The 57,671-nt window shown below is 70.0% G+C and carries 44 protein-coding genes and 1 tRNA gene (1 of these 45 running past the window's edge); 10 read left to right on the top strand and 35 right to left on the bottom strand.

All coding sequences use genetic code 11. The features are described from left to right. The 5 genes from LXT23_RS47300 to LXT23_RS47280 all read right to left on the bottom strand — a co-directional run. Nucleotides 1–1,302: the 5' portion of a YncE family protein gene (locus LXT23_RS47300; RefSeq protein ID WP_253987140.1), read on the bottom strand. It extends 195 nt beyond the left edge of the window; the window shows 1,302 of its 1,497 coding nt (coding positions 1–1,302); the start codon lies at nt 1,300–1,302; its stop codon lies beyond the left edge, outside the window. A 146-nt stretch (nt 1,303–1,448) separates the two neighbouring features. Then, nucleotides 1,449–3,560, bottom strand: coding sequence for a glycine--tRNA ligase subunit beta (gene glyS / locus LXT23_RS47295; protein WP_253987139.1), 2,112 nt, complete (start codon nt 3,558–3,560; stop codon nt 1,449–1,451). Continuing rightward, nucleotides 3,550–4,542: a glycine--tRNA ligase subunit alpha gene (gene glyQ, locus LXT23_RS47290; RefSeq protein ID WP_253987138.1), complete on the bottom strand. Its 993-nt coding sequence runs from the start codon at nt 4,540–4,542 to the stop codon at nt 3,550–3,552. The genes glyS and glyQ overlap by 11 nt, the downstream gene beginning before the upstream one ends. A gap of 83 nt (nt 4,543–4,625) precedes the next feature. Next, the gene (locus tag LXT23_RS47285; protein WP_253987137.1) at nt 4,626–6,944 is read right to left on the bottom strand and encodes a serine/threonine-protein kinase; all 2,319 of its coding nucleotides are present in this window, start codon (nt 6,942–6,944) and stop codon (nt 4,626–4,628) included. 200 nt (nt 6,945–7,144) lie between these two features. Next, the gene (locus LXT23_RS47280) at nt 7,145–7,303 is read right to left on the bottom strand and encodes a hypothetical protein (protein ID WP_253987136.1); all 159 of its coding nucleotides are present in this window, start codon (nt 7,301–7,303) and stop codon (nt 7,145–7,147) included. 48 nt (nt 7,304–7,351) lie between these two features. Here LXT23_RS47280 and LXT23_RS47275 point away from each other — a divergent pair, with 48 nt between their 5' ends. The 5 genes from LXT23_RS47275 (at nt 7,352) to LXT23_RS47255 (ending at nt 17,023) form a co-directional block, all read left to right on the top strand. Then, complete coding sequence (locus tag LXT23_RS47275) at nt 7,352–8,209, top strand: LysM domain-containing protein (protein ID WP_253987135.1); 858 nt, start codon at nt 7,352–7,354, stop codon at nt 8,207–8,209. A 28-nt stretch (nt 8,210–8,237) separates the two neighbouring features. Then, nucleotides 8,238–9,329, top strand: coding sequence for a hypothetical protein (locus tag LXT23_RS47270; RefSeq protein ID WP_253987134.1), 1,092 nt, complete (start codon nt 8,238–8,240; stop codon nt 9,327–9,329). Between the two features lie 23 nt (nt 9,330–9,352). Continuing rightward, nucleotides 9,353–10,432 carry a hypothetical protein gene (locus LXT23_RS47265; protein WP_253987133.1) on the top strand — a complete coding sequence of 360 codons (1,080 nt, stop codon included), beginning with the start codon at nt 9,353–9,355 and terminating at the stop codon, nt 10,430–10,432. Further along, a complete protein-coding gene (locus tag LXT23_RS47260) occupies nt 10,429–14,865 on the top strand; it encodes a M15 family metallopeptidase (protein ID WP_253987132.1) in 4,437 nt (1,478 codons plus the stop codon). The genes LXT23_RS47265 and LXT23_RS47260 overlap by 4 nt, the downstream gene beginning before the upstream one ends. Nucleotides 14,866–14,971: 106 nt before the next feature. Beyond that, complete coding sequence (locus LXT23_RS47255) at nt 14,972–17,023, top strand: hypothetical protein (RefSeq protein ID WP_253987131.1); 2,052 nt, start codon at nt 14,972–14,974, stop codon at nt 17,021–17,023. 13 nt (nt 17,024–17,036) lie between these two features. Here LXT23_RS47255 and dbpA read toward each other — a convergent pair whose 3' ends face one another. Both dbpA and LXT23_RS47245 read right to left on the bottom strand, forming a co-directional pair. Beyond that, entirely contained in the window at nt 17,037–18,422 is a 1,386-nt protein-coding gene (dbpA, locus tag LXT23_RS47250) for an ATP-dependent RNA helicase DbpA (protein ID WP_253987130.1), read from the bottom strand. A gap of 132 nt (nt 18,423–18,554) precedes the next feature. Further along, the gene (locus tag LXT23_RS47245; RefSeq protein ID WP_253987129.1) at nt 18,555–19,760 is read right to left on the bottom strand and encodes a cyclic nucleotide-binding domain-containing protein; all 1,206 of its coding nucleotides are present in this window, start codon (nt 19,758–19,760) and stop codon (nt 18,555–18,557) included. 173 nt (nt 19,761–19,933) lie between these two features. On the opposite strand from LXT23_RS47245, the gene LXT23_RS47240 reads away from it, so the two are divergent. Next, on the top strand, nt 19,934–20,761 hold the full coding sequence (locus LXT23_RS47240) for a helix-turn-helix domain-containing protein (protein ID WP_253987128.1): 828 nt from the start codon (nt 19,934–19,936) through the stop codon (nt 20,759–20,761). An 87-nt stretch (nt 20,762–20,848) separates the two neighbouring features. Next, entirely contained in the window at nt 20,849–21,622 is a 774-nt protein-coding gene (locus LXT23_RS47235; protein WP_253987127.1) for a metal-dependent hydrolase, read from the top strand. 46 nt (nt 21,623–21,668) lie between these two features. Here the strand turns inward: LXT23_RS47235 and LXT23_RS50575 are convergent, their stop codons facing one another. Both LXT23_RS50575 and LXT23_RS47225 read right to left on the bottom strand, forming a co-directional pair. Further along, nucleotides 21,669–22,871: a thrombospondin type 3 repeat-containing protein gene (locus tag LXT23_RS50575; RefSeq protein WP_253987126.1), complete on the bottom strand. Its 1,203-nt coding sequence runs from the start codon at nt 22,869–22,871 to the stop codon at nt 21,669–21,671. Nucleotides 22,872–23,053: 182 nt separating this feature from the next. Then, nucleotides 23,054–23,740: a TetR/AcrR family transcriptional regulator gene (locus LXT23_RS47225; protein ID WP_253987125.1), complete on the bottom strand. Its 687-nt coding sequence runs from the start codon at nt 23,738–23,740 to the stop codon at nt 23,054–23,056. Nucleotides 23,741–23,867: 127 nt separating this feature from the next. Here LXT23_RS47225 and LXT23_RS47220 point away from each other — a divergent pair, with 127 nt between their 5' ends. After that, nucleotides 23,868–24,515, top strand: a complete 648-nt coding sequence (locus tag LXT23_RS47220; protein WP_253987124.1) for a hypothetical protein — start codon at nt 23,868–23,870, stop codon at nt 24,513–24,515. Nucleotides 24,516–24,545: 30 nt separating this feature from the next. Here the strand turns inward: LXT23_RS47220 and LXT23_RS47215 are convergent, their stop codons facing one another. Together LXT23_RS47215 and LXT23_RS47210 are read right to left on the bottom strand one after the other, a co-directional pair. After that, nucleotides 24,546–25,613: a hypothetical protein gene (locus LXT23_RS47215; protein ID WP_253987123.1), complete on the bottom strand. Its 1,068-nt coding sequence runs from the start codon at nt 25,611–25,613 to the stop codon at nt 24,546–24,548. Between the two features lie 125 nt (nt 25,614–25,738). Continuing rightward, on the bottom strand, nt 25,739–26,722 hold the full coding sequence (locus LXT23_RS47210; RefSeq protein WP_253987122.1) for a hypothetical protein: 984 nt from the start codon (nt 26,720–26,722) through the stop codon (nt 25,739–25,741). A gap of 201 nt (nt 26,723–26,923) precedes the next feature. On the opposite strand from LXT23_RS47210, the gene LXT23_RS47205 reads away from it, so the two are divergent. Then, entirely contained in the window at nt 26,924–27,550 is a 627-nt protein-coding gene (locus LXT23_RS47205; protein ID WP_253987121.1) for an alpha/beta hydrolase, read from the top strand. Between the two features lie 112 nt (nt 27,551–27,662). Beyond that, nucleotides 27,663–29,081, top strand: a complete 1,419-nt coding sequence (locus tag LXT23_RS47200) for a sigma 54-interacting transcriptional regulator (protein ID WP_253987120.1) — start codon at nt 27,663–27,665, stop codon at nt 29,079–29,081. Nucleotides 29,082–29,096: 15 nt separating this feature from the next. Here the strand turns inward: LXT23_RS47200 and LXT23_RS47195 are convergent, their stop codons facing one another. The 24 genes from LXT23_RS47195 to LXT23_RS47080 form a co-directional block, all read right to left on the bottom strand. After that, nucleotides 29,097–30,461 (bottom strand): serine/threonine-protein kinase, encoded by a 1,365-nt coding sequence (locus LXT23_RS47195; RefSeq protein WP_253987119.1) that lies wholly within the window; start codon nt 30,459–30,461, stop codon nt 29,097–29,099. A 21-nt stretch (nt 30,462–30,482) separates the two neighbouring features. Next, nucleotides 30,483–32,009, bottom strand: coding sequence for a hypothetical protein (locus tag LXT23_RS47190; RefSeq protein WP_253987118.1), 1,527 nt, complete (start codon nt 32,007–32,009; stop codon nt 30,483–30,485). Nucleotides 32,010–32,173: 164 nt separating this feature from the next. After that, nucleotides 32,174–36,091 (bottom strand): serine/threonine-protein kinase, encoded by a 3,918-nt coding sequence (locus LXT23_RS47185; RefSeq protein ID WP_253987117.1) that lies wholly within the window; start codon nt 36,089–36,091, stop codon nt 32,174–32,176. Nucleotides 36,092–36,106: 15 nt separating this feature from the next. Beyond that, nucleotides 36,107–37,975 (bottom strand): OPT family oligopeptide transporter, encoded by a 1,869-nt coding sequence (locus tag LXT23_RS47180; protein ID WP_253987116.1) that lies wholly within the window; start codon nt 37,973–37,975, stop codon nt 36,107–36,109. A 211-nt stretch (nt 37,976–38,186) separates the two neighbouring features. Beyond that, on the bottom strand, nt 38,187–39,188 hold the full coding sequence (locus LXT23_RS47175; protein ID WP_253987115.1) for a carbohydrate kinase family protein: 1,002 nt from the start codon (nt 39,186–39,188) through the stop codon (nt 38,187–38,189). 45 nt (nt 39,189–39,233) lie between these two features. Then, nucleotides 39,234–39,968, bottom strand: a complete 735-nt coding sequence (recO, locus tag LXT23_RS47170) for a DNA repair protein RecO (RefSeq protein WP_253987114.1) — start codon at nt 39,966–39,968, stop codon at nt 39,234–39,236. Nucleotides 39,969–39,977: 9 nt separating this feature from the next. After that, nucleotides 39,978–40,364, bottom strand: a complete 387-nt coding sequence (locus LXT23_RS47165) for a helix-turn-helix domain-containing protein (RefSeq protein WP_253987113.1) — start codon at nt 40,362–40,364, stop codon at nt 39,978–39,980. A gap of 23 nt (nt 40,365–40,387) precedes the next feature. Then, entirely contained in the window at nt 40,388–41,149 is a 762-nt protein-coding gene (gene tgl, locus LXT23_RS47160) for a social motility TPR repeat lipoprotein Tgl (RefSeq protein WP_253987112.1), read from the bottom strand. A 38-nt stretch (nt 41,150–41,187) separates the two neighbouring features. Further along, nucleotides 41,188–41,652, bottom strand: coding sequence for a social motility and stimulation tgl protein (locus tag LXT23_RS47155; protein WP_253987111.1), 465 nt, complete (start codon nt 41,650–41,652; stop codon nt 41,188–41,190). Nucleotides 41,653–41,686: 34 nt separating this feature from the next. Further along, complete coding sequence (locus LXT23_RS47150; RefSeq protein ID WP_253987110.1) at nt 41,687–42,415, bottom strand: hypothetical protein; 729 nt, start codon at nt 42,413–42,415, stop codon at nt 41,687–41,689. A gap of 127 nt (nt 42,416–42,542) precedes the next feature. Next, on the bottom strand, nt 42,543–43,283 hold the full coding sequence (locus LXT23_RS47145; protein WP_253987109.1) for a lytic transglycosylase domain-containing protein: 741 nt from the start codon (nt 43,281–43,283) through the stop codon (nt 42,543–42,545). Further along, a complete protein-coding gene (locus LXT23_RS47140; protein WP_253987108.1) occupies nt 43,280–43,630 on the bottom strand; it encodes a phasin family protein in 351 nt (116 codons plus the stop codon). The genes LXT23_RS47145 and LXT23_RS47140 overlap by 4 nt, the downstream gene beginning before the upstream one ends. A 179-nt stretch (nt 43,631–43,809) precedes the next feature. Next, nucleotides 43,810–44,328: a hypothetical protein gene (locus tag LXT23_RS47135; RefSeq protein WP_253987107.1), complete on the bottom strand. Its 519-nt coding sequence runs from the start codon at nt 44,326–44,328 to the stop codon at nt 43,810–43,812. Nucleotides 44,329–44,538: 210 nt separating this feature from the next. Beyond that, nucleotides 44,539–48,750 (bottom strand): DNA-directed RNA polymerase subunit beta', encoded by a 4,212-nt coding sequence (rpoC, locus tag LXT23_RS47130; RefSeq protein WP_253987106.1) that lies wholly within the window; start codon nt 48,748–48,750, stop codon nt 44,539–44,541. A gap of 140 nt (nt 48,751–48,890) precedes the next feature. Beyond that, nucleotides 48,891–53,117: a DNA-directed RNA polymerase subunit beta gene (gene rpoB, locus LXT23_RS47125; RefSeq protein ID WP_253987105.1), complete on the bottom strand. Its 4,227-nt coding sequence runs from the start codon at nt 53,115–53,117 to the stop codon at nt 48,891–48,893. A 177-nt stretch (nt 53,118–53,294) separates the two neighbouring features. Then, a complete protein-coding gene (rplL, locus tag LXT23_RS47120; protein WP_253987104.1) occupies nt 53,295–53,666 on the bottom strand; it encodes a 50S ribosomal protein L7/L12 in 372 nt (123 codons plus the stop codon). A gap of 102 nt (nt 53,667–53,768) precedes the next feature. After that, the gene (rplJ, locus tag LXT23_RS47115; protein WP_253987103.1) at nt 53,769–54,290 is read right to left on the bottom strand and encodes a 50S ribosomal protein L10; all 522 of its coding nucleotides are present in this window, start codon (nt 54,288–54,290) and stop codon (nt 53,769–53,771) included. Nucleotides 54,291–54,679: 389 nt separating this feature from the next. Beyond that, the gene (gene rplA, locus LXT23_RS47110; protein ID WP_253987102.1) at nt 54,680–55,393 is read right to left on the bottom strand and encodes a 50S ribosomal protein L1; all 714 of its coding nucleotides are present in this window, start codon (nt 55,391–55,393) and stop codon (nt 54,680–54,682) included. Nucleotides 55,394–55,429: 36 nt separating this feature from the next. After that, nucleotides 55,430–55,876: a 50S ribosomal protein L11 gene (rplK, locus tag LXT23_RS47105; RefSeq protein WP_253987101.1), complete on the bottom strand. Its 447-nt coding sequence runs from the start codon at nt 55,874–55,876 to the stop codon at nt 55,430–55,432. Between the two features lie 148 nt (nt 55,877–56,024). After that, nucleotides 56,025–56,567 (bottom strand): transcription termination/antitermination protein NusG, encoded by a 543-nt coding sequence (gene nusG, locus LXT23_RS47100; protein ID WP_164016741.1) that lies wholly within the window; start codon nt 56,565–56,567, stop codon nt 56,025–56,027. After that, a complete protein-coding gene (secE, locus tag LXT23_RS47095; RefSeq protein ID WP_253987100.1) occupies nt 56,567–57,010 on the bottom strand; it encodes a preprotein translocase subunit SecE in 444 nt (147 codons plus the stop codon). The genes nusG and secE overlap by 1 nt, the downstream gene beginning before the upstream one ends. A 101-nt stretch (nt 57,011–57,111) precedes the next feature. After that, nucleotides 57,112–57,187 (bottom strand) — tRNA-Trp (locus tag LXT23_RS47090). Nucleotides 57,188–57,207: 20 nt separating this feature from the next. Further along, the gene (gene rpmG / locus LXT23_RS47085) at nt 57,208–57,372 is read right to left on the bottom strand and encodes a 50S ribosomal protein L33 (RefSeq protein WP_011553120.1); all 165 of its coding nucleotides are present in this window, start codon (nt 57,370–57,372) and stop codon (nt 57,208–57,210) included. A 102-nt stretch (nt 57,373–57,474) separates the two neighbouring features. Continuing rightward, nucleotides 57,475–57,671 (bottom strand): EF-Tu C-terminal domain-related protein (locus tag LXT23_RS47080; RefSeq protein WP_456107037.1); only part of this gene is annotated, 197 nt, incomplete at its 5' end.

Genomic DNA, 57,671 nt, shown 5'->3' with positions numbered 1-57,671 from the left:
GGGCTGGCTGGGCTGGTTCGGGTCATTCACGCCCACCGGGACCTGCGCGACGAGCTGGCCCACCTCCTCGTCGAAGATGGACACGGCCTCGTCGCCGCTGCCCGTCACCGCCACCAGGTTGCCACGGCCCGCGGCCCGGCGGATGACCTCCAGCTCGCTGGCGCCCTCTGGCAGGGGCAGCGCGGAGACGATGCGGACGCTCGGCGCGTCCCCGGCCCCGGGCGCCGTGCCGCCCGCGTTCACCACGTCCAGGACCAGCAGCGTGTCCGGCCCGCGCGCCAGCAGGTAGAGGCGCTCGTCCACGACGGTGAAGGGCGCGGCGGGGTTCTGCGGGTTCGCCACCTCGCGGATGGCGGACGGCACCACCGCGACGCCGCGCGCCTCGCGCACGAAGTACTCCAACTCGAGGTTCGTCTCCAGGACGACCTCGGGCGCCCTCCGGTCCACCAGCCGCAGGATGAAGCGCGCGGCCCGGGCGCCCAGCTGGGCGGAGGAGGAGTTGCGGCCGGAGGCGTAGATGTACCGGCTGCCGATGGCCGTGGCGTGCGCGACGCCGGCCAGCCGGGACTCGGAGCCCAGCGCCACGAAGTTGCCCGTGCCCAGCGCGTCCCGGCTGGGGTTCGAGGCCGGGAGCGAGACGAGGTAGGACTGGAACTCGGCCTCGTCGGCCGACTCCGCGGGGCCGACCAGCTCCGAGTGCGTCACCCAGAGGGAGGCCTCGGGGTCGTTCCGGTCCACGCTGATGCCCTGGGGGCCCGGGGCCGAGGGAAACCCGTCGGCCGCGCCCGGGACGTCGAGCAGGGACAGGGCGTTGGTGCGGCAGTCACGCGCACCGCCCTGCACGCAGCTCAGGCTGGTGCCGTCCGTGCCCACGTCGATGGCGTGCAGGAAGCTGCCCTCCGCCCGCGAGGCGACGAACAGGCGCGGCGTGCGGCCTGGCGGACTCCAGAGCGCCATCTCGCCCGCGAAGCTCTCTATCTGCACGAACGACGTCGAGCCGATGCCCAGGTTCTCGATGGAGGGCACCACCCGGTCCGGGGAGTCCGGCTCGGTGAAGGCCTCACCGAAGGGACGCACGCCCAGCGCGTCCAGGTCCAGCGCCATCACGGAGCCGGAGTCGTAGCACTTGTCGAAGTTGGCGCTCGCCACGTACAGGTAGCCGTTGGTGGACGGGCCACTCTCGGGACGCCAGAAGGCGAGGCCACTCGGGTAGACGAGGCGGGTGGACGGCGGAGGCCGCTGCTCGGGGTCGGTATCGCACGACACGAGCAGCAGCGCGGCGGTGAGAAGGTAGGCGCGCATCAGAGGGGGGCGGAGTGTAGGAAGGGGCCTCCCCCCGGGCAACCGGAAAGGGGAACCACAATTCCCGGGCGCCCCCTGGCGAACGGAGCGGGGCCCTCCGGGGTGTGCTCCATCCCCCGGAGGGCAGCCGGCCTTCAGGCGCCTGCTCAGGCCGCCGCGGCGACTTCCGCCTGGATCTTCGAGAAATCAGCCACCTGGTTGAACAGGGCGCCAATCTCCGTGAGGAGCCGGATGCGGTTCTCCCGCAGGTCCTTGTCCTCGGCCATCACCATCACCTTGTCGAAGAAGGTGTCCACGGCGGGCTTGAGGCCGGTGATTTCACGCAGGGCGCCGGTGAAGTCGTCCGTCTTCACCAGCCCGGCCACCGTGTTGCGGGCCTGGGTGAAGGCGGTGTGCAGGTGGCGCTCCGGCTCGTCCACCAGCTTCTGCGGGTTCGTCTCCCCGCCCTTCACGTCCTTGCCCTGCTTCTCCACGATGTTGACCACGCGCTTGAAGGCCGCCGCCAGGGGCTGGAAGTCCGCCCGGCCGACGAGGAGGCTGAGCGCCTCCAGGCGCTTCTGCGCGGCCACCAGGTCGTCGAAGCCGGCGGCCAGCACCGCCTCCACCACGTCCGTGCGGTGCTGCTCTCCCCACAGCGCCTTGAGGCGGCCGCGGAAGAACTCCAGCACCTGCTCGCGCGGGGCCGGCTCGCCGGCCTTGCGCTTGGCGTTGGCAATCTTCGGCGCGAGCAGCCGCAGGGCCTCGTCCACCGCGGCGGACAGGCTGAAGCGGTAGCCGCGGCCCAGCACCAGGCGGATGATGGCGATGCACGCGCGCCGCAGGGCGAACGGGTCCGCCGCGCCGCTGGGCGCCTTGCCGATGGCGAAGATGCCGCACAGCGAGTCCAGCCGGTCCGCGATGCCGATGAACGCGCCCCCGTCCTGCGTGGGCAGCGCGTCCTCGGCGCCGCGCGGCAGGTAGTGCTCGTAGATGGCCAGGGCCACCGCGTCCGGCTCGCCGCTGGCCCGCGCGTACTCGCGGCCCATGACGCCCTGCAGCTCGGGGAACTCGCCCACCATGCCGGTGACGAGGTCCGCCTTCGCCAGGGTGGCGGCGCGCTCGATGGTGGCGCCCTCCCCCGCCCGGCCCGTCTGGCCGGCCAGCCACACGGCCAGCGCGCGGAAGCGCTCCACCTTCTCCAGATAGGTGCCCAGCTGGCCCTGCCACACCACGCGGCCCAGCTTCTCCACGCGGTCGGCGAGCGGCGTCTTCCGGTCCTCGTCGAAGAAGAAGCGGCCGTCCGCAAGGCGCGAGGCCAGCACGCGCTGGTAGCCGCGCAGGCTGAGCTGCTCGTCGCGCACCGGCGTGTTGGACACGGCGATGAACTTCGGCAGCAGCTTCCCGCCGGCGTCCACCAGCGAGAAGTAGCGCTGGTGGCTCTTCATCTCCTGCACCAGCACCTCCGGGGGCAGGTCCAGGTGGCGCGGCTCGAAGGAGCCCACCACCGGGCTGGGCAGCTCCACCAGGTTCGTCACCTGGTCCACCAGCGACGCGTCCTCCAGCAGCTGGCCGCCCGACTTCTTCGCCGCCGCGCCCAGCCGCTCCACCAGCAGGGCCCGGCGCTTCGCCACGTCCGCGACGACGTGCGCCTTCTCCAGCGCGGCCTCGTAGTCCGCGGGCGCCTTCAGCTCGATGGCCCCGGGCGCGAGGAAGCGGTGGCCGTAGGTGGTGCGGCCGCTCTTCACGTCTCCGAAGACGACGGGCAGCACGTCGCCGCCCAGCAGGGCCACCACCCACTGCACCGGGCGCGCGAAGGCCACGTCCACGTCACCCCAGCGCATGGACTTGCGGAAGTTGATGCCGCGCACCGCCGTGTGCAGCGCGTCCTGGAGGATGTCCGCCGCGGGGCGGCCCTTCTCCTCCACGCGCGCGGACAGGTACTCGCCCTTGGCCGTGGTGGCGCGGCCCAGCTGGTCCACGGACAGCTTGAGCCCCTCGGCGAACTTCTCCGCCGCCTTGGTGGGCTTGCCCTGCGCGTCGAAGGCCGCCTTGGCGCTGGGCCCCAGCACCTCCTTCACCACGTCCTCGCCCGCGTCCGCCACGCCCTTCACCCACACCGCCAGGCGGCGCGGGGTGCCGAAGACGCGGACCTCGCCGTGCTTCAGCCGGGCCTCGGCCATGCGCTCGGTGAGCACGCGCTGCAGGTCCTCCAGCGCGGGGCCGATGAACGACGCCGGAATCTCCTCGGCGCCCACTTCCAGGAGCAGGTCACGCGCCACGGGCCACCTCCGCCTTCTCCTTCTTCTCCACGGGCTTGTTCAGCTGCACCGTCTTCCAGTAGTCGCTGGCGGGCTTGCCCTCGAGCACCGGGGGCTGCGCGCCCACCGTCCACGGCGTCTTCAGCAGCGGGTAGCCCAGCCGCTCGCGCATCTGGAGGTAGCCCTCCGCGCACAGGCGCGCGTTGTCGCGCACGCGCTTGATGAAGTTGGCGCGCTCCGTGACGGAGATGGCGCCGCGCGCGTCCAGCAGGTTGAACGCGTGCGAGCACTTCAGCGCGTAGTCGTACGCGGGCAGCGGGAGCTGGCGCTCGATGAGGCGCTTGCACTCCTTCTCATACGCGTCGAACAGCGCGAAGAGCATCTGCGGGTCCGACTCGTGGAGCGCGTACTTGCTCATCTCCACCTCGTTGGGGTGGAAGACCTCGCGGTACTTCACGCCCTTGACCCACTCGATGTCGAAGACGTTCTCCACGTTCTGCAGGTACATGCAGAGCCGCTCGAGCCCGTAGGTGAGCTCCGCGGCGACGGGCTTGCAGTCGAAGCCGCCGCACTGCTGGAAGTAGGTGAACTGCGTCACCTCCATCCCGTCACACCACACCTCCCAGCCCAGGCCCCAGGCGCCGAGCGTGGGCGACTCCCAGTCGTCCTCCACGAAGCGCAGGTCGTGCTCCATGGGGTCGACGCCAATCTTGCGCAGCGACTCCAGGTACAGCTCCTGGACGTTCTTCGGCGCGGGCTTGAGGATGACCTGGAACTGGTGGTGCTGGAACAGGCGGTTGGGGTTCTCACCGAAGCGGCCGTCGGCGGGACGCCGCGACGGCTGGACGTAGGCCACGTTCCAGGGCTCCGGACCGAGGGCGCGCAGGAAGGTGTACGGGGCCATGGTGCCCGCGCCGACCTCGAGGTCATAGGGCTGGGTGTTGATGCAGCCCAGGTCGGCCCAGTGCTTCTGGAGCGTGAAGATGAGGTCCTGAAAGTACATAGCTGGCGAATCCTTCTCGCAGTGCGTCGAAGGAGAAACGCGCGGACCCTAGTGATGGGGGTCCAGAGCGTCAAGGACGGTACTCACTCCTTGTACAGAGGGAGGTCCGCCAGTCGAATCTGGATTTTCGTCACCTCGCCGGGGCGGATGGGAGCGGACAGGAGCCTGCTCGCCGACTCCGTGTCCGTGGGGTCCACCACCCGCAGGCGGTAGGTGCCCACCGGCAGGGGGAACTTCAACAGCGGCGTGGTGCCCAGCGAGGTGGACCCGTCGAACACCGCCGCGCGAGGCACGGTGTGGAGCGTTATCCACCCGAGCCCCGCCTTCGCCGCGCCCTTGGGGGTGCTGGTGTCCAGCACCTCGCCCATCCCCTCCGGGTTCTGCGTCACGGTGGTGACGGGCTCCGCGGCCGGCGTCTCCGGCTCCGCCTTCACCTTGGTGCGCTTCGCCGGCTTGCCCTCTTCGCCGGAAGTCCGCGACCCGGACGCCCAGTTGGCGGGCGAGCTGCCCTCCTTGCCCTTGCGTGCGGGCACGGTGCCAGCCGAGGCCGTCCGGGTCCCCTTCTGCTCCGGCGGCGCTTCGGTGCCGGCCGACGCCGTGTCGGGGGCATCGGCCGGGGGCGCGACCTCCGGAGCCAGGGCTTCGGGGGCGGCCGCGACGGGCGCCGGGGCCTCCACGCCACGCGGGAAGCCCGGCGGCGGGCCCGACTTCTGCGGCGGAGGCCAGGGGGCGTTGGTGGCGGGGTCCACCGCGGGCGGGGGGTCCATCTCCGCCTTCACCCAGGCCCTCGCGGACTCAAATGCGGGGACGAACTGCGCGCGCACGGCAGGGAGCGTCGACAGCCAGCCCAGCCCGCCCAGAATCGCGAGCAGGACGAGCCGCCCCACCCAGCGGGACGCCGGGCGCGCGGCGGGAAGCTCCACGGGGGTGTCGGACCGGCGGGACGTGGCCGGACGCGGCGGGCGCCCCGGGGTGCGCGCCCCTTCCGCGCCAGGGCGCGGAGGCCGCGAGCGGAAGCGCTGCGTGGCCAGGTCGCTCGGCTCGTCGAGCAGCGAGTCGGGCTCGGGCTCGACGGCCTCCTGCCGGGGCGGAGGCCGGGGCCGGGGCGTGCGCGAGACCTGCTCCCCGCCCTGTGTGGGCCGGGGCGTGCGCGAGGCGGACACGCCCGTCTCGGTGGGGCGGCGCTGGGGCACGGGCTTGGGGGCGCTGCCGGTGGAGACACGCGTGGCGACGGCGGCCGTCTCCGTCGGACGGCGCTGGGGCACGGGCTTGGGGCCGCTGCCGGCGCGCGTGGCCGCGGCGGCGCGGGTGCGCTGGGCCGGCACCTGCGAGGTGGGCGAGGAGTCCCCGCCGTCGTCCTGCTGGAGCGCACCGGCGACCTCGCTGACGCGCGCGTCCTCCGCGCTGCTGGCCAGCTCCAGGAGGGTGCGGGTCTTCTGCCGCTTCTCCGCGAACAGGTCGCCCATCACCGCGGTGATGCCGTCCTCGTCGAAGAGCTCCGGGCCGAGCGCGGCCTCGATGGCGCGCGCCATCTCCCGGCCGCTGGTGAAGCGCTGGGCCGCGTCGCGTGCCAGCGCGCGCATCGCCACCGCCTCCAGGGCCTCGGGCACCTCGGGGTTCAGCGACCGCGGGGACGGGATGTCGCCCTCCACGATCTGCAGCATCACCGCGGCCTCGTGCGGGCCGTTGAACAGCCGCTGCCCGGCGAGCAGCTCGTGCAGCATCACGCCCACGGAGAACAAGTCACTGCGGCCGTCCAGAGCCGTGTTGCGCACCTGCTCCGGGGACATGTAGCCGCTGGTCCCCTTCACCGTGCCCACCTGGGTGCGCCCCAGCCGCCCGCGCGCCTTGGCGATGCCGAAGTCGATCACCTTCACGACGCCGTCGTAGGTGAGCATCACGTTCTTCGGCGACACGTCCCGGTGCACCACCACCGCGGGACGGCCCGACGGGTCCGTGAAGTGGTGCGCGTAGTGCAGCCCCAGGCAGGCATCGCGAATCACCCGCCCGATGAAGCCCATGGGCAGCGCGTAGCCCTGCCGGGATGCGGCCTTCACCACCTGCTCGAGGTTCTGCCCGGGCAGGAACTCCATGGCGAGGTACAGCTCGCCGCCCTCCTCGCCCAGGTCGAACACCTGTCCGATGTTCGCGTGCGAGAAGGCCGCAGTGATGCGCGCCTCGTCCAGGAACATCTTGACGAACTGGTCGTCCTTCTTGATGTCCGGGAGGATCTGCTTCACCGCCACGAACTTGCGGAAGCCACCCGGTCCCGAGGTGAAGGCGAGGAACAGCTCCGCCATGCCTCCCATGGAGAGGCGGGTGAGAATCTCGTATTTTCCGATGCGCCGCCCCCGGTCGGGATCATCTCCGGCGCCACCCTGCATGGACATTCTGGCGCGCATGTTATCTCCCGGCGCCGCCCACGCCAATGCTCGTTCCCGAGAAAGCGCCCTACCCCTCGGGACGGGTCGCTCCCAGCGGATGCACCGACCTTCCCGGGGTGGCGCCTGGATCAGCCCGGCCCGGTCATCGGCTACGGCTTCGAGCGTTTCTGGCGGCAACGAGTGACAAGAGCTTCGGGGAGGGGCCGGGTGGACAGCTGTCAGAGCACCGTGGGATATTTGTCATCTGTAATATTCCAGCCGGCGCCTGTGGTCCGGTTGAAGAAGCCGTTGTTGTCGCTTCGGCCCGAGCTCCCCACATGCGCATCCACCAACGCCTGAGAGAAGGTCAGCGCGAGTATCTCCTTCTCGCGCTGCATGACCCGCTTCCCGAAGGGTGCCAGGCCCTGGATGCCGGGCGGGGCTGGATGCTGGAGCGGCGGCTGCGGCAGCTGGCCCAGGACGACTCCAACCTCCGCACCCTGAGCACGCTGGTCCAGGCCCACGCGCCCCTGGGGCTGCATGCGTCGCGCTCGTCCGAGGACGTGGTGAGGCAGGCCGCCACCCTGCTCTCCTTCGGGCACCTGCGGCTGGCCCTGGCGCCGCCGCCCGCGCGATTCGGTGCGCCCGCCTTCCGCGAGGACGTTGCGAAGCACGAGCCGCCCGTGACGCCCGAGGAGGACGTCACGCTGCGGCTGCAGGTGGTGGACGACGCCTCCGACGGCCCCATCTCCGGCATCAAGCTCCTCATCCGCTTCGCCGACGAGTCGGAGAAGGAGGCCACCACCGACGCGGATGGCAACGTCAACATGGAGAAGGTGCCGAAGGGGGCCTTCAACGTGCTGTCCCTCGTCGACGGCGCCACGCTGAGCAACAGCGTGGCCATGGTGCGCACCGGTGGCCCCTGGTCCGGCCAGAAGCCCTCGAAGGCAGGCGCGAAGTCGAAGGCGACGTCGCAGCGCGTGCTGGTGAAGGTGACCGAGCACCGCGTCATCGACGGCGAGAACCTGGACAGCGTCGCGGAGATGTATGGCCTCACGGCCGATGCGCTCGCTCAGTTCAACTGGGGGACGACGGACCCGGACCAGGTCCAGCAGCGGCTGGAGGTCTCCGTGGGCTGCACCCGCAAGGACGAGGGCGGCAGGTTCGTGTTCAGCCGCGATGACGACCCCGGCATCCTCTACGTCCCCCGCCCTGTCGCGCTGACCGGGCTGGCGGTGGACCAGAGCCACATCCTCCGCGTGAAGCGGGCCCGCAAGCCCCAGCCCTTCAGCTTCTCCGTCTGAGTCCGGGAGGCCCATCCAGGTGACTCGCATGGGAACGCCGACGCACACGACACGGAAGGCGCCGGGGGGCCCCCGTGGGGCCGCGCGCTGGCGCCTCCCCTGTCTGCTCGCACTCCTGACGATGGTGCCCGCCGTGCCGGCACGGGCCGCGGAGCCCTCCGCCAGCGCGGCCCGGTGCTCCAAGCCGGAGTTCACCAAGAGCCGGCGGAGCGCCGAGAAGCTCTACCGCGAGGGCCGCTACGCCGAAGCGGTGGACGGTCTGCGGCGGACGAAGGAATCCTGCTGGAGCGCGCTGGACGCCACGGACCGGGGTTGGCTGGTGTCCGACCTGGGCCTGGCCGCGCTGCGCGCCGGGCAGCCGGAGCTGTGCCGGCAGGTGCTCGACGAGGCCCCCACGGAGCTCGACCCCGAGTCCCGGGTGGCGAAGGCCATCGCGCACAACCGGGGACTCTGCCAGGGGGATGGGAGCTTCCCGGTATGGGTCGACTCCCGGTCGCTCCGTATCGCTTCCCCGCAGGAGGCCGCCGCCGCCCTCGCGCGCGATTGGAACCACGCCATCGCGCTGCGCGAGGGACGACTTCCGCAGCGGAAGGACCGCGAGGTCAACCGCTGCACCGAGACGGAGGGCGTGAAGCTGGACGACCTCGACGTCACGACGACCGTCGAAATCTACCCCGCCCAGGCCCAGCTCATCCGCTGCCGGGTGCTGAAGCTCGTCGCCGAGGCCCGGCCCGCGAAGGTGAGTCACCTGCGGGACCTCCTCACCACGAAGGCGCTCGGCAAGGTGCTCCCCGCGGACTTCGCTCCTGCCTTCGCGAGCGGAGATGTCGAGGAGCACGCTCGGGCCGGACGCGAGGGGAAGACCTGGAGCGACATCGATCCCAAGGTCCGCTTCGAGCCACACCCCGACCGTGCGACCGCCCTCCAGGTGGAGGGCGACATGGAGTCGGGCGTGCTGGAGCTCTGCGCGCGGGGAGACTTCAACGGCGACGGCATCGAGGACGCCATTCTGGACCGCAACATGAGACCCGAGGGTGGAAGCCTGGTCGACATGACCACCTTCCTGGTGACGCGCACCCGGCCCGGGGGCGTGCTGACGCTCCTCGAGCGGATGGACTAGCCGACATGGGCAGGACAATCCTTATGAGCACACGCATCGCTTTCCCCTGGTCGGCCGGACTGTCACGCCGCGCGTGGCCGGCTCTGCTCACCGCGCTGACGCTGGCCTGCGTGACGCCGCCCGCCCCCGCGGATGCCTCGCAGCCCCCCGCGAGTGCCCCCAAGGCCCCTCCGGCCCAGACCACCCCCCCACCCGCTCCGGCACCCGCGCCCTCGGCGACGAACACGACTCCTTCCACCGCCCCCCCGCAACCTCCCGCCACACCGGCGGCCCCCGCCAGCGCCGGTGCGGAGTCGCCCTGCGATGCCAACTGGGGGAATGGCCGGGCGAGCATCATCCAGCTTGGTCAGCGGCAGGATGACGGCAAGCCGCTCCAGCCCTTCAGACCCTCCGACCCGATGTACCCGTACGAGCTTCGCGGAGGACGCTTCCTCTTCGGAGAGAAGGACAGCATCGTCACGGCGGTCGGCAGGTTCGAGGCCCGTAAGGATGCCGAGGAGGCGCTGAAGAAGGTCGAGGCCGAGCGGCCCAGCGCACAGGCTTTCATCACGACCCTGGGCCCCTATCTGCTCCCCGAGACACGCACCTGCAAGGTCACCCGGCAGGCCCGGGGGAAGAACCCCACCATCGAGGCGGCGTCCTGGCTCCTCGAGAAGGCGGGCGTGCTGCTGGCGGGCTCCCAGACGCCGTGCAAGGACGGAAGGCTGACCAAGCAGGTCACCGTCATGTCCTGCGACGGGATGAAGAACCTCCTCACGGACACCTCCGAGCACGCGTGCGACCACACGCGGCCCGTGGAGACCTGCGTGTACACCCTGGAGCCGGGCGTCGTGCTGTTCGAGCACGAGTACACGCTGAACGGAGTGACCTCCGTCCGCGCGCGCGCCTTCGACGTGCGCAAGAAGAAGCAGGTCTACAAGCAGGACTTCTCCAACGGCAGCGGCCTGCCCGGCGATGACACGGCGAACCAGCCCGAGACGGACTTCGAGGACGTCGACGGGGACGGCATCCCCGAGCTGGTGGTCAGCGTGCCGGACACGGGTCAGCGCACCTCCGTGCGCAAGTGGCGCCAGGGCAAGTTCGTCGAAACGAGGTCGCCATGACCTATCCACTCCAGGAGCCGTCCTACACGTGTCTCAACAAACCGGCGGTCCGCGCGCTGTACGGGCCTCCGTCATTCGAGCGCGAGCTCTACAGCACGGATGGGAACAGGAAGTTCGCCAACACCACGCGGCTGCTGGGCAACCCGCTCGTCGAGGGCTTCGAGGCGAACCACATCGTCGAGGTGCGCGTCGCGGGCTTCGGTCCCGACAAGAGCAAGACCCCCCGGGTGAGCATCAACCGCAAGCTCGCGCCGCTGCTCCAGGCGGCCTTCGAGAAAATCAAGTCCCAGCGCCTGCCGTACGTGCTGCATGAGATTGGCGGCTACAACTTCCGCTATCAGCTCAACGACGACGTCCACGCTGCCCTCAAGGGCCGCCGCGAGTACGCCAGCGTGGGCGGCGCGTGGAACATCGAGTACGCGAAGCAGGACCTGAAGAACGGGGCCTTCGACGAGCTCGTCGACTACGGCAGCGGGAAGACGGCGAAGAAGAACCTGCTCTCCAACCACTCCTTCGGGAGCGCCATCGACATCAACTGGGCGACGAACGACTACAGCCGCAAGAAGCCGTTCGACATGCCCCAGAAGATCGTCCGCATCTTCGAGAGCTTCGGCTTCTACTGGGGCGGCTACTACCACGACTACATGCACTTCGAGTACGAGCGCACGAGCATCGTCGGCGCCTCCGACGAGTCGCCGCCGCTGGTGCTCTACCCGTTCGGCGCGGACACGCAGCGCCGCGAGTCGCCGCTGAAGTACTACTTCTTCAACGAGGGGGGCTCGGGCGGCTACTTCCCGCTGGGCAAGCAGCAGAACATCCACGCGGGCCTCCACCTGGAGCCGGACTCGCGCGAGGAGCTGGTGCCCGTCAAGGCGGCCATGCCCGGCTACGTCGTGGCCGCGCGGCTGCTCACGCCGGGCAAGGAGGGCGACTCGCCGCTGCTCCTGGAGGCGACGGAGGGCCGGCCCCTGGGCTTCGTCCTCATCAAGCACGAGCTGGCGGCCCTGGAGGAGAACGGGCCCTCCGACGAGGTCCATCCGCTCTACAGTCTCTACATGCATCTGGCCCCGCCCGAGTGGGGCGGCGGGCCCGACACGGACAAGGAGTTCCAGAAGGCCCCCTGGCTCGCGTCCTTCCTCCAGTTGCAGCACGGCGCGGTGGTGAACCTGGACCCGGCGGCCGAGGACGCTGGCAAGACGTTCTGGTCCCCCACCCCGCTCAACCCCGAGGCAACGACCTTCAAGGTGAAGGACCGCGCCGACCCGCTCGTGGGCAGGAAGGATGGGAGGCTGCTCGCACTCACCAAGCCCAGCCCCGAGGACGTCCGCGAGGCCATCGAGTCCCTCAGGAATGGCTCCATCGTCACCTTCGACCGGCCCCTCTTCCCGGTGGCCGCGGGCGACGTCCTCGGCTTCGTCTCCAAGGGGCGCGCCGCCCCGCAGGTCGAGGGCGCCGCGGCCGCCGGCTCCAACCGGCCTCCGCCCCGCTACCTGCACTGGGAGCTGTTCTCTCTGAGCGGTGAGGACGGCGGGTTCCACTTCCTCGCCGAGCAGGACCCTGCGCTGAAGGAGCTGCTCCTCGCGGTGGAGGAGAAGCGCAAGGACAACTTTCTGCAGATGCCCTCGGACGGGGCGCCGGACGCGGACAACGAGGTCAACACCATCCTCGGCTCCACGGGCGTGGAGGTGGTCAAGGCGCTGAAACGGGCGCGCTACGGCAAGACGCTCCAGGACTACTTCAACGACGGCACGAAGTTCTTCTCCTCCGAGGACACGCGCGAGAAGCCCTTCACCTGGCCGCTGCCGCTCGCGCTGGACAACAAGTACAAGTTCGCGGGCCCCATGGGCCGGCCGTGCTCGCTGGAGGTCCTCTACAAGAAGGCAGGGCAGCCCCTCTCCAAGGAGGTCATCACCCTCGACCCGAAGAACCAGGCCATGGTCAACGTGACGCTGAACGTGCCCGCCGAGGCGGACGGGCTGGCGCTCTGGTCCGCGGACTTCTTCGCGGACCCGGTGGAGGTGGCGCCCGACGTGCTCCGCCAGAAGCGTCTGGAGAGCCGCACGAAGCTCTTCCAGAAGGCCGTCGGCCACCGCTGGCGAAACCTGGTGCTGGACCACATGAACGAGTGGACGCCCAAGGGGCTCGGGCTTCAGCTCGACGCGCGCAAGGAGGCCGGCCTCTTCGACCACCTGCTGGAGGACACCCCCGACCTCACCGTCGAGGACCTCAAGAAGCAGTTGCTACCCCTTTGCTGGTGGGCGCGCCCGGCCACGCGCGAGGACCCCTTCGGCGAGGTGCCGGTGCTGGGCGCCGGGCAGCAGAGCCTCTTCGGAACCGACGCGGGACGGCTCCCCGAGGATGCGTCCATCGTCAACATGCACCCCGTCACGGCGCTGTGGCTGGTGGACCTGCTGCTGGAGAAGGAGCTCATCGCCCTCAAGAAGGAGTGGCCTCCGGCCACGCTGAAGCGCGACGAGAGCAACGACAAGCCCCTCTTCCTGGGCGTGCTCTCGAAGCAGACCCCGGTGCTTTCGGGCATGGAGGCACTGGTCGTCCTCGTGCAGCACGGCTACGGCACCACCGAGGGCACCGCCGCCGACGTCACCTTCTGGCTGGCGCCGCATGGAGCAAGCGCGGCGGGGCCGCCGCAGGTGCTGTGCCGCGCCCCGTACACCGAGGGCGTGGCGAAGGCGCGCATCCGCATCCCCTCGTGGGGACAGTGGGAGGTCTACGCGACGGGCGCGGGCGACACGCGCTTCGTGCCCGAGCAGACGCAGGCGACGACGTTCGAGGTGCCCAAGCCCGTGCTCACCGGGCAGCCCTTCGCGCTCGGCACGAAGAAGGTCACCGCCGCCTCGAAGCAGGGTCCGTTCCGCCCGCTTGCCACCGGCAGCTTCGGCGTGAGCGAGCACTGGCCCGTCGCGCTCGCGGGCTACATCGTCTTCGAGTGCTGGAAGGTGCCTCCGCGCGAGCAGCCCGCGCCCGGCGTGCCGCCGCTGCCCGCAACGCTGGCCATGCCCGTCGTCGCGCAGCGCGCCCCGGAAGAGCACACGGCCGATGGAGTTACGTACAAGAGCGGCTACGTCGTCGGCGTGGAGAAGAAGGGCACCAACCCGAAGGTGACCGGGGACTTCTTCTTCAACGAGTTCGTGAAGCGCAAGAATGGAACCAAGGTCTTCGATGGCGACGTGGCGGCCTTCCGGCTCGCCGTCCCCCTGTCCCAGCGGCTCCAGCAGCTGCGCGACATCTGCAAGCCCGCGACGCCCAAGGGGAAGGACTGCCCCCTCACGGTGATCCAGCTGTCTGCCGCCGGCACCTCGCTGCTCGTGAGCCCTTCGCCGAGCAGCCCGGCCGCGCTCGACACGCTGATGGAGAAGGTGGGGCAGCTGTCGCCCTCGGCTCCGCCCGAGCTCTTCAGCATCTCCCGTGAGGATGACGAAGGGGCCGTCCGCATCACCTATTCCCCTCCGGCAGAGTCCACCGGCGCCCTCCAACTGGAGTTCGACCCTGCCCCGGCACTGGGGCGGCTCGCCGCGGAGGTGCTGTCCGGGGAGACGCTCGGAGAGACGCTCCACGTCCGCCCGCGATTCATCGCCCCGAACACCGGCCACGCGCTGCACCTGTCCGGGACGCTCGCCCCCGTGGACGGCATGCAGGACCTGTTCACCGCGTCGGCGGCGCAGTTGCAGGCCGCATGTGGCAACGACTTCCTCGAGGTCGTCGCGGACAAGAACCTGCCGCCGGTGGGACGGTTCGAGTTCGGAGACATCCAGCTCAAGATGGGCGCCGGCACGCTCCGCACGGAGGTGGTCCTCCACGGAGACGCCAACCAGTGGAAGGTGGCCGAGCCCCTCTTCAAGCTCGCGGGGGCCTCCCAGAGCAAGCGCGTGGGCAGCGTCCTCCAAGCGGACTGGCCGCTCGTCGACAAGCAGGGTCAGCATATCCCGGCCATGTGGAGCGGACCGCTCACGTTCACCGCCGAGGTCTCCCAGCCCGGCAAGGTGCTGGCCCCGCCGCCGCCCGTGAAGCATGAGCCCGTGACGGTCGAGCCACGGCTCGAAGGGCTCACCCACGAGGTCCGGGACCGGGAGCTGTGGTTTACGGGCAAGGGCCACTTCATCCCCACGGACTCGGACTTCCGCATCATCTGTGAGCGGAAGGACGCGGCCTCGGGACAGTGGCAAGAGGACACCCTCGTCAACAGCGCCATCCGCTACAAGACGCCGGGCGACCCCGCGTACGGCCGCTGCACGGAGCTGGGCGTGTTCGAGGCCTCCATCCCCAAGACGGCACTGAAGAAGGCTGGAGGCCCCTTCCGCTTCACCTGGCGCCGCAGGCCCAACAAGCAGGGCACCGGCCCGCGCCCGGTGCTGGGCGTCATCCTGGCCGAGCCTGCCACGCCGGAAATCACGCTCGCTGAGCTGGGCCTCTAGCCGCGGCACCCGCCGCTCTCGAACCATGCCCCCACAGAACTCCCAGCAGAACTCCGGACAGACGCCTCCCCCGTGGGACTCCACACGGGAAACGGATGCCACCCACGTGAGCGCGGGCTACCGGGATGCCCTGACCTTCGTGCTCGTGCCGCGCACGCACCTCATCTTCGACACGCCGTCCCCCGCCATCGTGAACACGCTCCGGGCTCCGGGAGCGCTGCGCCTCGAGGTCCCCATCACCGGGAAGGCCGAGAACTTCCAGCCCGGGGTGACGCTGCCCTGCGAGCTGTCCTGGCTGGTGCTTCCAGACGGGGCCACCACGCCGCAGGGGACGCCCGTGGGCGACGCGAAGATGGTGGTCGACCTCAACGGCAACTTCCGGATTGAAGTCGCCGGCAAGGTGCCCGTCGTCGACATCATCGCCCAGAAGCTCATCAACAAGGGGAAGCTGGGCTACAGCGTCACCCCCCAGTTCCCCCACGCCGAGCGCGCCGAGCTCACCCCCATCATCCCCTTCAACATCCCCTGCGGCATCAACTCGAAAAAGCCCGAGGGAGCGCAGGTCCGCATCGGGGAGCTGGTGACCTTCACGCCCCACTTCGCGTCCGTGCTCAACGCGGCAGACCTGGAGCTGCGCGTCGTGGAGCTGGACGAGGGCTCGAGCGAGGTGGCGTCCGGCGCGGGCCGGTTCGCCTTCACGCACCGGTGGGCGCCCGCCGCCTTCTACCTCTTCCGCAGCAACAGCAGCGTGGACTGGGCCATCGGCTTCATGGACGACACCTGCGAGCACTTCGCGGACGTGGGCGACGAGGAAGAGGGCAGCTACGAGTTCGGCTGGCAGCTCTGGGGCCGGAGCGCTCCGGAGGCGCCCCAGACCCTGCTGCTGGAGAACAAGGAGTTCCTCAAGCTGCCCAAGCCTCATCTCGAAGAGCTGAAAGTCGAATACGACGAGTCCTGGGAAGGCACCTGGGAGGTCCACGGGAAGATCTCCGGCGTGGCGCCACGCGCGCGCCTCGTGCTGGAGGTGGCGGTGGTGGAGATGGCCGAGCAGCCGGCGCCCACGGTCACCCCCGCGCTGACGCCCACGCCCCTGCTGACGCCGAAGCCCCTCGTGACGCCGCCAATTCCCACGCCCCAGGCCGCAGCGGCCTCCACGCAGGCCGAGCCCCCGGCGGACCACCGCACCCCCACCGTCCGGGTGCAGCTCGGCCCCGACGGCGGCTTCGAGGCCCACCTGGGCGAGCGACACTGGGGCGCCGGGCTGCTGCCGGGCTCGCAGGCGGCTGTCGCTCCGAAGGGGTACGCCATCGTCACGCTCGCGGCCGCCAGCCGCGAAGGCAAGCCGGGCCCCCTCCAGCCCTACCTCGACTTCGACGAGAACAAGTATTCGCCCTTCAAGGGAGAAGGGCTGTCCTGGGACGTGGACTCGGAGTGGGTCTGCTCGGAGGAGGCCGCCTCCATGGTGACGCGGCCTCCCAAGCCGAAGCGGCGCAAGTCCGGGCTGTCCCTCAACCCGGCACCCGGGCCCGAGGTGGGCGACCCGAAGACGCCCATCACCTTCGAGGACATGTGGAAGGACATCATCGCCTGGGAGGGCGTGGTGCCGTACATGTACCTGGACACGGAAGGCTGGGTGACTGTCGGCGCCGGCAACCTGCTCAAGACGATTGAGCCGACGAAGCCCGGGGACAAGCTCGCGGCGAAGACGCACCCCTTCCAGAACATGGACGCGGCCCGGGTGGCCACTCCGCAGGAAATCACGGAGGCCTTCAACAAGGTGAAGGCCATGCCTCCGAAGCTCTTCTACACGGAGTACGCCCAGCGGCCGAAGATTGCTCTCACGGACGTGTACATCAAGCAGTTGGCGAAGGCGCGCTACGAGGAGGAGTTCCTCCCCGCCGTGAAGGCCGGCTTCCCCGACTTCGAGACCTACCCCCGGGCCGCGCGGCGCGGGATTCTCGACGTGACGTACAACGTCGGCATCTCCGTGCCCAAGGAGTGGAAGAAGCTCATCGCGGCGGTGAAGGCACGCAACTGGACGGTGGCGTCCGTCGAGTGCCGCACCAAGCCGCAGAACAAGGAGGACACGCGCAACGAGTGGCGCAAGGCCCTCTTCCTCCACGCCGCGAGGACGGACTGGAAGAAGCCGACCGCCTGACGCGCCAGGGGCGCTACTTCACCCGCTCGATGCGGTGCTTGCGCCCCTTGATGCGACCCTCGCTCAGGCGCTGGAAGGCCACCCGCGCCACGCGCCGCGCGACGGCGACGTAGGCGATGTGGTCCTGGATTTCGATCTTCCCCACGTCGGTGGCGTTGAGCCCGCCCGCCTCTCCCGTCAGCGCGCCGAGGATGTCTCCGGGCCGCATCTTGTCCTTGCGTCCGGCGGAGATGTAGAGCGTCTCCCAGTTGGACTCGAGCTTCACCGCGCCACGCGGGTCCGCCGAGGGCAGCGCCTCCACGTCCCCGCGCTCCAGCTTCACGCCGGTGGCGTGCTCGATGTCCTCCACCTTGCGCGTGTCGCGCGGCGTGACGAGCGAGATGGCCAGGCCCGTGCGCCCCGCGCGCCCCGTGCGGCCGATGCGGTGCACGTACGGCTCCGGCTGGATGGGCAGGTCGAAGTTGATGACCGCGTCCAACGCCTCCACGTCGATGCCCCGGCCCGCCACGTCCGTGGCGATGAGCACCCGCGTGCTCCCGTTGCGGAACTTCGCCATCACCTTGTCCCGCTCGAACTGCTCCAGGTCCCCCTGGAGGCCATCCGCGCTGACGCCCGCCTCGGTGAGCGCCTTCTCCAGCTCCGTGACGGTCACCTTGAGGTTGCAGAAGATGATGGCGGACGCGGGCTGGTACTGCCGGAGGATGCGGATGAGAAACTGCGTCTTCTCCTCCAGCGCGCAGTCGTAGCGGAGCTGCTGGATTGCGGGGCCCCCGCCCTCCTCCTCCACCGTCACGCGCGTGGGCTTCTTCTGGAACGTCCGGCTGAGCGCCTCGATGTCCGGGGGGAACGTCGCGGAGAAGAGCACCGTCTGCCGCGCCGGGGGCATGGCGGCGAGGATGCGCTCCATGTCCTCGCGGAAGCCCATGTCGAGCATCCGGTCCGCCTCGTCCAGCACCACCGTGGCGAGCTGCCGCGTCCCCAGCACCTCGCGGTCCAGCAGGTCCAGCACGCGGCCCGGCGTCCCCACGGCGAGGTGGGCGCCCTTCTCCAGCGCCTCCACCTGGGGACGGATGGGCTGGCCGCCCGCGAGCACCAGGACTTGAAGGCCGGGCAGCCTGCGGGCCAGCCGGCGAATCTCACCAGCCACCTGGGCGCACAGCTCACGCGTGGGGCAGAGCACCAGCGCCTGGAGCCGGCGGTCCTGCAGGCGGACTTTCTGCAGGATGGGCAGCGCGAAGGCCGCCGTCTTCCCGCTGCCCGTCTGGGCCTGGCCCACCAGGTCCTGGCCCTGCAGCAGCACCGGGATGCTCTGCGCCTGGATGGGGGTGGCGGTCTTGAACTCCAGCTCCTCGAGGACCTGGAGCAGTGGCGGGGACAGCGGGAGCGCGGCGAAATCCATGACGGCCTCGAAGGAGCAGAGGCGCGAAAGGTGCCTCGGGGGTTCTGGGGGCCCCTTGTAACAGCCGGCGGACCGGGAACAAGCCCGGTCCACCGGGCAGGCAGGCGACCAGGGCCTGCCCGCCGGGGGCCGTCAGGTGCTCAGGGCGCGCACGCGGCCAGCGAGGTTCTGGGTGAAGAGCCGGTAGATGCGCAGCGCGGCGGCCTCGTGCGTCTCCAGGAAGTGCTCGAAGTCGACGCGGCTGATGCGCAGCGCGCGCACCGTGGTGCGGGCGCGGACGTGCGCGGAGACGGGCCCGTCCTGCACGAGCGAAATCTCTCCGAGGAACGCCCCCGGCCCCAGCGTGTTGAGGTGCCGCGCGTCCGCCTCCGGACCGCTGTAGACCTCCACGGTGCCGTCCATGAGGACGAAGAGCCCCGTGCCCTGGGTGCCCTTCTCCAGCAGCACCGCGCCCGGCGTGATGACGACCTGCCGGGCCAGCCGGTACAGGTCCTTCATGTCCTCCAGGGACAGCTCGCCGAAGATGGGGATGGCCTTGAGGAAGCTGTAGCCGTTGGCGGCCGGGGCCGTGGCGCCCGCGGAGCGGCGGACGAGCATGGCCTCCGCCTCCGCCTCCATGCCCATGCGCCGCAGCAGCCGCGCCTTCTCCGTCACCAGCGCCGGGTCCGCCCGCGCCGCGCCCGAGGTGCTCACCGCGTCCGCCAGCACCGCCAGCGCGCGGTGGGTGAAGCCCTCCGCGTCCAGCAGCCCGCAGATGCGCACCACCGCCTCCACGTAGCGCGGGTCCTCCGCCTTCACCCCGCCCAGCGCCTCCACCTCCGCGTGCGACTGGCCCAGCTCCCGGTAGAGCGCCGCCGCCTCGAAGGGACGGCCCAGGCGCACCAGCACGGGCGCCATCGACTCGCGCGCGCCCAGGCTCCGGTACACCTCCAGCGCGCGCTCCAGCGCCCCGGCCCGCTCGAAGGCCGCCGCCGCGCGCTCCGCCTCACCCGCGCGCAGGTACGCCTCCGCCGCCTCCGGGTACTGCCCGCTCTGGGCGTAGAGGTCCGCCACGGTGGCGTCCTCGCCGTCGCCGTCCATCAGCCGGGCCGCGCCCAGGAAGTCGCGCGCCCGCCGCAGCACCTCCACCAGCCCGCGGCGCTCCTTCACCGGCCGCTGGGCGGCTTCCTTCCTGAGGCGCTCGCGCTGCGCGTCCCCCAGCTCCTCGTAGAGCTGCGTGGCCTGGTCCGTCTGCTGCAGTTCCACCAACGACCGGACCGCCCGCAAGGCGCCCTCCGGTGGCGTGATGCTGCGCCCGCCGCCTGACCCCTGGCCGCCTGCGCCTGCCGTTCCTGCCATGTCCTGCCTCCCCTTCGGTCAGACCGTCCAGCATATGCTGGCCCCGGCCCGGGCCCGTGTCGGAATCAGGTGCCAGGAAGCAGTCGGCACCCAAGGACACGGGCTACAGGGATGTTGGCACAGAGACGACCGTTGGATCTGCCCGAACGCGGAATTCCGGTACCCTGCCCGGGATGCGACGCGCGCCCGCCCCCACCGTCACCGTCTGGCGCCCGCCCCTGCTCCCCGACGTGCAGGTGGTGCGTGTGGAGGACGACGCGCGCCTGTGGACCGGACATTCCGTTCAGTACGCCATTGGAGTGACGTACGCGGGGGCCTTCGACTTCTGGTACCGCAAGCGGGTGTGGACCCACGCGCCCGGGTGCAGCCTCAAGCTCAAGGAGCCGGGCGAGGTCCACCGCGACATGCGGGTCCACGCGCCCGTCACCGCGCAGTCGGTCGCCTTCACGCCCCGGCTGGTGGACGAGGCCGCGCGGCAGTTGGGGCTGCCCGCCACGCCGCACCTGTCCACCGCGCTGTCCCGGGGCCAGGGGCGCACCGAGGCCGTGGCCCTGGCGCTGCATGCGGCGCTGGCCCGGCGCTCGTCCGACAGGCTGGAGTGCGAGTCGCTGCTCGTGGAGACGCTCGAGGCGCTGCTCGCCGAGTATGCCGAGCGCACACCGCCCGTGCCCTGCCCTGCCCACCGGCCGGCGGCACAGCGGGCGCGGGACTGGCTTCGCGAGTGTTTCACGGAGAACGTGGGCCTGGCGGCGCTGGCCGAGGCCGTGGGCCTCAACCGGTTCCACCTGCTGCGCGTGTTCCGCGCCGAGTTCGGCCTGCCGCCCCACGAGTACCTCACGCACGTGCGCGTGGCCCACGCCCGGGAGCTGCTGTCGCGGGGGCTGCCCGCCGGGCAGGTCGCGGTCGAGGTGGGCCTCTACGACCAGAGCCAGCTCAACCGGCACTTCAAGCGCATCGTCGGGCTGACGCCGGGGCAGTACGCCCGGGCCGTCAGTCAATAACGCCCAAGCGCCGCACGCCGCAGCCCGCCTATTCCTCGCGTCCTCGACCCGCCGCGCCCGCGGCGCTCATCCCGACGAGGAATGACGATGAATGCAATCCCCTGTCTCATCCTGACCGCGTGCCTGCTGGCGGCCCCCGCCTTCGCCGCCGATGCCGGCAGCCCGGCCCCCGGTGGCCTCCGGGTGACGTGGCTCGGACACGCGGCCTTCGAGGTGGTGTCCCCCGGCGGCACGCGGCTGCTCATCGACCCGTGGCTGAAGGAGAACCCGAAGACGCCCGCGGCCTGGAAGGAGCTGTCCCGCTTCGCCCAGGAGAAGCCGGCGGCCATCCTGGTGACACACCCGCACGGAGACCACGCGCCGGACGTGCCCGAGCTGGCCCGGGTGAGCGGAGCGCTGGTGGTCAGCACCGGCGAGCACCTGCGCGCGATGAAGATTCCGGAGGCGCAGCACCACAGCGTCAACGTGGGCGGCTCGTTCAAGCTGGGGGACATCACCGTGCACGCGGTGCCGGCGATGCACTCCTCGGAGCCGGGCGGCCGGCCGCTGGGCTACGTAGTGACGTTCGCCGACGGGCGCTCGCTGTACCACACGGGTGACACGGGGCTCTTCGGCGACATGGCCCTCATCCACGAGCTGTACCGCCCGGACATCGTGCTGCTCACCACGGGAGGCGCCCGGTGGGGAATGGACCCGAAGACGGCGGCACTCGCCATGCGCAAGTACTTCAAGCCCTCCATCATCATCCCCATGCACTTCGGCACCTTCGAGCCGCTCGCGGGAGAAGCCGAGGTGCGCGCGGCCTTCGCCAATGACAAGCGCGTGCGGTTCCTCACGATTGGACAGGCCACCGTCCTCTGAGCATCCCCTGCCCTCCATGTTCCGGAAGGCAGGGGCACTCCGGACGTCAGCGAAGCTCCGGCGCCTCGCAGGCGTCTCCCACTCCGTCCAGGTCGGCGTCGGCCTGGTCGGGGTTGGGCAGCCGGGGGCAGTTGTCGTGGGTGTCCATGATGCCGTCCTCGTCGTCATCCGGGTCGCAGACATCGCCCACGGTGTCGCCGTCGACGTCCGCCTGGTTTGCATTGGCGTCCACCGGGCAGTTGTCCACGAGGTCTTCCACACCATCCGCGTCATCGTCCGTGTCGCAGGCGTCACCGGCTCCGTCCGTGTCCAGGTCGGACTGGTTGGCGTTGCTCACCGCCGGGCAGTTGTCCGAGGCGTCCAAAACGCCGTCGCCATCCGCGTCACCGAGCACGAGGTCGCTGCCGTCACAGTCCTGGTCGACGCCGTCGCCCGGGACTTCCGTCGCGCCCGGGTGGATGCTGGCGCTGTTGTCATTGCAGTCATCGCCGCCCAGCGCGGTGGCCACATGGCCATCGCCGTCCGCGTCGGAGCTGGCCGTCGCGCACTCGATGGGCTCCGAGTAGGTGATGGCGTCGGAGTTGTCGTGGATGGCGACGCGGTAGCGGTAGGTCGTCGAGGGCAGGCGGCCCCGGTCGACATGGCTGGAGAAGCCGTAGGAGCCCGTGGTGACGGTGGCCCAGAAGGAGGACCCGGGCGTGGTCCGCTGGAGGACGGCCTTCGAGAAGTCGGAGAAGTAGCTCATCCCGGACCAGGCGACCCACAGGTCCGTGGCGCGGTTGGGGTACTCCGGGGAGCAGTACCGCATGGTGACGCCGGGCGGCGGGTCATTGACGATGGAGAAGGCATACGCCGCGCCGGGGTTGTACGTGGTCACCCCGAGCTGCGACACGTACAAGGCCCTCGTCCCCGTGGGGAACTTCGTCCCGGCGGCGACCGTCACCTTCTTGACGGACGTGTCCGTGTAGTTGACGTCGAACTGGTAGTTGCCCTGGTAGCCGCTCCAGACGTAGAGCCCCCGGAAGCTCACCGTGAAGGTCTGCCCCGGCGCTGCTGGCACCGTGGGGCTGTAGGCCGTCTTGTTATAGCTGGCATAGTCCGAGTTCGCGTAGACGCGCAGCGCGCTCGCCTTGAAGGTGCCGACGCCTCCGTTCTTCAGCACCAGGTACACGTCGCCCGTCGTCGCCGCGGAGGCCATCAGCGGACACACCACCGCCAGGGCCAGAAGCCAATTCCATCTCTTGCTCACGTGGACATCCCTTGCTTGTGAAAGCGAATGGAACCTTGCTGGCTGAGTTCCTATTGCAGGCAATGGCTCCACGGAGCGCGCCGCTCCCTGCCTCGGCGCGGCGTCACGGGAATTGATTCACATATCTGGAAACGCGCTTCACCAACAACCGTGTTGCACGGACAGCAGCCGAGCGTCTGAAGCTACTTCGCCTTGCGCGCCGGGGCCTTCGCCTTGCGCGCGGGCGCCTTCTGCTCCCCGTCCCCGAGCCGCAAGCTCGCGAGGACGATGCGGCTGAGCAGCGCGTACACCGGCGCCGGGTCGAAGTCCTCGTCCAGCAGGTGCTGCAGCGACAGGCCGTCCACGCACGCCTTGATGATGGCCGCGTAGTGGCGGTCCACCGGCTCCGGCTTCGCGTCCTCGCCGCTGCGGGCGTGCGCCACCGTGAGGGCCACCTCCTCGTCCACGCAGCGCAGGGACTCGGCGACGGCGGGCGTCAGCTCCTTGTTGCGCAGCCCCATGGCGAACAGCTCGTAGCGCACGCGGAACTGCTCCGGCGTCTCCTTCAGCAGCTGCTCCCCCCACGCGAAGCCCGCCTCGGCCAGCTGCTCGGGCGGCGTCTCCTCGCGCAGCCGCCTCAAGTCGACCAGGTACTTCTCCCGGGCCTCCTTCGCGACGGCCAGCAGCAGCGCGTCCTTGCTGCCGAAGTAGTAGTGCACCAGGCCCTGGTTCACCCCGGCCACGCGCGCCACCTCCTTCACCGTCGTCGCGTCGTAGCCGCGCTCCGCCAGCACGCGGTAGCCGGCGGCGATGAGCCGCTCCCGGGCGTCGGGTTCCGCGGGTTCCGGTTTCGCGCCGGGCGCCTTCGAGCCGCTGCGTGGACGGGCCATACGGTGTCCATAGGTCAGGCGATGTAGGCCGGCAAGCCCTCCCGCGAGCGTCTTGACAGGACGCGTCACGAGCCTTAGTTAGTCGTGTAGCTAATTTAGTCGAGCGACTAAAACCTGGAGGCAACCGATGCGCGTCCCGTCCCTGAAGTCCCTGAAGGTGTCCAAGGCCGTCCTGCTGGCGGTCCCCCTGCTGGCGTCGCCGGTGCTCGCCGACGATGAGGCCCCTGGAGAGCAGATTCCCGGCCACGAGCGGGAGCGCCAGAGCGCGTTGCTCCTGGAGGTGATGCCGCCCGCGCTGGACGGGTCCATGTACGGCATCCGCATGGACATCGCGCCCTCCAGGGAGGGACCGCTGTCCTTCGGCCTGATGGGCCGCGCGGGCCAGTGGGGCAACTCGCTGGGGGCGAAGACGCGCTTCGACGGCGTGGGCCGCAGCCAGGTGAAGCTGAACTACGCGGTGGGCGTGGACGGCCGCTACACCCTGGGCTCGTTCGCCAACGGCACGCTGCGCCCCTTCGTGGGCCTGACGGCCGGCTTCGAGGAGTTCGTCAGCCGCTCGGGCAAGGGCCCCTCGGAGAGCGCCACCACGACGGCGTTCCTGGAGCCCGCCGCGGGCGTCATGTGGCGGCCGGGCGCGGGCCGCGTGGGCCTGTCCGCGCGCGTGGGCCCGGGCTTCACCTTCACGGACGTGCGAGAGCTCCAGGTCCAGGCCGGTGACCTGCGCCTGCGCCAGGTGTACCCCACCGCGTCGCTGGGCCTGCTCGTCGTCCTCTGAAAGACGGGCTCCGGGTGACTCCCGCGGGAGTCACCCCTCCAGCGCCTCGAGCAGCTCACGCACCGCGCTGCGCGTAGCGCCCGTCTGACTGCGCGCCACCGACTCCAGCATCGCCTTCGCCCGCGTCAGGGTGTCGTGCTCCACGCCTTCCAGCGCGCCCAGCGCGGCGCCCTGCAGCTCCGGCTCATCGCCCGAGCACAGCTGGCCCTCCAACACGGAGAGGGCCTCCTGCGAAAAGGCAGCATGCCGCAGCAGGGCCACGGCGGCGACCGCCGCCACGTCGGGGTTCGAGTCCTGGAGGTGGCGGCGCAGCACGTCCAACACGCCCGAAGAGGCCGGGCCGGCCATCCCCAAGAGCGACACCGCTTCCAGGCGGAGGGTAGACTGGACATCGTCCGCCGCGCGCAGCAGCGCGGGCTCCAGGTCCCGGAGGACAGGGGCTGAGCGTCCCTGACGGCGCACCTCCTCCAGCAGCCCCCGGAGCGAGACCAGCGCGAGGTACTGCCGTGCGCCATCTGCCTTGCGCACCTGTTCCACCAGCGCGGGCGTGGTGAGGTCCGGTGCCAGGAGGGCCAACGCACCGAGCGACTCCAGCGCCGCACCTGCCACGGGCTCCTCGTCGGCCAGCCGTGCCAGCAGCTGCGGCAGCATCGACAGCGCCGCGTCTCCGAGGCCTCCTGTGGCGCCCGCGGCGGCGCGCCGGACGGCGGGATGCGCGTGGCTCAGCGCCGCCTCCAGGGTGGGCAGCTGGCCGGGCGCCGCGCGGCACAGGCTGGCCAGCAGCAGCGCCGCCTCCTCCACGCCTGGCGCCTCGACGGCCATCCGAGCCAGCGCCGCCAGCACCGCGTCCATGGCGCGCGCGGCGAGGTGCTCGGGCGGCGGCCACCAGGCCACCTGCAACAGGGACAGGATGGGCGCCTGGACCCGGGAGCCAGGCCGGACCAGCTCCTCCAGGAGCAGCTGCGCCGTCCGCTCCCGCAGGGCCTCGTCCGGGGCGCCGAGCGCATCGCCCAGCGCCTCCAGGGCGAGCTCCAGCGCCTCGTCGTCGGAGGTGGAGAGCCAGCTCACCCACTCATCAACGGTTCGAACGCGGCTCACGAAGGTCTCCCCATCCAGAAGCCACCGGGTGCAATCCCCCGGGGACAGGGGAACCGATAATCCAGACGAAGACGGGCCCGCCAGCGCTTTTGCGCACGGCGGGCCCGCGCCCTCTCAGGCGTGGCTCACCAGAAGTGCTCCTGCTCGATGGTCACCACCCGGCGCGACTCCGGGAACAGGATGACGAAGAGCTTGAAGTCCGAGCCCACCAGCGGGCTGGCATAGGACGCCACCTGCACGGCCTCCACCCCATTCCAGTACGTGGAGAGCAGCGCCTGCGGCACGTTCAGCGTGGAGAAGATGGGCAGCAGCTGCGGCTCCAGGTTCGCGTAGGGGAAGGTGCCGGTGGCGTAGTAGCCGTACTGCGAGAAGAAGGGCATCTGCTCGACGGCGCGCGTGGCCATGGCCAGCGTGGGCTGCCCCGTGAAGGGGAACGGGAAGTCGTAGGTCTTCAGCCAGCCGTAGCAGGCCCCCTCGCAGCCCCAGTAGAGGTCCTCCTGGATTTCGGCCAGGTTGGGCGGCAGGGGCTGCTCGTTGAGCTGGAGCGTGTAATTGGTCGGGGCCGACTGCGTGACGCAGCCGCCGGACAGGCAGCTCGTCTGGAGGCGGAACTGCTTGCCCGCGCCGGAGCCGCTGCTCACGACCACGAGGTACTCGCCTCCCGCGACGACGTTGACGGCGGAGATGCGACTGAGCTGGCCGTAGCCGGAGTCATCGTCCACCGCGACCAGCGTGGTGCCATAGCTGCCATTCGCCTGACGGGGGCCGTACAGGAAGAGGCCCGTGTCCAGGTACATGGAGCTGCCCAGGTGCGTCACCTCCAGCTTCATCGTGGACGAGGCGCCCGCGGGCACCACGAAGCTGAACGAGAAGTACTGCGGGGTCATCGTGAACTGCGTCTGGATGGAGCCGGGCAGGTTGACCCTTCCCATGTACGCGGTGCTGTCCACGATGTTGCCGCTCGCGGGCGCGGGCGGCGGGTAGAGCACCGGCGCAGTGCTCTCGCCGAGCGACGGCACGGGAGCCACGTCATCTCCGGTGACGCCACCACAGGCGGCGGCCACGGCCAGCATCGACACGAGACACGACTTCAGCAATTGCAAGCGCATCGGGAATCCTCTCGGGGTGTGCTTCAGGGGGGCGAGCCAGTGAAGCAGATCCACGCAATGCGGTGCGAGCACGTCACCCCCACGTCACGGACGCGGTGCGGCGCGAAATCGACCTGGCACTGGCGACACAAGAATGGGCCCGCGGTGTTCCGACCGCGACCTCGCCGCCGGCCGGAGCCGCGTCACCTGAAAGCAGTCCGAATGCACCCACCGTTCTCTTCCCGTCTTCACGGCGCATGGCGGCATCCCCTGCAACGGCTCGGTGCCGCACTCGCGCTGGCCCTCTGCCTGGGAGCTGGCGCCGGCTGCGACGACGACACGCGGACTCCCCGGCCCACCGCGCCGCCCGAGGCAGACAACGCGGCCCTGGACGTCCTCCCCGGCGTGCTCCCCAACGCCGTCGACCTGTCCCGACTGGTGACGCTCGAGGCCAGCGACCCGGCGGCGCGCTTCACGGGCAGGCTCGACCTCGACCGCGTCGGCGCGTTCGGCCACTCCTTTGGTGGCTCCGCCGCGGCGGAGGCATGTCGGACGGATGCGCGCGTCAAGGCGGGGCTCAACATGGACGGCACGTTCCATGGTCGCCTGGAGACGGAAGTCCACGTCCCGTTCCTCGAGCTCGCCCTTTCCTTCCTCCGCTTCTACGTGCCAGCTGCAACCGCAAGCACATACGGCCTGAGCACACTCGAGGGGCAGCGCGCATTAACCCTGGTTAACACCTACGTGCGTGCCTTCTTTGACACGCACCTGCGCGCGCGCTCCACGCCCCTTCTAGAGGGAAACTCCGCCGCATTTCCAGAGGTGGAGCTCGTCGTGCACACGCCCTGAACCCGACGCAGATGGGCCGGACGGAGGGGAGCCGGCCGACCCGGGAGCGCCCGTGCGTTTCCAGCAGAGGTGGAGAGCCCCGCAACTCAGGCTGCGTGGTATCTTCAATTTCATGTCTGCATTGGATCGGACTCGGGCCGCGACCACCTCGCCGGACGCGAAGGGCGAGACGCAATGGACGTTGGAGGTTGGGGAGGAGGGACAGGACGCGCTCCACGTGACGCTGCCGTACGAGCATGGCCGGAAGGCCTATGACTCGTCCACGGTGCGCCGCTTCCGGTTGACGGTGGTGGAGGGGCCTGGAGCGGGGAGCACGTGGGAGTCCACGGCGGACATGTGCTCGGTGGGCTCGCACCCGCTCAACGACTTCGCGCTGGAAGACTCCACGGTGTCGCGCTTCCACTGCGAGGTGCGCATCGGCCCGAAGGGGCCGCAGGTGAAGGACCTGGACAGCCTCAACGGCGTCATCGTGGACGGCGTGCAGGTGATGGAAGGCGTCCTTCGCAGCGGCACGCTGCTGCGGCTGGGGCGCGTCGTGCTGCGCTTCGACTTCAGCGCGGAGAACAACCGGCTGTCCCTGTCGGAGAGCACGCGCTTCGGCACGCTGGTGGGCGCGTCGGTGCCCATGCGCGGGTGCTTCGCGATGATGGAGCGCGCGGCGGCGCGGGACGTGACAGTGCTGCTGGAGGGAGAGACGGGCACCGGCAAGAGCCAGGCTGCGCTCGCCATCCACCAGGCCAGCCGCCGCAGCGAAGCGCCCTTCCTGGTGGTGGACTGCGGCGCCATCCCCTCGCACCTGCTGGAGAGCGAGCTGTTCGGCCATGAGAAGGGCGCCTTCACCGGCGCGCTCCAGCGCCGCGTGGGCGCCTTCGAGGAGGCCGCGGGCGGCACCGTCTTCCTGGATGAGATTGGCGAGCTGCCTGCGGAGCTCCAGCCCAAGCTGCTGCGCGTGCTGGAGAACCGCGAGATTCGCCGCGTGGGCAGCAACACGCACCTGCCGGTGGACGTGCGCATCATCGCCGCCACGCACCGCGACGTGCGCGCGGAGGTGAATGCGGGCCGCTTCCGCTCGGACCTCTTCTTCCGGCTCGCGGTGCTGCGCATTCCCCTGCCCCCGCTGCGTCAGCGCCCGGAGGACCTGCCGCTGCTGGTGGAGGGCATCCTCGACTCGCTGGGCGCGGACCGCGAGCGCACCGCCTCCCTGCGCACGCCGGACTTCGTCGCGCGGCTGCGGCACGCGGCCTGGCCGGGCAACGTGCGCGAGCTGCGCAACTACCTCGAGCGGTGCCTCGTGTTCGAAGAGGCAGTGGACCTCACCGAGGAGGAAGCCCAGCGCGGGGGCCCTCCCGAGGTGGACCCGTCCCAGCCGTACGCGGAGCAGCGCCGCCGCATGGTGGACGACTTCGAGCGGCGCTACCTGCGCGCGCTGCTGGAGAAGCACCAGGGCAAGGTGGCCCAGGCCGCCGTCACCGCCGGCATGGACCGCGTCCACCTGTACCGGCTGCTGCGCCGTCACGGCATCAAGCCATGAGCGGAGGGCGTGGCGTCAGCGCAGCCCCGTGACGCGCGAGCGCCCCTCCCCCGCAGTGGGCTCGGTGACGAAGCCCGCGTGCAGCCCCTCCAGCACCGCCCCGGTGGCCACCAGCCCCGGGCCCGTTGACTCCGTCACCCATGAGGGCAGGTGCAGCAGCCCCCCGGGCACCTCCCTCGCTGGCAGCCGGTCCATGTGGAGGGTGACGGCCAGCTCCACCGGCCCCGGCCTCGCCGTCTCCTCCACCAGCTCCAGCGCCGCCGCCAGCACCCGCGCACGCACGGCCCGCGCGCCAGCCGCGTCCTCCGGCAGCGCGGCCACGGCCAGGATGCAGCCACTGCCCTCCACGCGCACGTCCAGCCCCGCGCCGCGCGCCGCCACGCTCGCGCGCTCCAGCAGCGCATCCAGCCGCTCCAGCGCGGCGGCCGCCGGTGCGCCCTTGAGCCGCGCCTCCGCGTACAGCGCGACCGCGTGCCCGGCCCGTGCCAGTGCGTGCCCCCCTCGCACGGCACCTCGCAGCTCCTCCAGCAGCGCATCCACGTCCGGGTAGCGGTCCTCGCGCTGCTTCGCCAGGCAGCGCAGCACCACCGCGTCGAGCGCGGCCGGCACGGGCGCATGCTCACCCGGGCGCGGAGGCGGCGCGTGCAGGTGCTGCTCCTCCACCTCGTGCCGCGTGGTGCCCTGGAAGGGAGGCCGTCCCGTCACGAGCTGGAACAGGAGCACCCCGAGCGCATACAGGTCCGTGCGCGCATCGGGGGGCTCACCGCGAATCTGCTCGGGCGCCATGGACAGCGGCGTGCCCAGCGCCACGCCGGTGTGGGTGAGCGTCGAGGCGCCCGGTGCATCCGGCGTCAGCCCCTTGGCCACGCCAAAGTCCACCAGCTTCACGTGGAGCGCCTCGCCCCTGCCCGACACGCGCACCACGTTCTGCGCCTTCAAGTCACGGTGCACCACGCCCGCGCCGTGTGCGGCCCGGAGCGCGGCGCCCACCTGCTCCACCACCTCCAGCGCCTCGTCGGGGGACAGCGGCCCACGCGCGGCCAGCTCGGCGGCGAGGTCCCTCCCCTCCAACCACTCCATCGCGATGAAGGGCCGGCCGTCCGGCAGCTCCCCGAAGCCGAGCACACCGACGACGTTCGGGTGGCTCAGCCGCTGGAGCGTGGCCGCTTCCCGACGGAAGCGGCGCAGCGCGGTGACGGTGGCGGCGGACTGCGAGTGCAGCACCTTCAGCGCCGCCGCCGCGCCCGAGTGCGAGTCCCGGGCGCGGTACAGCGTGGAGACGGGCCCGCGGTAGTGGACACGCTCCACCACCCAGCGCCCCACCAGGGCACCGGCGCCCAGCTCCTCACCGTACAGCGGTTCTTCTCCTCCAGGCGCCATGAGGACGCTCGCGGTGACCGGCTACCGCGTCTGCTGGCACACGGCTCCGTCCGCGGGCCGCTCCGGCACCGTGTCGCAGGCCGCGTGGAGGAAGGTCGTCACCGGGTGCATCCAGACATTCCCATACGTGTCCGTGCACTGCTCGTAGTCCCTGTCACCGGGCGTCACCGGCCCCTCCTGGAGGGCACACTGCCCCGGCGTCGGCGGATTGAGCGAGGTGAAGCACGCCCCCGTCACCCGGGCGGCGCAGTTCCGGCTCTGCCCGGGCATGGTGGAATCCGGCAGCGCGCACAGCCGGCTGGCCGAGTATGCCGGCCCGCTCGCCCAGTCCGGGTCGTAGCAGGAGAACATCTTCGTATAGATGGAGCCCTTGAGCTCCAGGGTGTCCCCCACCACGTGGTACTGCACCGTTTCCCCCGTGCGCACCACCTGCACGTCCACGTTGACGCCCCGGGCGAGCACCGAGGAGACACCGCCCACCATGCGGCCGAACACGGTGCCGTAGAAGGCCCCCTCGCGCACGCCGTACACCTCCGTCTCCGGCAGGGCGTAGCGGGCGGTGGAGCCAGCGGACACGTCCACGTCGACCGTCCCGTGCGCCGTGGTGCTGCTCCAGGGCGCGGTCATCACGCTGAAGTACGTCCCCGGCGTGCAGGAGATGGTGGCCACCGGCACCGGCGACGTGCCGGAGCAGCTCCCCGTCGCCTCACCCAGGTTGCGCGCATCGGCATGGTTGCAGCCCGCGACGCCGCGGCACACGCGAAGGACCGTCGGGAAGGTCGTGCTGGAGCCCAGCGTGGGCGCCGGCCCGGAGCAGGACGTCGGCCCGCCCGCGCCGATGAGCACCGTGCCGCTCGCATCGCAGACGCCGATTCCATCCGCCTTCCAGCCGCAGTCGCGCAGCGGACCGCTCTGGCCGGAGCCGCACGCCTGGAAGCTGGACAGGTGCACCGAGGAGACCGGGTCGTGCTCCGCGGGGCGCGTCTGGGCCTCCAGCGTGTAGACGTTGGCGAAGGTGCCCATCGCGTGCTCTCCCCGCATGGACAGCTCCACGCGCTGGCCCAGGGCGTTGTTGCGCGCCAGCAGGCAGGAGGACACCCGCTCCAGACAGTCCGACGTGGGCGCGGAGGTCGCCCACTGCGGGCACAGCCCCGCCTTGCCCTCCCACTGCCTCATGACGGGGGGCGACGACAGCGGGTCCCTCCAGTTGATGGTCTGCCCCGGCAGCAGCGCGCAGCTCACCAGGTACGACATGAACTTCTGCGCGTCCGGGTCCCCCAGGCGCCGGTGCGTGGCGGCATGGACGGTGTTCGCGGGGTTGAAGAGCGCCGCGAGCCCCGTGGTCGCCAGCTTGTCGTTCGAGTCCGGGTTGGCGGAGATGGCGTTGAGCACCAGCGCATGCGTGGTGAGCGAGTTGGCGATGCGGATGTCCGACTCCCGAGACGCCAGCTCCGCCCCATCCTCTTCGTGAAGCACGGTTCCACAACCCGACAGGGCCAGCATCAGGGACAGGGTGAGAGGGAGCAGGCGACACGAACGGACGGACATGGAGCTTTCCTCCAACAGGGACGCAGGGATGGCGGGGATGCGCGGCGGGAAAGCACGTGCCGAGCCAGCCCCCGGAAAACCCGGCCTCGCGAGGATAGCCGTCTTCAGCCCTCGGGCCTTGTAGCGTGAAAGGTCACAGATTCGCCGCGTTGTGACCTCGCGCGCTACACGGCGCACAGGGCGGCCCTGAGGGCCTCCAGGCGCGGGCGCCACAAGGGAGCCCCTTCCACGGCCAGCTCGGCCCGTGCCAACCAGGCCCGGGCTGCGTCCGTGCGCGCGGCGTGGAGGGCGCCCCGGGCGGCCTGGAGGAAGAGCTCCGCCTTCTCGTCGGGCGAGGCGTACGGGTCCGCCTCCTCCGCCAATGCGTCCCACGCTTGCGAGTCCCAGGCCGCGCCGTCCGCCTCGGCGTCGCGCACCTGAAGCTCCACCAGCCGCCGCATGACGGCGGTGGGGGGCAGCGACTCCGGCGGACAGTGGGACTCAATCCACCGGAGCTGCCGGCCGGCCTCGGCCAGGTCCCCCAGCGCCGCGCCGATGCGGGCGAGGAGCAGGGCATCCACGGGCACCGGGTGCTCGCGGAAGAAGCGGAGGCCCAGCTCGTGGACGCGGCGGGCCAGCGGCAGGGCCTCTTCCAGGCGGCCCTGCATGTAGAGCACCTCCGCGAGGTTGAAGCTGGACCAGCGCTCCACCTGGGCATGACCCAGCTCGCGGCCCAGGGCCATGGCGCGGCGCAGGTCGTCTTCCATGCGCGCCACGTCTCCCAGCCGCAGCCACAGCAGCACGCGGTTGATGAGGGTGGCGGCCAGGTGGAGCGCGTCGCCGGCCTGCTCGCACAGGCTCATGGCCTCGTCGAAGCACGAGGCGGCCTCCTCCGTCCGGTCGAGGAACGTCAGCGCCGAGCCCAGCAGGGCCCCGGCCACCACGCGCGTCTCATGGTCTCTTGCCCGCTCCCCGCCCTCCACCGCTGACGCGAGGACGCGGGCCGCGGCCGCCCACTCGCCCTGGCGCACGTGCAGCCGCCCTCGGGCCAGGGTGCAGCGCAGGGACAGGCGCGGGTCGTCCAGGTGCTCGATGCGCTCCAGCGCCTCGCGCGTGCGCTCCTCCGAGCCCTCCGTGTCCTCCATCCAGTCGCGCGCGGTGGCCTCTTCCAGGAGCAGGTCCACCGTCAGGGCCACGTCGCCCCGCGCCTCGGCCAGCGCGCGCGCGGCGGACAGGTCCGCCAGGCCCTCGCGGAAGCGCTGGAGGCGGTGCCGCACCCGCCCCCGTCCCGCCAGCGCGAGCGCCCGACGTGCGTCATCGCTCTCGGGCAGCAGCGAGAGCGCGCGCGTGTAGTGCTGCTCGGCTTCCACGGAGAGGTGGGCGCGGCGGGCGTCCTCGGCGAGCGCGAGGAAGGTGGCGGTGGCCTCCGCATGGGCGCCACAGGCCGCGGCGTGGTGCGCGCGCCGGCGGCGCTCCGCCCGACCTTCGAGGGGGGTGGCCCGGAGCGCGGCGGCGTGCAGGGCGCGGCGCGTGGGCGGTGGAAGCTGGGCCTCCAGCGCCTCACGCAGCAGCGGGTGTCGGAAGCTGAAGTGGCCGGGGCCTGCCGGCCGCAGCAGCCCCGAGCGCGCCAGGCGCTGGAGCCCGGCCCCCGCGTCCAGCGAGGCCACGCGCTCCGACGCCTCGCTGGAGTCCAGGTGCCGCAGCGCCGCATCCACCCGGGCCACGTCCACCTCCGTGCCGAGCACCGCGCACAGCTGTGCCAGGACCCGGTGCGCCTCGGGCAGTCCGGCGAGGGCGCGCGTGGCGAGGCGCTCGAAGAGGGGCGTGACGGACACGTCCAGCAGCGCGTCCGGCGCGATGTACCAGCCGCCGCCCGGAGCAGCGCGAAGCGCGCCCGCGGCCCGGAGTGCGCCGGCCAGCTCCACCAGCGACAGGGGCACGCCCTGGGCGAGCTGCTCCAGGCGCGCGAGCACCGGCTCGGGGATGTGCTCGGCGGGACGAAGCAGGCGCAGGAGGAGCGAGCGCGTCGCCTCGGGGGGTAGCGGAGGCAGCGCATGGCGGGTGACGCGGGCGCTGCGCTCGCCCAGGTGGGGACGCAGGCCCAGCAGCGCGGGGCGCGCGGCGAGGCACACCCAGAGCGGCGCCCGCGCTCCAGCCAGTGTGGCCACCTCCAGCGCGTCCAGGCTCGTGGGGTCCGCGAGGTGCCCGTCATCCACCAGCAGCACCAGGGGCAGCGCGCGGGCACGCAGGCGCAGCCCCTCCGCCACGACACGCGCGGCGGCGTGACGCGCATCGGCGAGGGGGAGTGGTACCGGAGCCGGGCCCTCCCGGCCTGGAGGCGCGGGGGACGGAATGCCCGTGGCGGCGGCCTTCAGCGCGTCCAGGAGGGACTCGTGGGAGACGGCATCAGGAGCAGGCGCGCGCAGGCGCACGACGTGGGCCCGCCCCTCCAGCTCCAGTTGGAGGGCCAGCGCCTCCAGGAGGCGGGACTTGCCGTGCCCCACCTCGCCGGTGAGGACGCACAGGCCGGGAATGCCCTCGCCGAGGCACCGGGCCGCCTCCGCGCGCAGCGTCTCCAGCACCTCCTCGCGGCCCGACAGCGGAGGGGGCTCGGACGAGGACGTGGAGCTGCCTCCGTCGTGGAGCCGCAGGCGTGCGCCTTCGGCAGCGGGCTCGATGGCTCCCGCGCCCAGGCGCGCGGCGGCCTCGGCGGTGACGCGGGCCTCGCCCGGCGAGAGGTCTCCAGGCCACCAGCTCTCCGGCGACTCGAGTGCGGCGCCCGCGACACGCGTGGTGGTGACACCGGGATACACGTACAGCTCGGTGACATGGAGGATGGTGGCCGCGCTTCGCTCCTCCATGCCCCTGCGTGCAACGGGTGTCCCCGAGCGAAGGCCCTGCTCGGCGGATGGGGCGGTGGCGGGGGTCCCCTCTTCCATGAGTCGCCGTGCAACGTGCGCGGCCGCCCGCAGGTTCGCCTCGGCGGAGAGCGACTCTGAGAAGGCAACGATGTAGCCCTCCGCGCGGACGCGCGCGAGCGTGCCGCCGTGAGGCTCGATGGCCGCCAGCAGCGCGTCCACCGGCAGCGCCGCGCGGACACCGAGCAGGGCCACGGGCCTGACACCTGGGCCCGACGACACGACCACCGAGGCCACGGCGGCGTGCCTCGGCGATGGCGCCTCCTGAAGGCACGCAGCATCGAACGCCGTGAGCACGTCGGCGGCCCGCGCGAAGCGCTCCGTGGGCGACTTGGCCAGGCACCGCAGCAACACGTCGTCGAGCGCCGCCGGCAGGCTCGCGCGCTCCGACACCCGCGGGGGACGGAGACTCACATGCGCGTGGCGGATCTCCTCCGAGCCCCCGGTGAAGGGCGGTGCGCCGGTGAGCAGCTCGAAGAGGAGGATGCCGAGCGCGTAGATGTCCGCGGCCGTCCCTGCCTCGCTCGCATCGAGGCACTGCTCAGGTGCCATGTAGAGCGTCGTGCCCAGCCGCTGTCCCACGGGGGTGAAGCCCGGAGCCGCCGGCGCCGGCCCATCACCGGACTCCCCCAGAAAGCGCGCGAGGCCGAGGTCGAGCAGGCTGAGCGCGCCGCCCTCGCGCAAGAAGACGTTCTCCGGCTTGAGGTCGCGATGGGCCAGGCCCGCGGCGTGGACGCGCTCCACGGAGGCGCACAGGCCGCTGAGCAGCTCGCGCACGCGAGGCACGGAAGCGGCCCCGGTGCCCGGGAGCGAGGCCATCCACGCGGCGAGGGTCTGCCCATGCAGGCGCTCCAGCACGAGGAAGGGGTGGCCTCGGGCGATGCCATGCTGGAGCAGCTCAGGCGTGGTGGGCGGGCCCACGCGCCGCAGCGCGGCGGCCTCGCGGGCGAAGCGCTCGTGGTGGGCACCGAGCCCCACCTTGAGAGCCGCCTCGCGCCCATCCTCCTCGCGGTACGCGGTGAAGACATGGGAGAAGCCCCCCGTGCCGAGCAGGGCCGCACGGCTCCACCCGGGCACCTCCGGGAGCACTGGCGGCTCGACGTCGGGGCCAGGCTGGGGCCGCTGGGTATGCACGGGACACGCCGCGCCGGTGGCGAGGCGGCGGTGGCAGACCGGACAGCGCATGGGAGGACACCGACGTTACCAGAGCGCCTGCCCCAGGACGATGGCCACCCCCACCAGGCCCTCCCCGGCGATGAGGCCGGCGGCCAGCGTCACCACCCGGCCCTCCGAGTCCGGCCGCAGGCGCCTCGCCACCGCCGCGCCCAGCGCACCGAGGAAGAGTCCGAGCGCAGTGGACGCGGGCAGCAGGCAGGCCAGGCCCAGGCCCAGAGGGGACGGTACCCACCGGCGGGCCCGCTCCGGCAGCAGGCGCTCCGCCAGCGTGAGCACGGCGGCGACCAGGGCAGCCCATCCCACGGCGGCACGGGTGGCGGGCTCCAGGGTGGAGAGCCCCGCGGACAGCACCTTCGCCATGCCGGCGGTGATGGCGGCGGCGGGCGCGGGGAAGCGCTCCCCGCCCAGGGCGGAGCTGTCCGGCACGAGGAGATAGAAGAGCGGCACCACGGCGGCGGCCCCCACCGCGGAGCCGAACAGCTGCGCGAGGAACAGTCGCCGCGGGTTGGCGCCGAGCAGGTGTCCCGTCTTCAGGTCACTGAGGAGGTCCGCGGCGGAGGAGGCCGCGTTGACGGTGATGCCGGAGGTGGCGATGTTGGCCGTGACGTTGCGAGGCAGCAGCACGCCGAAGGAGACCTGCGTCACCTGCCCGAGCGCCCCCACGGGGTTGGCATCCGTCTCACCGGTGACGCGGCAGGCGATGAGGCAGAGGACGAAGGAGAGCGCCACCGCGAGCGCGGCGTGAGGCACGGACACGCCGAAGCCCACGTGCGCAACGGCGAGGGTGGCCGGAGTCAGCACGGCCAGTCCCGCGAGCAGCCAGCGCCGCGGCACCTGCAATGCGTCCACCGGGTGGGGCGGTGAAGCGCGGCGTGAGACGAGCCCCCGCAGCGCGCGGCCCAGCACGCGGCCCTGCAGCGCGAAGTGCAGCAGCGAGGCGGTGGTGAGCGCGGCGGCCCCGGGCCAGAGGCTCCACCCGAGGAAGTCCACGTAGCTTCCCTCGGCGGGGACGAGCCCGGCGGCGAACACGCGCGGCGCGACGAGGCCGTGGATGAGCACCGCGCCCAGCAACCAAGAGGCGGTGAGGCGGAGCCCGAGCAGCGCGCCCGCGCCCACGGGAAGCAGGCTCGTCTCCAGCGCGAAGCCCAGGCGCTCCAGGGGCATGCCGCCGAGCGCCCCGGGAAAGGGAAAGGCGTACGGAAGGCGCCCGAGTCCCTCGCGGGTGGCGGTGACGAGTCCTGCCACGAGCCCGCCCAGGCCGAGCATGCGCAGGCGCGGCCGGGCCTCGCTGCCGGTGGCGTGCAGCGCGCGAATGGTGGCGGCGGCGGCGGTGCCGGTGGCAAAGGGAAGCTGCTCGTGGTCCACGAGCCGGCGCTTCAAGGGCACGGCGAAGAAGACGCCGAGCGCTGACAGCAGGAAGGTCCACGCCAGCAGCGCCCAACCCGGAGGGTGGCTCCCGGTGGTGAGCAGCCACGCGCCCTGCACGGAGACGAGGGCGCCTCCCGTGGCATAACCGGCGGAGGAGGCCACGGCCTGCGCGCTGCACGTCTCCAGGGGAGACAGCGGCGTGCCCGAGACACCGGGAGCGACGCGGCGCAGGGCCCCGTGCGTCGCGTGCGCCAGCAGCGCGGCGGTGATGGCGACGGGGAAGGCCATGGACGTCTTCAGCCCGGCGTAGAGGTTGGTGGCGCAGGTGATGGCGCCGATGACGCTGCCCATCAGCACGGCGCGCACGGTGAACTGGGGGAGCCGGTCGCCCTGGTACACCTCGCGCAGCCAGTAGCTATCCGCGTCCTCGGGCGTGTCGCCGGGGATGCTCAGCAGCGACAGGGAGGCGGGCGTCGGGGCCGCATCCTGGGGAGTGGGGCTTGGGGCGGGCTGGGCGGCGGCCATGGGCCCATCCTTCCACTCCGCGCCCCCCGGGTACGAGCCCCCTCCCCGTCCAGCCGGTCGGCACCCTGCCCACCCTCCGGGAGCGCACCCAACACCCCGCCGAGGAGGCGATGCCGTCAGGACATGGTGGGCCTCCGATACTGCCACGCAGACAGCGTCCTCGCGCGCGTCACCCCCGAGTAGTCCCGCGACTCGGAGCCGCCCGCCTCCCTCACCGGGACGTGGGCGGCCGCTGGGGAAGCACCGCGGCCAGTTCCTCCACGCGCGGCAGTCCCTCCACCGCGCCGAGCCGCCCCACCACCCGGGCGCCCACCTCGCACGCGAAGGTGGCCAGGGCCGCGAGCTCCTCCCGCGTGGCGTTCTCCGACAGGGCCCGAGCGCCGCCGTACCACCGCGCCAGCCCGTGCAGCATGCCGGCCACGAAGCCGTCTCCCGCGCCGGTGGTGTCCACCACCGGCACGCGTGGCGCGGGCACGTGGACGCGCTCGCCCTTCCACAGCAGCACCGCACCCCGCTCGCCCAGCGTCACCACCGGCAGGAGCACGCCCATGGCGGAGAGCCGCGCCAGCGCTTCCTCCGGCACCTGCGTCTCCGTGACGTAGCCCAGCTCCTCCTCGGAGAGCTTCACCACGGTGCACAGCGGCAGCATGCGCGCCAGCAGCCCCTTCAGCGCGCTCGGGTCCTCCCACGCGTGCAGGCGCAGGTTGGGGTCACAGCTCACGATGCGGTCCGCGCCGCGCGCCAGCTCCAGCATCCGCACGGTGGCGTCGCGCGCCTCCTGCCGGTGCAGCGAGTTGGAGCCGCAGTGCACCACCTTCGCCCGCAGCAGGAAGCCCGGGTCCACGTCGGCCTCGCCCAGGAGGAACTCCGCCGAGCGCGTCCGGAAGAAGGTGAACGTCCGCTCGCCGCGCGCATCCAGCGAGATGAACACCAGCCCGGTGCGGGCCTCGGCGGTCTGCCGCAGGTGGCTCACGTCCACCCCTTCCGCCGCCAGGCGCTCGCGCAGGAAGTGGCCGAACTCGTCCGCGCCCACCACGCCCACCATCGCCGAGCGCAGCCCCAGCCGTGCCACGCCCACCGCGACGTTGGCGGGCGAGCCGCCCGTGCACGGATGCCACGCGGGCACGTCACGCACGCGCTGCCCCGGCGCCGACGGCAGGAAGTCCACCAGCGTCTCGCCGAAGCACACCACGTCCAGCGGGGACTCCGTCATGACGCTCCTTCCATGGGGCCGGCCGCGACGGGCCCGCGTGCGCCGTCAGTCCAGGCCGACCTGGGCCATGAAGTCCACGCTCTTGAGGCGCCGGCCCAGGTGGTGCGAGATGAAGACGTTCAGCAGCCCCCGCGCCCGCGCACGGAGGTCTGCGGGCAGCGGCGTGCGGTGCCCCTCCTGCAGCGCGCGCAGGCCGGACAGCAGCGCCACCGGCACCGCCACCGACTCACGTGCGCGGCCGCCGCAGGGCTCGCACACCGCGCCGCCGTGGGCCTGGTCGAAGCGGGGCCGCTCGCCCGGCGCCCCACCACACAGCGAGCACGTGTCGAAGCGCGGCATCAGCCCCGCGTGTGCCAGCGCCGACAGCTCGAAGGCCAGCAGCGACGTGGGCCCGGCCTCCTTCGCGTCCAGCCGCTCCAGGTACTCCGTCAGCAGCAGGAACAGCTCCGGGTGCGGCTCGTGCTCGCGCGTCAGCTCCCGGCACAGCTCCACCGCGTACAGCGCCCGGGCAATGAGGGACAGGTCCTCGCGCGCGCCGTAGTAGCCCGCGAGGATGTCCGCCGAGTCCATCCGGACGGTGGAGCCCCGCGTCTCGACGATGCTCACGCGCAGCCGCATGAACGGCTCCAGCGCGCCGGCGAAGCGCCGCTTGCTCTTGCGGGCTCCAGCAGCGAAGGCCGTCAGCTTCCCATGCTCGCGCGTCAACAGGGTGACGAGCCGGTCGGACTCGCCGTAGTCCATCGTCGAGAGCACGAGCGCGTCGTCGTCGTAACGCTCCATGAGGAGGATTCAACCCGCGAGCGGCGAGGGAAGCTTCCCGCTCAGCACGAGGAACAGGTACACGCCCAGCAGCAGGGCCACCAGCAGCACGGACAACCCCACGTAGGCCCGCTTGCGCCGCTCCCGCTCGAGCTGCACCGGCGAGGGCGCCGGCACCGACTTGTCCACCTCTTCGTAGCGCAGCACGGCCTCTTCGGGAGACATGCCGATGACCTGCGCATACGCCTTGATGTAGTTCACCACGAAGATGCGCGAGGGCAGCCGCTCCACCTGCCCGGCCTCCAGCGCCGCGACGAGGGTGGGGGGAATCTTCGTCTCCCGCGCGACGTCATCGCGCGAGAGCCCCCGGAGCTCTCTCTGCTGGCTGAGGTATTTGCCGAATTCGACGTGGTCCACGGTGCGTCCAGATAGCCAACCGGCTAGAGCTTTTCCAGCAACCTCCGGCAGTCATCCTTCAGGGCATGTTCAGCAGGCTTCGCTTTGGCCTCGCAGCTCTCGAAGGCCTGCTTCGCCGCGTCCACCTGGCCCAGCTTCGCCTGGCACACGCCCTCGCGCATGTACGCCTCCGCCACATTCGCGCAGTTCTCCCGGAAACGGGTGAACTGCCGGCACGCGTCGTCCAGGCGGCCCGTCTCGTCGTAGATGATTCCCAGGTTGCGGTAACCCAGGCAGAAGCCGGGGTTCGTCGTGACGGACGCCTTGAGGCTCTGCAGCGCGCGCTCCGTCTCGCCCTTCTTGTACAGCGCCCAGCCCAGGTTGCTCTGCGCGATGTAGGGCGTCGGGTAGAGCATGTCGTTGAGGACCAGCTCGTACAGCTTGATGGCCTCGTCATAGCGGCCCTGGTCCAGGTGCACGTTGGCCAGGTTGGTGCGCGCCTCGGAGAACGTGGGACGGACCTTGAGGGCGTGCTCGTAGTGCTTCACGGCCTCGTCCGGACGGCGGAAGGCCAGGTGCAGCAGGATGCCCATCGCATTGTGGGCCTCCGGGTAGTCCGGGTCGTTCTCGAGTGACTTCTGCAGCTCCTGCAGCGCGTCCTGCATGTGGCCGTGCTGCTGCGCCTGGAGGGCCAGGTCGTAGTGGATCTCCGCGCTGCGTTTCTCCTTCTCCGACGGAGTGTGGGCACAGCCGGCGGACATCAGCAGGAGCACGAGCGAGCAGGACGCGGAGGCAAGGCGGGACATGGGGGCGGTTCTCGGCGGGAGGAAGGTGCGACGGCGACTCAGAAGGCGGCCAGGAAGCGGCCGAGGGTGGTGGTGACGTTCTTCTTCTCCTCGGCGCGCGCCACCACGGCGGGCACGAGCTTCGGGTCCTTGAAGAACACGGGCAGCGCCTTGAGCCACTCGTCCTGCTGCGCGGGGGGCGCGGCGCGCCAGTTGGCGTCGTCCATCATGAACCCGAGCGACTCCACGAAGGCCAGGGCGTCGCCCTCGTCCTCGCGGTACTCGTCCGCCGTCATGTTGCGACGGCCGGAGAGGTACACCGCGCAGTCCTCCGCCTCGGCCAGGTAGAGATACACGAAGACAGCCGCGCCCTGCCCTCCGCGGATGCCCACCACGAACGCCTGCGCCGGCCCGGCCTGCTTGCCGGGGATGGCCACGTGCGGCGTGTTGAGGGAGGTGTGCAGCGCGAGGATCTGCTCCCGGGTGGCCGGCAGGCCGCGGTAGCGCTCGTCGAGGTTGAACACGGTCTTCTCTCCGTTACCCCAGGCCCCCGCCCCGTCAGCGCGTGGTGAGGGTGAATTCCTTCGTGGCGTCCTGCGAGTCCGCCGCCGTCGTCTGGAAGCGGATGAGGGGGTTGTCGATCATCACATTGCCCCCGCCCTCGTTGCCCTCGCCGATGATGACCCGGAACACGTGGTTGGGCGAATTGCTGCGCCGGCTTCCGCCCACCAGCTTCCGGGCAATCAGCGTCACCGTGTTCGCCCCGGGGTGAAGGTGACGCGTGATGTCGGCGACCACCTGGTCCTCGTTGCCCCGCAGCTTCCGGAGCCACGTGGAGTTGACGAAGACGTCGATGTCGTAGTCCGTCATCCCCGGCACCGTCTGCTCCGTCACCAGCCAGTAACGCTGGGTGATGCGCCCCGGCACCGCGGGCGCCTGGGCCGGAGCGCCCGGAGCCGGGGCCTGCGCGACGGGCGCCGCCGGAGCCCCCGCCACGGGCGCGGCGGCCGGGGCCTGCGCAACGGGCGCCTGGGCCGTGGGGGCCTGCGTGGGAGCCGCCACCGGGGCCGCCGCGGACGGCGTCACCGTGGAGACCCGCGCCGCATAGCCGGGTGCATCGATGTGGATGTTGCCGGCCTCGTCGATGCGGACGGTGGCCTTCTCGAACTTCTGGTTGGTGACGCCGTCGATCTTCACGCCATTGAGGAAGACGGAGCCGGCGAGGGCCCCGACGGGGACCAGGGCCAGCATGGCGGCGAGAGCGGCGCTCGAAGTGAGGCGATTCATGCGGGTCTCTCCTGGGAATCTCCAACAGTCCCGGGCACTTGCAACGCTTAGCGCACCCCGGGGGACGGGACAAGGCGCGCGTGTCCCCGGTTGGAGCGGCCGAGCCGCCTGGAGATTCACCCGGCGTTCAGGGGACCGGCTCGGGAGGCACCTCGCGCTTGGCCAGCGCCCAGTCGCCCCCCAGGCCGTGACCCTCGCGGAAACGCCGGAAGTCCCGCTTCACCGCGCGAGGGTAGCGCCGGAACCGCTCCAGCTCCCCCTGCTTCATCGCGTTGCGGATGCGGGTGGGGCCGGCGTTGTAGGCCATCAGGGCCAGCTCCAGGTCCCCCCCGAAGCGCTCCTGGAGGTTGTGCAGGTAGCGGATGCCCAGCCGCACGCAGAGTGCGGGGTCCGCCGTCACCTCCTCGCGGGACAGGCGCAGGCCCTGCTTCTCCGCCAGGAAGTGGAGCGTGCTGGGCTTGATCTGCATCAGCCCCCGCGCGCCCTTCTCGGAGACGGCCTCCTCCTCGAAGTCCGACTCCACGTCGATGATGGCCAGGATCAGCAGCGGATCATACCCCGTGCTCCGGGCCTCCTCCGCGATGGCCTGACCGAGCTGCCGGCGCAGGGTGAGGCCCAGGTCCGGGGCCCGCCGTGCCAGCACCGCGTCGATGAGGGCCGCCTCGGGGGACGTATGCTCCGCCGCCACCACCTCCGGCACCACCGGCTGCGCGGGGCGCTGGTCCAGCAGCGGCACCAGCCGCGCGGACATGACGAGCGCGACCCCCGCCAGGAGCGGGAGCCGGGAGCAGCCGGAGCTGAGGGCGTGGAGATGCTCGAAGAGACGCGTACCGAAGGACCTCCCGCCCGTGGGGGCGGGGACCTTCACTTGCGCTGCTCCAGCTCCTGGATGCGCTCGGCGAGCCGATCCAACCGGGTGCCGAACGAGGCCAGCTCCTCACGGCGGGGCAGCTTCAGCCGCGTCAGGGCCAAGCGCACGCGCTCCTCCACGTTGTGCTCCAGGTCCTTGCGGTGGCCCGCCAGCCGCTCGGTGAACTCCCGCGCCTGGCGCTTCACTTCCTCCTGGCTCCAGCCCGCCACCGCGGCGACGCGCTGCACGGCGCGGGAGGCTTCCTCCTCCGCCGTGTTCACCGCCAGCAGGGCCTGGCTCCAGAGACGCTCGAACGTCTCCGCGACGGGGTGCTTCTCTCGGGGGGCCTCGGGCTTGCTGTCCATGAAGTCTCTCCGGGAGGGTATGCCGCCGGGCCGCCAGGCCCGGAAAGGTCGAGGGACGACCGAAGTAAGCACACCCCCGACGTGAAGGGAACGACGGCGAGCCCCTCCCCCCTCCACGAGTCCACTCGTGGAAAGGGAAGGTGACACGCTCCGTCAACTACCTGCTACCGCCTCGCACTTCAGGCGCGGGGCGACGACGAGTTGCTGCTGGCCGGCTTGGAGCCGCTCACCCGGCGCACGGGCTTGAGCAGCGCGTCCACCTTGCGGGACAGCTTCGCCAGCTCCTTGTTGAGGTCCTTGAGCTGCGCCTGGCTGGCGACGCCCACCGCCTCGACGACCTTCGTCTGCACGGCGTCCAGCCGCTTGCGCAGCTCGGTGCCCGCCGCGTCCACCTTCTTGCCCAGCTCCTTCACCCGCGGGTCCGCCAGCAGCTCTCCGGCCTGCAGCTTGCCCCACAGCGCCTGGGCCTCCTTCGCCGCCTCCTGGCCGCGGCTCTCCAGCGTCTTCACCACCTTCTGGGCCTCACCCTCCAGCTCCTCGATGCGCTTCTGCGCCTGGGCCAGCTGGGTCTTCAGGAAGACTTCGACGTTCTGCGCCAGCCCGTTCTTGCCGGCCTCGGTCGCCGTCTCGGCCTTGCTGGCCTCGACCTGCTCGGTGGTGTCCGCCTTCGTGCCCTGGGTCTCGTTCTTCGCGCTCATCGCATTTCCCCTTTTCCCGGCGCTGCCGGGCGGTAGCCAACTGCGTCACGTCGTCAGTCGTCCACTGATAACGCAGCGCGCCATGCCGGTCAAGCCAACTGGAGTACAGAAACGCGGATAACCGGACAAAAGCAAACCGCCGCCCCGGTGAAGTCACCGGAGGCGGCGGCTGGCTACAGCGTCAGGCCCGGACGGGGGCCGGTGCGGAACTCAGGCCGCGCCGGTCGTCTGGGTGCCTTCCGGGCGGGAGGGCGGCGGGGAGAGGGGGCCGTCGCCATGAGTGGCGGCCAGGGCGGCCTCCATCTCGTTGACCTCGTCGGTCGGGCTCTCCACCTCGATGTCGAGGTGCTTGTAGTTCGGCAGGCCCGTGCCGGCGGGGATGAGCCGGCCCATGATGACGTTCTCCTTGAGGCCGCGCAGGTAGTCCACCTTGCCGTTGATGGCGGCCTCGGTGAGCACCTTGGTGGTCTCCTGGAAGGAGGACGCCGAGATGAACGACTCGGTGGAGAGCGACGCCTTGGTGATGCCGAGCAGCAGCGGCTCGCCCACGGCGGGACGCTTGCCCTCGGCCATGACCTTCTCGTTCTCCTCCTCGAACACCCACTTCTCGACCTGCTCGTCGACGAGGAAGTTGGTGTCGCCCACATCGGTGACGCGCACCCGGCGCAGCATCTGCCGGACGATGGTCTCGATGTGCTTGTCGTTGATCTTCACGCCCTGGAGCCGGTAGACCTCCTGCACCTCGTCCACCAGGTAGCGGGCCAGCTCCTTCTCGCCGAGCACCTTGAGGATGTCGTGCGGGTTGGCCGCGCCGTCCATCATCGCCTCGCCGGCCTTCACGCGGTCGCCGGAGTGGACGCTGATGTTCTTGCCCTTGGAGATGAGGTACTCCTTGGCCAGGTCGGTGCGCTGCTCGCCATTCACCTCGGGGGTGATGATGAGCTTGCGCTTGCCCTTGGTGTCCTTGCCGAACGACACCACGCCGTCGATTTCGGCAATCGCCGCCGCGTCCTTCGGCTTGCGCGCCTCGAAGAGCTCGGCCACGCGGGGCAGACCGCCCGTGATGTCCTTGGTCTTCGTCGTCTCGCGCGGCACCTTGGCGATGACCTCGCCCGGGTGGATTTCATCACCGTCGTTGACGGTGATGATGGAGCCCTGCGGCAGGAAGTAGCTCGCCGGGTTGCGGGAGCTGGGCAGGTCCTTCACGTTGCCATTGGCATCGCGGATGGTGACGCGCGGGCGCGCCTCCGGGTCCTTGGACTCGATGACCGTCTTGCGCGACAGGCCGGTGACCTCGTCCAGCGTCTCGGACATGGTCACGCCTTCGATGATGTCCTCGTACCGCACGACACCACCGACCTCGGTGAGCAGCGGAATGGCGAACGGGTCCCACTCGGCCAGGAGCGTGCCAGCCTCGATGCGCTGGGTCTCCTTCACGAGGATGCGGGCGCCGTAGATGACCTGGTAGCGCTCGCGCTCGCGGCCCGAGTCGTCCACCACGACGAGCTCGCCGTTGCGGTTCATGGCCACCAGCGTGCCGTCCGTCTTCTGCACGGTGCTGAGGGCCGCGAACTTCACGGTACCCGCGTAGCGGTTCTCCAGGCTGGACTGCTCCGCGCGCCGCGTCGCCGCACCACCGATGTGGAAGGTGCGCATCGTGAGCTGGGTACCCGGCTCGCCGATGGACTGCGCCGCGATGACGCCGACCGCCTCACCCACGGACACCTTGCGGCCGCGGGCCAGGTCACGGCCGTAGCACTCCACGCAGATGCCGCGCTTGGCCTGGCACGTGAGCACCGAGCGGATCTTCACCTTGTCCAGACCGCTGTTCTCGATCTTCCGGACGCGCTCCTCGTCGATCTCCTCGTTCGCGCGCACCAGCACGTCGCCGGTGACGGGGTCGAGGATGTCGTCCAGGGCCACGCGGCCGAGGATGCGCTCGCCGAGCGGCTCGATGATTTCGCCGCCCTCCACCAGGGCGCCGATGAACAGGCCGTCCATGGTGCCGCAGTCGTACTCGTTGATGATGGCGTCCTGCGCCACGTCGACGAGACGGCGGGTGAGGTAGCCGGAGTTGGCCGTCTTGAGCGCCGTGTCCGCCAGACCCTTGCGGGCGCCGTGCGTGGAGATGAAGTACTGGAGCACGGAGAGGCCTTCACGGAAGTTGGCCGTGATGGGCGTCTCGATGATTTCGCCGGACGGCTTCGCCATCAGGCCGCGCATACCCGCCAGCTGGCGGATCTGCTGGGCGCTACCACGCGCGCCCGAGTCGGCCATGATGTAGATGGGGTTGAAGGACGGCTGCTTGCGCGTCTCCTTCTTCCCGTCGCGGTCGCCCGTCGTCTCCTCGCCGGAGATCTGCTGCATCATCTCCTGCGCGACCTTCTCCGTCACCTCGGCCCAGATATCGATGACCTTGTTGTAGCGCTCACCATCGGTGATGAGGCCCTCGAGGTACTGGTTCTCGATCTCGGACACTTCCTTCCGCGCGAAGTCCAGGAACTCCTGCTTCTTCGCGGGGATGATCATGTCCTTCAGCGCGATGGAGATACCGGCGCGCGTCGCGTTGGTGTAGCCGAGGCTGCGGATGCGGTCCGCGAGCAGCACCGTCTCCTTCTCGCCGGTGAGGCGGTAGCAGAGGTCGATGAGGCCGCCGAGCGACTTCTTGTCGAGCACCTTGTTGATGGCGTCGAAGCCCACGCGGCGCGGCACCACCTCCCAGAGCAGGACGCGGCCGACGGTGGTCTCCTTGCGCTTGCCGTCGATGCGGCAGACGACCTTGGCCTGCAGGTGCACCTCGCCGTGGTCATACGCGGCGCGCACCTCGTCCGGGGACGAGAAGATGCGGCCCTCGCCGTTGGCGAACTCGCGGGCGCGGGTCATGTAGTAGATGCCGAGCACCATGTCCTGCGTCGGGACGATGATGGGCTTGCCGTTCGCGGGGCTGAGGATGTTGTTCGTCGACATCATCAGCACGCGGGCCTCCATCTGAGCCTCGATGGAGAGCGGCACGTGCACGGCCATCTGGTCGCCGTCGAAGTCGGCGTTGAAGGCGGCGCACACCAGCGGGTGCAGCTGGATGGCCTTGCCTTCAATCAGCACGGGCTCGAAGGCCTGCATGCCCAGGCGGTGCAGCGTGGGCGCGCGGTTGAGGAGCACCGGGTGCTCGCGGATGACGTCCTCGAGGATGTCCCAGACCTCGGGACGCTCCTTCTCCACCATCTTCTTCGCGGACTTGATGGTGGTGACGTAGCCCTTCTCTTCGAGCTTGTTGTAGATGAACGGCTTGAACAGCTCGAGCGCCATGATCTTCGGCAGGCCGCACTGGTGCAGGCGCAGCTCGGGACCCACGACGATGACGGAGCGGCCCGAGTAGTCCACGCGCTTGCCGAGCAGGTTCTGACGGAACCGGCCCTGCTTGCCCTTGAGCATGTCGGAGAGCGACTTGAGCGGCCGCTTGTTGGGGCCCGTAATCGTCTTCCCGCGGCGGCCGTTGTCGAACAGCGCGTCCACGGCCTCCTGCAGCATCCGCTTCTCGTTGCGGATGATGATGTCCGGAGCGTTGAGCTCCTGGAGGCGCTTGAGGCGGTTGTTGCGGTTGATGACGCGGCGGTACAGGTCGTTCAGGTCGGAGGTCGCGAAGCGGCCGCCGTCCAGGGGCACGAGGGGACGCAGGTCCGGCGGAATCACCGGAATCACGTCCAGCATCATCCACTCGGGCTTGTTGCCGGAGACGCGGAACGCCTCGGCCACCTTCAGGCGCTTGGCGTACTTCTTCCGCTTCGCCTCGCTGGAGGTCTCCCGCATGTCCTTGCGGAGCTCCTCGGAGAGCTTCTCCACGTCCAGCGACTTGAGCATCTCGCGGACGGCCTCGCCGCCCATGCCCGTGGTGAAGGAGTCCTCACCGTGCTCCTGGAAGAGCCGGTGCATCTTCTCCTCGCTGATGAGCTCGCCCTTCTGCAGCGGCGTCGCCTTCGGGTCGAGGACGATGTAGCTCTCGCAGTAGAGGACCTTCTCCAGCTCCTTCAGGGTGATGTCGAGCAGGTTGCCGATGCGGCTCGGCAGCGACTTGAGGAACCAGATGTGGGCCACGGGCGTGGCCAGGGTGATGTGGCCCAGGCGCTCACGGCGCACCTTGGACTGGATGACCTCCACGCCGCACTTCTCGCACACCACGCCACGGTGCTTCATGCGCTTGTACTTGCCGCAGTTGCACTCGTAGTCCTTCACGGGCCCGAAGATGCGGGCGCAGAACAGGCCGTCACGCTCGGGCTTGAACGTGCGGTAGTTGATCGTCTCGGGCTTCTTCACCTCGCCATGGGACCACTGGCGGATCTTGTCGGGCGACGCCAGCGCGATGCGGATGGCGTTGAACGACAGCGGGTCCTTGGGCTTCTCGAAGAAGTTGAAAATGTCCTTCACGTTGCCTCCGAAATCTCGTTGGGCCGCCCCCATTGGGGCTGCCAGCTGATTCGGGCCCCCGCCCCGGACCCGGCCGCGCCCTCCCCTCTCTTGCGAGCCAGGGGAGGCGGGCGGCCGGTCAGGCGGGCGCTCCGGCTAAATCAGGCCTCGGTCCCCGTCTTGCGCTCCTCGCCGTCACCGCCGCCGAGGAAGTCGCCTCCGAAGCTGCGCTGCCGCTCCGGCGGAGCGCTCTCCAGCAGCTCCACGTCGAGCGCCAGGGACTGGAGCTCCTTGAGCAGCACGTTGAACGACTCGGGCAGGCCGCTCTCCAGGACGTTGTCGCCCTTGACGATGGCCTCGTACATGCGCGTGCGGCCCACCACGTCGTCCGACTTGACGGTGAGGAACTCCTGCAGCGTGTACGCCGCGCCGTAGGCCTCCATCGCCCAGACTTCCATCTCGCCCAGACGCTGGCCGCCGAACTGGGCCTTGCCGCCCAGGGGCTGCTGCGTGACGAGCGAGTAGGGTCCAATCGACCGGGCGTGGATCTTCTCGTCCACCAGGTGGTGCAGCTTCAGCATGTACATGACGCCCACGGTGACGTTCTGGTCGAACGGCTCACCGGTGCGCCCGTCGAAGAGCACCATCTGGCCGGTGCGCGGCAGGTGGCCCTCGTCCAGCAGCTTGTGGATCTCCAGCTCGTGGGCGCCGTCGAACACCGGCGTGGCCACGTGGATGCCGCGCTTGGAGCGGCGGCACAGCTGGACGATCTCCTCGTCGGTGAGGCTGTCGAGGAACTCGCCGAACTTCGGGTCGTCGTAGATGACCTTGAGCCGCTCCTTGATGGCCGCGGAGCTCCAGTTGGCCTCCACGTACTGCTGGAGCGCCTCGCCGGTGCCCTTGGCCGCCCAGCCCAGGTGCGTCTCGAGGATCTGCCCGATGTTCATGCGGCTGGGAACGCCGAGGGGGTTGAGGACGATGTCCACCGGACGCCCGTCCTCCAGGTACGGCATGTCCTCCTCGGGGAGGATGCGGGACACGACGCCCTTGTTTCCGTGGCGGCCGGCCATCTTGTCGCCCACGGCCAGCTTGCGCTTGATGGCGACGTACACCTTCACCATCTTGATGACGCCCGGCGGCAGCTCGTCGCCCTTCTTGATGCGGGCAATCTTCTCGCCGAAGGCGAGCTTCACGGCCTCCTTCGTCTCCTCCAGGTTGCGGAGGATGTCGCGCAGGCGGGCGTCGATGGCGTCGCCCACGGAGATCTCACCCCAGTACTTGTAGGGCACCGTGGCCAGCAGCTCGTCGTTGAGGATGTCCCCCTTCTTCAGGAGGATCTTCCCCTTGTCGTCCACGAGCTTGCCCTGGGCCTCCTTGCCGCGCAGCAGCGCGCGGATGCGGCCGAAGGCGCTGTCCTGGAGGACCTTGATCTCGTCGTTCTGGTCCTTGAGGAGCTTGGCCTCCTCCATCGACTCGATCTGCTTGGCGCGCTCGTCCTTCTCCACGCCCTTGCGGCTGAACACCTTGGCGTTGATGACGGTGCCCACCACGCCCGGCGGCACGCGCAGGGAGCTGTCACGCACGTCGCCGGCCTTCTCGCCGAAGATGGCGCGCAGCAGCTTCTCTTCGGGAGACAGCTGCGTCTCGCCCTTCGGGGTGATCTTGCCCACCAGCACGTCGCCGGGCTTCACCTCGGCGCCGATGCGGATGATGCCGCTCTCGTCGAGGTCCTTGAGGGCCTCCTCACCCACGTTCGGGATGTCGCGGGTGATCTCCTCCTTGCCCAGCTTGGTGTCGCGCGCGATGCACTCGAACTCCTCGATGTGGATCGACGTGAAGACGTCGTCCTTGAGGATGCGCTCGCTGATGAGGATGGAGTCCTCGAAGTTGTAGCCCTGCCACGGCATGAACGCGACGACCACGTTCTGCCCCAGCGCCAGCTCACCCGTCTCGGTGGCCGGGCCGTCGGCGATGACGTCACCCTTCCTCACCTTGTCGCCCTTGCTGACGATGGGCTTCTGGTTGAGGCAGGTGTTCTGGTTGGAGCGCTGGTACTTGAGCAGGTTGTAGATGTCGACCTCGCTCGTCACGTCGCTCAGGCTGGCCGGCACGTCCGCCTTCACCACGATGCGGCCGGCGTCCACGCTCTCCACCGTGCCGTCGCGGCGCGCCACGCACGTCACGCCGGAGTCGCGCGCGACGATGGCCTCGATGCCCGTGCCCACCAGCGGGGCCGCGGTGCGCAGCAGGGGCACCGCCTGGCGCTGCATGTTGGAGCCCATGAGCGCGCGGTTGGCGTCGTCGTTCTCCAGGAACGGGATGAGCGACGCGGCCACCGACACCAGCTGGTTCGGGGACACGTCCATCAGGTCCACGTCCTCGGCGCGAGCCTGGACGAACTCACCCCCGCGGCGGCTGGACACCAGCGCGTTGGCGAACTTGCCCTTCTTGTCCGTCTCGGCGTTCGCCTGGGCGATGGTGTGCTTCTCCTCCTCGAGCGCCGAGTAGAAGGCCACGTCCGTCGTCACGATGCCCGCTTCCACCTTGCGGTACGGCGTCTCCACGAAGCCGAACTCGTTGACGCGCGCGTAGGTGGACAGCGACGCGATGAGGCCGATGTTCGGGCCTTCCGGCGTCTCAATCGGGCAGATGCGGCCGTAGTGCGTCGGGTGCACGTCGCGCACCTCGAAGCCCGCGCGCTCGCGGGTGAGGCCGCCGGGCCCGAGGGCGGACAGGCGCCGCTTGTGGGTGACCTCGGACAGGGGGTTCGTCTGGTCCATGAACTGCGACAGCTGGCTGGACCCGAAGAACTCCTTGATGACCGCCGTGACGGGCTTGGCGTTGATGAGGTCGTGCGGCATGAGCGTCTCGATCTCCTGGAGGCTCATGCGCTCCTTGATCGCCCGCTCCATGCGCACTAGGCCGATGCGGTACTGGTTCTCCAGCAGCTCGCCCACCGCGCGGACGCGGCGGTTGCCCAGGTGGTCGATGTCGTCGATGGTCCCCTTGCCGTTCTTCAGGTCGATCAGGTAGCGGATCACCTCGAGGATGTCCCGCTTCGTGAGGATCTGCCCGTCGAGCGGCTCCTCGAGGCCGAACTTGAAGTTCAGCTTGAGGCGGCCGACCTTGGACAGGTCGTAGCGCTCGGGGTTGAAGAACAGGTTGGTGAACAGGTTGATGGCCGTCTCGGGCGTCGGCGGATCGCCAGGACGCAGACGGCGGTAGATCTCCATGATGGACTGCTCGGGCGTCTCGAGCTTGTCCAGCATGAGCGTCTCACGCAGGTAGGGACCCACGTTGAGGTTGTCGATGAAGAGGACCTTGAACTCCTTGATGCCGCGCTTGAGGAGCTCGTCGACCTTGTCCTGGGAGACCTCCTCGTTGCACTCGAGGATGACCTCGCCGGTGTTCTCGTCCACCACGTCGTAGGCGGACACCTTGGTGAAGAGCTCGTCCGCGTCGATGGGCAGCGTCTTCATCTTCGCCGCTTCGAGCTTCTTGATGGCGGCGCGGGTGAACTTGCGGTTCTTCTTGACGATGAGCTCGCCCGTCTTCGTCTTGATGTCACGGGTGGCGCGCTGGCCGGGCAGCAGCTCCAGCTCGACGCTCTTCTCGAAGTCCTGCGCGCTCTGGAGGTAGATGGTCTCCGTCGCGTAGTAGTAGTTGAGGATCTCCTCGGTGGAGCCCTTGAACTCGAGCGGGTTCTTCTTCGCGGTGTCGCTGACGGCGCCCAGGGCGCGGATGAGCACGGTGGCCGGCAGCTTGCGGCGCCGGTCGATGCGCACGTACAGCAGGTCCTTGTGGTCGAACTCGAAGTCGATCCACGAACCGCGGTAGGGGATGATGCGGGCGTTGTAGAGCAGCTTGCCGGACGAGTGGCTCTTGCCCTTGTCGTGGTCGAAGAAGGCACCCGGGCTGCGGTGCAGCTGGCTGACGACCACGCGCTCCGTGCCGTTGATGATGAAGGTGCCGTTCTGGGTCATCAGCGGGATTTCCCCGAAGTAGACCTCCTGCTCCTTCACGTCACGGATGGACTGGGCGCCCGTCTCCTCGTCCTTGTCCCACACGACCAGGCGGACGACGACCTTGATGGGTGCCGAGTAGGTCATGCCACGCTGGTGGCACTCATCGACGTCGTACTTCGGACGCTCCAGGTGGTAGCTGACGAACTCCAGCGACGACGTCTCGTTGAAGTCGCGGATGGGGAAGACCGACTTGAAGACACCCTGAAGGCCGAGATCCTCACGCTTCTCAGGGGCGATGTCCGCCTGGAGGAACTTCTCGTAAGACTGCTTCTGGATGTTGATAAGATTGGGAATGTCGATGATCTTCGCGATCTTCGCGAAGGTCTTCCGCACGCGGAAATTGTTCTGGATCTGCGTCGGCATTCTGGCTCCGGTGACGACTGCTCGGGCGGGCAAACTTCAGTAACGCGCGGCGGCGCCGGGAAATTTGTAACTGTCAAATGGGCAAAGCCGGCACCCCCTCGCTGGGAGCGCCGGCCTGCTCATCCGGTCAGGTGGCTGCCTGTAAATTCCCGGAAAACCGGGCAGCCCCTGTAGGCGTTACTTGACTTCGACGGTGGCGCCAGCCGCGGTGAGCTGGTCCTTGATCTTCTTGGCGTCGTCCTTGTTGACGCCTTCCTTGACGTTCTTCGGGGCGCCCTCGACCAGGTCCTTGGCCTCCTTCAGGCCCAGGCCGGTGATGGCGCGGATCTCCTTGATGACGTTGATCTTGTTGGCGCCGGCGTTGGCCAGCACCACCGTGAACTCCGTCTTCTCCTCGGCGGGAGCGGCGGCGGCGGCGGCCGGGCCAGCGGCCACGGCAACAGCGGCGGCGGAGACGCCCCACTTGGACTCGAGCTGCTTCACCAGCTCCGCCGCCTCCATGACGGTCAGCGAGGAGAGCTGGTCAACGATCGCATTCAGGTCAGCCATTGAACTGTGTCCTTCTGGTATCGACTAACGGCCGACTTCCCCTCTGGGGAGGTGCGGCCGAAGGGGTTTGGAAAGCAATGCTTCTCGGATGAATCAGGGAAACTACCCCTGGGACTTGTCCGCGTGGGCCTGGAGGACCCGCGCGAGCTGGGAACCCGGGGCGGCAATCGTCCGGACCAGCTTGCCTGCGGGCTGGTTCAGCATGCCCAGCAGCTGCGCCCGGAGCTCCGGCAGACCCGGCAGCTTCGCCAGGGCCTTCACACCGTTGACGTCGACCTTGCGGCCTTCGACGACGGCGGCGCGGATCTTGATCTTGTCCTCGAGGTCCTTCGTGAACTCGGTCAGGATCTTCGCCGGGGCCACCACATCGCCGTAGCTGATGCACAGGGCCACGGGACCCGTGAAGTCATCAGCGATGACCGACACGGACGTGCCCTGCGCCGCACGGCGCGCCAGCGTGTTCTTGATGACCCTGTACTCGACGCCGCCCTCACGGAACTTCTTGCGCAGCTTCGTCACCGTCTCCACGTCCACCTTGGAGAACTCGGCGACGACGGCCGACTTGGTCCGCGCGAACTTCTCGTGGAGCTCCTTGATCATCTCTTCCTTCTCGCTCTTCAGCACTTTGACTCACCTCCTTACTGGCCCGCCGTTTCCGACGGGCGTGATGCCTGGGCCAAAGTGGCAGAGCGAGAGGAGCCTCCGAGAGGCACCACACCGCACCCTCAGTCTCGGCAGGGCTGACCTTACGGTCGTTTGAACCCGGGGTTGAAAGAACGGCCCGACCGGTTGCCCGGTTCCCAACGGGACACGTCCCCTCTTCCCCTGGTCCCTGCTGTCATGAACCAGGTCGGAACACCCCGTCTCGCGACGTGGCGCTCCAATTGCAAAGCCGGGGGCCTATACCCCCGGCTTCAGCAAATATCCAGAACTTTCGAACCTGTGACGTCCGGCAGGCGACGGGCCTGACGCCCCCCTCAGGGGTGCCACACCCGCCTGCCCCCCGGGGAGGCCTACCGGTGGCGCGCCAGGATTTCCGTGGTGTCGAGCTTGATGCCCGGCCCCATGGTCGTCGAGATGGCGATGCCCTTCAGGTAGACGCCCTTGGCGGTGGCCGGCTTGAGCTTCATCACCAGGTCCACCAGCGCGTTGAAGTTGGCCTCGAGCTTGTCCGTCTCGAAGGAGGACTTGCCCATCTTCGCGTGGACGATGCCGGCCTTCTCGGCGCGGAAGTCGACCTTACCGCCCTTGGCGTCGCGGATGGCCTTGGCGACGTCCATGGTGACGGTGCCGACCTTCGGGTTCGGCATCAGGCCGCGGGGGCCGAGCACCTTACCGAGGCGACCGACGACACCCATCATGTCCGGGGTGGCGATGACGGTGTCGAAGTCGAGGAAGCCCTCCTCGATGCGCTTCTGGAGGTCCTCGGCGCCGACGATGTCCGCGCCGGCGTTGCTGGCCTCCGTCGCGCGCTCGCCCTTGGCGAACACGGCCACGCGCACGGTGGCGCCGGTGCCGTGCGGGAGCACCACGGCGCCACGGACCATCTGGTCCGCGTGCTTCGGGTCCACGCCCAGGTTGATGGCGACATCCACCGTCTGGTCGTACTTGGAGGCGCGTGCCTCCACCGTCTTCTTCAGGAGGGCGAAGCCCTCGGAGATCGGATAGCGCTTCTCGCGGTCCACCAGGGCGGAGGCCGCACGGAACTTCTTCCCATTCTGAGCCATGACAGAAATCCTTGTCGTGAGTGGGTGGGCGGCGGCCTAGCCGACGACGTCAATGCCCATGGAGCGCGCGGTGCCGGCAATGGTGTTCATGCAGGCCTCGAGCGACGCGGCGGTGGTGTCCTGGATCTTCTTCTTCGCGATGTCCTCGAGCTGGGCGCGGGTGATCTGCCCGACCTTCTCCTTGCCCGGCTTCTTCGCGCCCGAACCCTTCTTCTTCTCGGTGTGCAGCCCCGCCGCCTTCTTGATGAGGATGGCGGCCGGCGGCGTCTTCAGGATGAAGGTGAAGGAGCGGTCGGCATACACGGTGATGATCACCGGGATGATGAGCCCTTCCTTGGCCTCGGCCTGCGTCTTCGCGTTGAACTGCTTGCAGAACTCCATGATGTTCACGCCCTGCTGACCGAGCGCGGGGCCGATCGGCGGAGCGGGGTTCGCCTTGCCGGCGGGAATCTGCAGCTTGACCTGTCCTGTGACCTTCTTCATCGGCTGACGACTGCCTTTCGAGGGGGTGGTTCCGACGGGCCGCCAGACGGGGAGGCCCTCCCACCCATGGGTCCGGGCCCATGTCGAGCCCGGAATACACGAACGCCGCGCACCCCTTTACAGGAGCGCACGGCGAAAGAACAACGGACTAGCCGGTGGTCTTCTCCACCTGCATGAAGTCCAGCTCCACGGGGGTGGCGCGGCCGAAGATGCTCACGAGCACCTTCACCCGGCCCTTCTCCGCGTTGACCTCCTCCACCGTGCCGTTGAAGTTGGCGAACGGGCCGTCGATGACGCGCACCGTGTCACCCTCGTCGAACTGCACCTTGGGCTTGGGCTTGAGCGTGCCCTCGGAGATCTGCGAGGTCAGCCGGGCCACCTCCTGGTCGGAGATGGGCAGCGGATTCTGGTGCTGCGCCGTGCCCGGGAAGCCGGTGATCTTCGGCGTGTTCTTCACCAGGTGGAGCGTCCGGTCGTTCAGCTCCATCTGCACGAAGATGTAGCCGGGGAAGAACTTGCGGCGGGAGGTCTTCTTCTCGCCCTTCACCATCTCGACGACCTGTTCCATGGGAATCAGGATTTCGCCGAACTGGTCCTGGAGGCCCTCGAGACGAACCTTCTCCTCCAGGCTCTTCTTCGCCTGGTTCTCGAAGTTCGAGTAGGTATGGACCACGTACCATTTCATCGCCATTACAGCTTCCCCCACACGGCCGGCAGCCACTCCACCATCAAGTTGTAGGCGACGGTATCGATGAAGAAGAGCAGCACCGCGGCGACGAGCGAGGCGACGACCACGGCCATGGTCGACGTCCGGGTCTCCTGCCAGGTAGGCCAGGTGACCTTCATCATCTCCGAGGCCACTTCGATGGAGAGCGAGTGGGTGCGCGGGTGGAGATAGGTCGCCAGGGCCAGTCCCACGGCGAGCAGGTAGCCCACCAGCGTGGACACCTTCCAGTCCAGGCCGTCGATGAGGACCGGGTCGCTCCAGCCGAACCGCGCCCACAGCACCCCGAAGACCCGCTCCATGAAGAGGGCCAGGATGATGCCGGCGAGGAGATAGAAGATGACCACGAGCCGCTTCGGGTCGATCGCCGAACGGTTAGCCTGCTGGCTGGCCTCTGATGCCGTCGCCATGGTGCCTCACGGGGGTACTACGGATGCGAAAATGTGGGACAGCGAAAACACAGGAACCCCCGGTACCTCCAGGTACCGGGGGCCCCGCTCCCACTGAGAGTTGGCAGGCCAGGAGGGATTCGAACCCCCAACACGCGGATTTGGAGACCGCTGCTCTACCGTTGGAGCTACTGGCCTAGAACCCTGGAACTACAGACCTAGACCTTGCCTTCCTTGTGGTCCTGATGCTTGCGGCACCGAGGGCAGAACTTGCTCAGCTCGAGCTTGTCCTGGCTCTTCCGCTTGTTCTTCGTGGTCGTGTAGTTCCGCTCCTTGCACACGGTGCACTCAAGCGAAATGATGGAACGATTGCCCTTCGGCATGACCTACCTCACCAGATACGAGAGGGGAAGGCTACCACGAAGGAGCCCTCCCCTCGGAATCGGGAATGTTGAGCCTGGCAACCCGAAGGCCGCCCAGGCAAGTTACTCGATGATCTCGGCCACGACGCCGGCGCCAACCGTACGGCCACCCTCGCGGACGGCGAAACGGAGTTCCTTCTCCATGGCCACCGGGGTGATGAGCTCCACCTCGATGGCGATGTTGTCGCCCGGCATCACCATCTCGACGTTGTCCGGCAGCTTCACCGTGCCCGTCACGTCCGTGGTGCGGAAGTAGAACT

The sequence above is a fragment of the Pyxidicoccus xibeiensis genome, assembly GCF_024198175.1.
Taxonomy (GTDB): domain Bacteria; phylum Myxococcota; class Myxococcia; order Myxococcales; family Myxococcaceae; genus Myxococcus; species Myxococcus xibeiensis.
Note: the sequence above shows the minus strand (reverse complement) of the source record. Positions and strands in the feature narration are given on the sequence as shown.

Coding starts and splice junctions, on each gene's coding strand:
- glyQ (WP_253987138.1), bottom strand. CDS start 4,542: ATGTACTTTCAGGACCTCATCTTCACGCTCCAGAAGCACTGGGCCGAC.
- LXT23_RS47285 (WP_253987137.1), bottom strand. CDS start 6,944: ATGCGCGCCAGAATGTCCATGCAGGGTGGCGCCGGAGATGATCCCGAC.
- LXT23_RS47280 (WP_253987136.1), bottom strand. CDS start 7,303: ATGCAGCGCGAGAAGGAGATACTCGCGCTGACCTTCTCTCAGGCGTTG.
- LXT23_RS47275 (WP_253987135.1), top strand. CDS start 7,352: ATGCTGGAGCGGCGGCTGCGGCAGCTGGCCCAGGACGACTCCAACCTC.
- LXT23_RS47270 (WP_253987134.1), top strand. CDS start 8,238: ATGGGAACGCCGACGCACACGACACGGAAGGCGCCGGGGGGCCCCCGT.
- LXT23_RS47265 (WP_253987133.1), top strand. CDS start 9,353: ATGAGCACACGCATCGCTTTCCCCTGGTCGGCCGGACTGTCACGCCGC.
- LXT23_RS47260 (WP_253987132.1), top strand. CDS start 10,429: ATGACCTATCCACTCCAGGAGCCGTCCTACACGTGTCTCAACAAACCG.
- dbpA (WP_253987130.1), bottom strand. CDS start 18,422: ATGGATTTCGCCGCGCTCCCGCTGTCCCCGCCACTGCTCCAGGTCCTC.
- LXT23_RS47245 (WP_253987129.1), bottom strand. CDS start 19,760: ATGGCAGGAACGGCAGGCGCAGGCGGCCAGGGGTCAGGCGGCGGGCGC.
- LXT23_RS47240 (WP_253987128.1), top strand. CDS start 19,934: ATGCGACGCGCGCCCGCCCCCACCGTCACCGTCTGGCGCCCGCCCCTG.
- LXT23_RS47235 (WP_253987127.1), top strand. CDS start 20,849: ATGAATGCAATCCCCTGTCTCATCCTGACCGCGTGCCTGCTGGCGGCC.
- LXT23_RS47225 (WP_253987125.1), bottom strand. CDS start 23,740: ATGGCCCGTCCACGCAGCGGCTCGAAGGCGCCCGGCGCGAAACCGGAA.
- LXT23_RS47220 (WP_253987124.1), top strand. CDS start 23,868: ATGCGCGTCCCGTCCCTGAAGTCCCTGAAGGTGTCCAAGGCCGTCCTG.
- LXT23_RS47210 (WP_253987122.1), bottom strand. CDS start 26,722: ATGCGCTTGCAATTGCTGAAGTCGTGTCTCGTGTCGATGCTGGCCGTG.
- LXT23_RS47205 (WP_253987121.1), top strand. CDS start 26,924: ATGCACCCACCGTTCTCTTCCCGTCTTCACGGCGCATGGCGGCATCCC.
- LXT23_RS47200 (WP_253987120.1), top strand. CDS start 27,663: ATGTCTGCATTGGATCGGACTCGGGCCGCGACCACCTCGCCGGACGCG.
- LXT23_RS47195 (WP_253987119.1), bottom strand. CDS start 30,461: ATGGCGCCTGGAGGAGAAGAACCGCTGTACGGTGAGGAGCTGGGCGCC.
- LXT23_RS47190 (WP_253987118.1), bottom strand. CDS start 32,009: ATGTCCGTCCGTTCGTGTCGCCTGCTCCCTCTCACCCTGTCCCTGATG.
- LXT23_RS47185 (WP_253987117.1), bottom strand. CDS start 36,091: ATGCGCTGTCCGGTCTGCCACCGCCGCCTCGCCACCGGCGCGGCGTGT.
- LXT23_RS47180 (WP_253987116.1), bottom strand. CDS start 37,975: ATGGCCGCCGCCCAGCCCGCCCCAAGCCCCACTCCCCAGGATGCGGCC.
- LXT23_RS47175 (WP_253987115.1), bottom strand. CDS start 39,188: ATGACGGAGTCCCCGCTGGACGTGGTGTGCTTCGGCGAGACGCTGGTG.
- recO (WP_253987114.1), bottom strand. CDS start 39,968: ATGGAGCGTTACGACGACGACGCGCTCGTGCTCTCGACGATGGACTAC.
- tgl (WP_253987112.1), bottom strand. CDS start 41,149: ATGTCCCGCCTTGCCTCCGCGTCCTGCTCGCTCGTGCTCCTGCTGATG.
- LXT23_RS47150 (WP_253987110.1), bottom strand. CDS start 42,415: ATGAATCGCCTCACTTCGAGCGCCGCTCTCGCCGCCATGCTGGCCCTG.
- LXT23_RS47140 (WP_253987108.1), bottom strand. CDS start 43,630: ATGGACAGCAAGCCCGAGGCCCCCCGAGAGAAGCACCCCGTCGCGGAG.
- LXT23_RS47135 (WP_253987107.1), bottom strand. CDS start 44,328: ATGAGCGCGAAGAACGAGACCCAGGGCACGAAGGCGGACACCACCGAG.
- rpoB (WP_253987105.1), bottom strand. CDS start 53,117: ATGCCGACGCAGATCCAGAACAATTTCCGCGTGCGGAAGACCTTCGCG.
- rplL (WP_253987104.1), bottom strand. CDS start 53,666: ATGGCTGACCTGAATGCGATCGTTGACCAGCTCTCCTCGCTGACCGTC.
- rplA (WP_253987102.1), bottom strand. CDS start 55,393: ATGGCTCAGAATGGGAAGAAGTTCCGTGCGGCCTCCGCCCTGGTGGAC.
- rplK (WP_253987101.1), bottom strand. CDS start 55,876: ATGAAGAAGGTCACAGGACAGGTCAAGCTGCAGATTCCCGCCGGCAAG.
- nusG (WP_164016741.1), bottom strand. CDS start 56,567: ATGGCGATGAAATGGTACGTGGTCCATACCTACTCGAACTTCGAGAAC.
- secE (WP_253987100.1), bottom strand. CDS start 57,010: ATGGCGACGGCATCAGAGGCCAGCCAGCAGGCTAACCGTTCGGCGATC.
- rpmG (WP_011553120.1), bottom strand. CDS start 57,372: ATGCCGAAGGGCAATCGTTCCATCATTTCGCTTGAGTGCACCGTGTGC.